Annotated in this window: 55 protein-coding genes (1 of these 55 running past the window's edge); 30 read left to right on the forward strand and 25 right to left on the reverse strand. The window is 72.5% G+C overall.

Going from position 1 to position 56447, the window contains the following annotated elements; translation table 11 throughout:
• On the reverse strand, window positions 1–841 hold an 841-nt coding region (locus ABD901_RS50960; RefSeq protein ID WP_345140995.1), incomplete at its 3' end, for a PEP/pyruvate-binding domain-containing protein.
• A 150-nt stretch (window positions 842–991) separates the two neighbouring features.
• Between ABD901_RS50960 and pflB the strand changes: the two genes are divergently transcribed.
• Window positions 992–3250, forward strand: coding sequence for a formate C-acetyltransferase (gene pflB / locus ABD901_RS50965; protein ID WP_345140998.1), 2259 nt, complete (start codon window positions 992–994; stop codon window positions 3248–3250).
• Between the two features lie 14 nt (window positions 3251–3264).
• A complete protein-coding gene (pflA, locus tag ABD901_RS50970; RefSeq protein ID WP_345141001.1) occupies window positions 3265–4002 on the forward strand; it encodes a pyruvate formate-lyase-activating protein in 738 nt (245 codons plus the stop codon).
• A gap of 4 nt (window positions 4003–4006) precedes the next feature.
• Here the strand turns inward: pflA and ABD901_RS50975 are convergent, their stop codons facing one another.
• A complete protein-coding gene (locus tag ABD901_RS50975) occupies window positions 4007–5341 on the reverse strand; it encodes a GAF domain-containing protein (RefSeq protein ID WP_345141006.1) in 1335 nt (444 codons plus the stop codon).
• Between the two features lie 170 nt (window positions 5342–5511).
• On the opposite strand from ABD901_RS50975, the gene ABD901_RS50980 reads away from it, so the two are divergent.
• From ABD901_RS50980 to ABD901_RS51010, 7 genes are all read left to right on the forward strand, one after another.
• Window positions 5512–6258 (forward strand): hypothetical protein, encoded by a 747-nt coding sequence (locus ABD901_RS50980; protein ID WP_345141009.1) that lies wholly within the window; start codon window positions 5512–5514, stop codon window positions 6256–6258.
• Complete coding sequence (locus ABD901_RS50985) at window positions 6255–7205, forward strand: Acg family FMN-binding oxidoreductase (protein ID WP_345141012.1); 951 nt, start codon at window positions 6255–6257, stop codon at window positions 7203–7205. Before ABD901_RS50980 ends, ABD901_RS50985 begins: the two co-directional genes overlap by 4 nt.
• 195 nt (window positions 7206–7400) lie before the next feature.
• Window positions 7401–7559, forward strand: a complete 159-nt coding sequence (locus ABD901_RS50990) for a hypothetical protein (RefSeq protein ID WP_345141015.1) — start codon at window positions 7401–7403, stop codon at window positions 7557–7559.
• 230 nt (window positions 7560–7789) lie between these two features.
• Window positions 7790–8071, forward strand: a complete 282-nt coding sequence (locus tag ABD901_RS50995) for a hypothetical protein (protein ID WP_345141017.1) — start codon at window positions 7790–7792, stop codon at window positions 8069–8071.
• Between the two features lie 54 nt (window positions 8072–8125).
• A complete protein-coding gene (locus ABD901_RS51000) occupies window positions 8126–9013 on the forward strand; it encodes a thiamine pyrophosphate-dependent dehydrogenase E1 component subunit alpha (protein WP_345141019.1) in 888 nt (295 codons plus the stop codon).
• Complete coding sequence (locus ABD901_RS51005) at window positions 9010–10023, forward strand: alpha-ketoacid dehydrogenase subunit beta (RefSeq protein WP_345141021.1); 1014 nt, start codon at window positions 9010–9012, stop codon at window positions 10021–10023. Before ABD901_RS51000 ends, ABD901_RS51005 begins: the two co-directional genes overlap by 4 nt.
• Window positions 10016–11044: a 2-oxo acid dehydrogenase subunit E2 gene (locus ABD901_RS51010; protein ID WP_345141023.1), complete on the forward strand. Its 1029-nt coding sequence runs from the start codon at window positions 10016–10018 to the stop codon at window positions 11042–11044. The genes ABD901_RS51005 and ABD901_RS51010 overlap by 8 nt, the downstream gene beginning before the upstream one ends.
• On the opposite strand, the gene ABD901_RS51015 is transcribed toward ABD901_RS51010, so the two are convergent.
• From ABD901_RS51015 to ABD901_RS51025, 3 genes are read right to left on the reverse strand one after another with little or no spacing between them, the layout of a single operon-like run.
• Complete coding sequence (locus tag ABD901_RS51015; RefSeq protein WP_345141025.1) at window positions 11037–12077, reverse strand: Acg family FMN-binding oxidoreductase; 1041 nt, start codon at window positions 12075–12077, stop codon at window positions 11037–11039. The genes ABD901_RS51010 and ABD901_RS51015 overlap by 8 nt on opposite strands.
• 29 nt (window positions 12078–12106) lie before the next feature.
• Window positions 12107–14566 (reverse strand): cation-translocating P-type ATPase, encoded by a 2460-nt coding sequence (locus ABD901_RS51020; protein WP_345141027.1) that lies wholly within the window; start codon window positions 14564–14566, stop codon window positions 12107–12109.
• A gap of 45 nt (window positions 14567–14611) precedes the next feature.
• A complete protein-coding gene (locus tag ABD901_RS51025) occupies window positions 14612–15901 on the reverse strand; it encodes a phosphoribosyltransferase family protein (protein WP_345141031.1) in 1290 nt (429 codons plus the stop codon).
• 139 nt (window positions 15902–16040) lie between these two features.
• Between ABD901_RS51025 and ABD901_RS51030 the strand changes: the two genes are divergently transcribed.
• From ABD901_RS51030 to ABD901_RS51040, 3 genes are all read left to right on the forward strand, one after another.
• Entirely contained in the window at window positions 16041–16502 is a 462-nt protein-coding gene (locus tag ABD901_RS51030; RefSeq protein ID WP_345141034.1) for a cyclic nucleotide-binding domain-containing protein, read from the forward strand.
• A 90-nt stretch (window positions 16503–16592) separates the two neighbouring features.
• A complete protein-coding gene (locus ABD901_RS51035) occupies window positions 16593–18176 on the forward strand; it encodes a sensor histidine kinase (protein WP_345141037.1) in 1584 nt (527 codons plus the stop codon).
• A gap of 48 nt (window positions 18177–18224) precedes the next feature.
• Complete coding sequence (locus ABD901_RS51040; protein WP_345141040.1) at window positions 18225–19085, forward strand: universal stress protein; 861 nt, start codon at window positions 18225–18227, stop codon at window positions 19083–19085.
• A gap of 18 nt (window positions 19086–19103) precedes the next feature.
• Here ABD901_RS51040 and ABD901_RS51045 read toward each other — a convergent pair whose 3' ends face one another.
• Window positions 19104–20222, reverse strand: a complete 1119-nt coding sequence (locus ABD901_RS51045) for an RsbRD N-terminal domain-containing protein (protein ID WP_345141043.1) — start codon at window positions 20220–20222, stop codon at window positions 19104–19106.
• A gap of 187 nt (window positions 20223–20409) precedes the next feature.
• Here ABD901_RS51045 and ABD901_RS51050 point away from each other — a divergent pair, with 187 nt between their 5' ends.
• The gene (locus tag ABD901_RS51050) at window positions 20410–21660 is read left to right on the forward strand and encodes a YncE family protein (RefSeq protein WP_380134677.1); all 1251 of its coding nucleotides are present in this window, start codon (window positions 20410–20412) and stop codon (window positions 21658–21660) included.
• A gap of 47 nt (window positions 21661–21707) precedes the next feature.
• Here the strand turns inward: ABD901_RS51050 and ABD901_RS51055 are convergent, their stop codons facing one another.
• Window positions 21708–23213 (reverse strand): alkaline phosphatase PhoX, encoded by a 1506-nt coding sequence (locus tag ABD901_RS51055; protein WP_345141046.1) that lies wholly within the window; start codon window positions 23211–23213, stop codon window positions 21708–21710.
• A 115-nt stretch (window positions 23214–23328) separates the two neighbouring features.
• Between ABD901_RS51055 and ABD901_RS51060 the strand changes: the two genes are divergently transcribed.
• Window positions 23329–23700, forward strand: a complete 372-nt coding sequence (locus tag ABD901_RS51060; RefSeq protein ID WP_345141049.1) for a hypothetical protein — start codon at window positions 23329–23331, stop codon at window positions 23698–23700.
• 27 nt (window positions 23701–23727) lie between these two features.
• On the opposite strand, the gene ABD901_RS51065 is transcribed toward ABD901_RS51060, so the two are convergent.
• Window positions 23728–24555 carry a helix-turn-helix domain-containing protein gene (locus tag ABD901_RS51065; RefSeq protein ID WP_345141051.1) on the reverse strand — a complete coding sequence of 276 codons (828 nt, stop codon included), beginning with the start codon at window positions 24553–24555 and terminating at the stop codon, window positions 23728–23730.
• A 143-nt stretch (window positions 24556–24698) separates the two neighbouring features.
• On the opposite strand from ABD901_RS51065, the gene ABD901_RS51070 reads away from it, so the two are divergent.
• Complete coding sequence (locus ABD901_RS51070) at window positions 24699–26447, forward strand: golvesin C-terminal-like domain-containing protein (protein ID WP_345141053.1); 1749 nt, start codon at window positions 24699–24701, stop codon at window positions 26445–26447.
• Between the two features lie 59 nt (window positions 26448–26506).
• Here the strand turns inward: ABD901_RS51070 and gnd are convergent, their stop codons facing one another.
• From gnd to ABD901_RS51085, 3 genes are all read right to left on the reverse strand, one after another.
• Window positions 26507–27535 carry a phosphogluconate dehydrogenase (NAD(+)-dependent, decarboxylating) gene (gene gnd / locus ABD901_RS51075; protein WP_345141056.1) on the reverse strand — a complete coding sequence of 343 codons (1029 nt, stop codon included), beginning with the start codon at window positions 27533–27535 and terminating at the stop codon, window positions 26507–26509.
• A 46-nt stretch (window positions 27536–27581) separates the two neighbouring features.
• On the reverse strand, window positions 27582–28982 hold the full coding sequence (gene zwf / locus ABD901_RS51080; protein ID WP_345141059.1) for a glucose-6-phosphate dehydrogenase: 1401 nt from the start codon (window positions 28980–28982) through the stop codon (window positions 27582–27584).
• Between the two features lie 80 nt (window positions 28983–29062).
• Window positions 29063–30487, reverse strand: a complete 1425-nt coding sequence (locus ABD901_RS51085) for a dihydrolipoyl dehydrogenase family protein (RefSeq protein WP_345141062.1) — start codon at window positions 30485–30487, stop codon at window positions 29063–29065.
• 139 nt (window positions 30488–30626) lie between these two features.
• On the opposite strand from ABD901_RS51085, the gene ABD901_RS51090 reads away from it, so the two are divergent.
• Both ABD901_RS51090 and ABD901_RS51095 read left to right on the forward strand, forming a co-directional pair.
• Window positions 30627–31133, forward strand: a complete 507-nt coding sequence (locus tag ABD901_RS51090) for a DUF421 domain-containing protein (RefSeq protein WP_345141064.1) — start codon at window positions 30627–30629, stop codon at window positions 31131–31133.
• Between the two features lie 10 nt (window positions 31134–31143).
• On the forward strand, window positions 31144–31563 hold the full coding sequence (locus ABD901_RS51095; protein ID WP_345141067.1) for a DUF1622 domain-containing protein: 420 nt from the start codon (window positions 31144–31146) through the stop codon (window positions 31561–31563).
• Between the two features lie 64 nt (window positions 31564–31627).
• On the opposite strand, the gene ABD901_RS51100 is transcribed toward ABD901_RS51095, so the two are convergent.
• The 4 genes from ABD901_RS51100 to ABD901_RS51115 form a co-directional block, all read right to left on the reverse strand.
• Window positions 31628–31861, reverse strand: coding sequence for a hypothetical protein (locus ABD901_RS51100; protein WP_345141070.1), 234 nt, complete (start codon window positions 31859–31861; stop codon window positions 31628–31630).
• Window positions 31862–32010: 149 nt separating this feature from the next.
• A complete protein-coding gene (locus ABD901_RS51105; RefSeq protein WP_345141073.1) occupies window positions 32011–32814 on the reverse strand; it encodes a M23 family metallopeptidase in 804 nt (267 codons plus the stop codon).
• 273 nt (window positions 32815–33087) lie between these two features.
• Complete coding sequence (locus ABD901_RS51110) at window positions 33088–34290, reverse strand: MFS transporter (RefSeq protein ID WP_345141076.1); 1203 nt, start codon at window positions 34288–34290, stop codon at window positions 33088–33090.
• Entirely contained in the window at window positions 34287–34970 is a 684-nt protein-coding gene (locus ABD901_RS51115) for a FadR/GntR family transcriptional regulator (protein ID WP_345141079.1), read from the reverse strand. The genes ABD901_RS51110 and ABD901_RS51115 overlap by 4 nt, the downstream gene beginning before the upstream one ends.
• Window positions 34971–35031: 61 nt before the next feature.
• On the opposite strand from ABD901_RS51115, the gene ABD901_RS51120 reads away from it, so the two are divergent.
• From ABD901_RS51120 to ABD901_RS51130, 3 genes are all read left to right on the forward strand, one after another.
• Window positions 35032–35289 carry a hypothetical protein gene (locus ABD901_RS51120; RefSeq protein ID WP_345141082.1) on the forward strand — a complete coding sequence of 86 codons (258 nt, stop codon included), beginning with the start codon at window positions 35032–35034 and terminating at the stop codon, window positions 35287–35289.
• Window positions 35290–35743: 454 nt separating this feature from the next.
• The gene (locus ABD901_RS51125; protein ID WP_345141085.1) at window positions 35744–36868 is read left to right on the forward strand and encodes an NHL repeat-containing protein; all 1125 of its coding nucleotides are present in this window, start codon (window positions 35744–35746) and stop codon (window positions 36866–36868) included.
• A gap of 222 nt (window positions 36869–37090) precedes the next feature.
• A complete protein-coding gene (locus ABD901_RS51130) occupies window positions 37091–38269 on the forward strand; it encodes a HEAT repeat domain-containing protein (protein ID WP_345141088.1) in 1179 nt (392 codons plus the stop codon).
• Between the two features lie 137 nt (window positions 38270–38406).
• Here the strand turns inward: ABD901_RS51130 and ABD901_RS51135 are convergent, their stop codons facing one another.
• The 4 genes from ABD901_RS51135 to ABD901_RS51150 all read right to left on the reverse strand — a co-directional run bounded on the left by ABD901_RS51135 (window position 38407) and on the right by ABD901_RS51150 (window position 40918).
• Window positions 38407–39027, reverse strand: a complete 621-nt coding sequence (locus tag ABD901_RS51135; protein WP_345141091.1) for a dihydrofolate reductase family protein — start codon at window positions 39025–39027, stop codon at window positions 38407–38409.
• Window positions 39027–39533: an SRPBCC family protein gene (locus ABD901_RS51140; RefSeq protein WP_345141094.1), complete on the reverse strand. Its 507-nt coding sequence runs from the start codon at window positions 39531–39533 to the stop codon at window positions 39027–39029. The genes ABD901_RS51135 and ABD901_RS51140 overlap by 1 nt, the downstream gene beginning before the upstream one ends.
• A 3-nt stretch (window positions 39534–39536) precedes the next feature.
• Window positions 39537–39878: an ArsR/SmtB family transcription factor gene (locus ABD901_RS51145; protein WP_345141096.1), complete on the reverse strand. Its 342-nt coding sequence runs from the start codon at window positions 39876–39878 to the stop codon at window positions 39537–39539.
• Between the two features lie 161 nt (window positions 39879–40039).
• On the reverse strand, window positions 40040–40918 hold the full coding sequence (locus ABD901_RS51150) for a LysR family transcriptional regulator (protein ID WP_345141099.1): 879 nt from the start codon (window positions 40916–40918) through the stop codon (window positions 40040–40042).
• 98 nt (window positions 40919–41016) lie between these two features.
• Here ABD901_RS51150 and ABD901_RS51155 point away from each other — a divergent pair, with 98 nt between their 5' ends.
• Window positions 41017–42390 carry an MFS transporter gene (locus tag ABD901_RS51155; RefSeq protein ID WP_345141102.1) on the forward strand — a complete coding sequence of 458 codons (1374 nt, stop codon included), beginning with the start codon at window positions 41017–41019 and terminating at the stop codon, window positions 42388–42390.
• A gap of 3 nt (window positions 42391–42393) precedes the next feature.
• On the opposite strand, the gene ABD901_RS51160 is transcribed toward ABD901_RS51155, so the two are convergent.
• A complete protein-coding gene (locus ABD901_RS51160; RefSeq protein WP_345141105.1) occupies window positions 42394–42933 on the reverse strand; it encodes a hypothetical protein in 540 nt (179 codons plus the stop codon).
• Between the two features lie 115 nt (window positions 42934–43048).
• Window positions 43049–43699 (reverse strand): adenylate kinase family protein, encoded by a 651-nt coding sequence (locus ABD901_RS51165; protein ID WP_345141108.1) that lies wholly within the window; start codon window positions 43697–43699, stop codon window positions 43049–43051.
• Between the two features lie 613 nt (window positions 43700–44312).
• On the opposite strand from ABD901_RS51165, the gene ABD901_RS51170 reads away from it, so the two are divergent.
• The 4 genes from ABD901_RS51170 (at window position 44313) to ABD901_RS51185 (ending at window position 47381) form a co-directional block, all read left to right on the forward strand.
• A complete protein-coding gene (locus tag ABD901_RS51170; RefSeq protein WP_345141111.1) occupies window positions 44313–45230 on the forward strand; it encodes an NADP-dependent oxidoreductase in 918 nt (305 codons plus the stop codon).
• Window positions 45231–45293: 63 nt separating this feature from the next.
• On the forward strand, window positions 45294–46211 hold the full coding sequence (locus tag ABD901_RS51175; RefSeq protein ID WP_345141114.1) for an NADP-dependent oxidoreductase: 918 nt from the start codon (window positions 45294–45296) through the stop codon (window positions 46209–46211).
• Between the two features lie 154 nt (window positions 46212–46365).
• The gene (locus ABD901_RS51180) at window positions 46366–46809 is read left to right on the forward strand and encodes a YybH family protein (protein ID WP_345141117.1); all 444 of its coding nucleotides are present in this window, start codon (window positions 46366–46368) and stop codon (window positions 46807–46809) included.
• Window positions 46810–46988: 179 nt separating this feature from the next.
• On the forward strand, window positions 46989–47381 hold the full coding sequence (locus tag ABD901_RS51185) for a cupin domain-containing protein (protein WP_345141120.1): 393 nt from the start codon (window positions 46989–46991) through the stop codon (window positions 47379–47381).
• A gap of 185 nt (window positions 47382–47566) precedes the next feature.
• Here the strand turns inward: ABD901_RS51185 and ABD901_RS51190 are convergent, their stop codons facing one another.
• A complete protein-coding gene (locus tag ABD901_RS51190) occupies window positions 47567–48223 on the reverse strand; it encodes a response regulator (protein ID WP_345141123.1) in 657 nt (218 codons plus the stop codon).
• Window positions 48211–50178, reverse strand: coding sequence for a sensor histidine kinase (locus tag ABD901_RS51195; protein ID WP_345141126.1), 1968 nt, complete (start codon window positions 50176–50178; stop codon window positions 48211–48213). Before ABD901_RS51195 ends, ABD901_RS51190 begins: the two co-directional genes overlap by 13 nt.
• Window positions 50179–50323: 145 nt before the next feature.
• On the opposite strand from ABD901_RS51195, the gene ABD901_RS51200 reads away from it, so the two are divergent.
• From ABD901_RS51200 to ABD901_RS51215, 4 genes are all read left to right on the forward strand, one after another.
• Window positions 50324–50566: a hypothetical protein gene (locus ABD901_RS51200; RefSeq protein ID WP_345141129.1), complete on the forward strand. Its 243-nt coding sequence runs from the start codon at window positions 50324–50326 to the stop codon at window positions 50564–50566.
• The gene (locus ABD901_RS51205) at window positions 50563–51234 is read left to right on the forward strand and encodes a DUF998 domain-containing protein (protein WP_345141132.1); all 672 of its coding nucleotides are present in this window, start codon (window positions 50563–50565) and stop codon (window positions 51232–51234) included. Before ABD901_RS51200 ends, ABD901_RS51205 begins: the two co-directional genes overlap by 4 nt.
• A 264-nt stretch (window positions 51235–51498) precedes the next feature.
• Complete coding sequence (locus ABD901_RS51210) at window positions 51499–53907, forward strand: family 20 glycosylhydrolase (RefSeq protein WP_345141135.1); 2409 nt, start codon at window positions 51499–51501, stop codon at window positions 53905–53907.
• A gap of 92 nt (window positions 53908–53999) precedes the next feature.
• Window positions 54000–54137, forward strand: coding sequence for a hypothetical protein (locus tag ABD901_RS51215; protein WP_345141138.1), 138 nt, complete (start codon window positions 54000–54002; stop codon window positions 54135–54137).
• Window positions 54138–54204: 67 nt separating this feature from the next.
• Here ABD901_RS51215 and ABD901_RS51220 read toward each other — a convergent pair whose 3' ends face one another.
• Entirely contained in the window at window positions 54205–54870 is a 666-nt protein-coding gene (locus tag ABD901_RS51220; protein WP_345141141.1) for a response regulator, read from the reverse strand.
• Window positions 54867–55988: a sensor histidine kinase gene (locus ABD901_RS51225; protein WP_345141145.1), complete on the reverse strand. Its 1122-nt coding sequence runs from the start codon at window positions 55986–55988 to the stop codon at window positions 54867–54869. Before ABD901_RS51225 ends, ABD901_RS51220 begins: the two co-directional genes overlap by 4 nt.
• Before the next feature lie 171 nt (window positions 55989–56159).
• Here ABD901_RS51225 and ABD901_RS51230 point away from each other — a divergent pair, with 171 nt between their 5' ends.
• Window positions 56160–56447: the start of an ABC transporter ATP-binding protein gene (locus ABD901_RS51230; protein WP_345141148.1), read on the forward strand. Its footprint extends 447 nt past the window's final position; the window shows 288 of its 735 coding nt (coding positions 1–288); its start codon is at window positions 56160–56162; its stop codon lies off the right edge, out of view.

Below are 56447 nucleotides of genomic sequence, written 5' to 3' on the forward strand. Positions count from 1 at the left end.
CGAGGTCCTGCAGCGGCATGGTGTTGCGGATGCCGGCGACGACGTCCTCGCCCTGCGCGTTGGCGAGGTAGTCGCCGTAGACGCCGCGCTCGCCGGTGGCCGGGTCGCGGGTGAAGGCGACGCCGGTACCGGAGTCCGCGCCGAGGTTGCCGAAGACCATCGCGACCACGTTGACGGCGGTGCCGAGGTCGGCGGGGATGTGCTCCTGGCGGCGGTACAGCACCGCGCGCTCGGCGTTCCAGGAGCCGAACACCGCGCGCACCGCCTGGTCGAGCTGCTCGCGGGGGTCCTGCGGGAAGTCGTCGCCGGTGTGCTCGCGGAAGGCGCGCAGGTGCTGCCCGGTGAGCGCCCGCAGCGCCGCGGCGTCCGCACCGTCGGCGGCCGGCTCGAAGGCCCCGGCCGGCACGTCGCGGACCGTCCGCCCGAACATCTGCACCAGCCGCCGGTAGCAGTCCCAGGCGAAGCGCTCGTCGCCGGCCCGGGCGGCCAGGCCGGCCACGGTGGCGTCGGTCAGGCCGACGTTGAGGATCGTCTCCATCATGCCGGGCATCGAGAACTTGGCGCCGGAGCGCACCGACACCAGCAGGGGATCGGCGGGGTCGCCGAGCCGCCGGCCGGCCTGGCGTTCCAGGCGCTCCAGGTGCAGGCCGATCTCGTCGGCGAGGCCGTAGGGCTCGCGGCCGGTGCGCAGGTAGGCGCGGCACGCGTCGGTGGTGATCGTGAAGCCGGGCGGCACCGGCAGGCCGAGGCCGGCCATCTCGGCGAGGTTGCCGCCCTTGCCGCCGAGCAGGTCGGTGAGCCTCCTGCCGCCTTCGGCGAAGTCGTAGACGTACTTGGTCATGGCGCACCTCCAGAGGGGTCCGCGCCCGACGCTAGGCCCGTCGCGGCACCCCGCTCAGGAGCGGACGGCCCCGGCGCGCGGGACTTCCGGCCCTGCCCGGCGCCGTGCGCGCGGACGAGGCTGACGGGTGAGGCCAACTGAGGAGGAGCGATGACCGCCACCACTGTCCCCGCCGGAACCGGGCTCGCCGCCTGGCGCGGCTTCCGCGGCGGGAGGTGGCGCGACGAGGTCGACGTCGCCGGCTTCGTGCGCGCCAACGTCCGGCCCTACGAGGGCGACGAGGGTTTCCTCGCCGGCCCGACCGAGCGTACTCGCCACGTCTGGGGGCTGCTGACCGCGATGTTCCCGGCGGAGCGCGAGCGCGGCGTCTACGACGTCGACGCGCGCACGCCGGCCTCGATCACCGCGCACGGCCCGGGGTACATCGACCGCGACCGCGAGCTCATCGTCGGGCTGCAGACCGACGCGCCGCTGCGCCGGGCGATCATGCCCTTCGGCGGGCTGCGCATGGTCGAGAACGGGCTGCGCGCCTACGGCTACGAGCTCGACCCGCTCGTGCGGGAGGTCTTCACGCGGTACCGCAAGACACACAACGAGGCCGTGTTCGACGCCTACACGCCGCAGATCCTGGCCGCGCGCAAGGCCGGCGTCATCACCGGCCTGCCCGACGCCTACGGCCGGGGCCGCATCATCGGCGACTACCGCCGGGTGGCGCTCTACGGCGTGGACTTCCTCGTCGAGGCCAAGCGCCGCGAGAAGGCGTCGCTGGACCACGACGCCGCGACGCCCGACGTCGTGCGCGACCGCGAGGAGCTCGCCGAGCAGCTGCGGGCCCTCGGCGAGCTCAAGACGATGGCGGCCTCCTACGGGTACGACATCTCGAAGCCGGCGCGCAGCGCGCACGAGGCGATCCAGTGGCTGTACTTCGGCTACCTCGCCGCCACCAAGGAGCAGAACGGCGCCGCGATGTCGCTCGGGCGCACCTCGACGTTCCTCGACGTGTACCTCGAGCGCGACCTCGACGAGGGCGAGCTGAGCGAGCGCGAGGCGCAGGAGCTCGTCGACGACTTCGTCATCAAGCTGCGCATCATCCGGTTCCTGCGCACGCCCGAGTACGACCAGCTGTTCTCCGGCGACCCGACGTGGGTCACCGAGTCGATCGGCGGGATGGGCCGCGACGGGCGCACGCTCGTCACCCGCACGTCGTACCGCTACCTGCGCACGCTGTACAACCTGGGTCCGGCGCCGGAGCCGAACCTGACGGTGCTGTGGTCGAAGTCGCTGCCCGAGCCGTTCAAGCGCTACTGCGCCAAGGTCTCGCTGGACACCAGCGCGATCCAGTACGAGAACGACGACCTGCTGCGCCACTACGGCGACGACGACACCGCGATCGCGTGCTGCGTCTCGGCGATGCGGGTCGGCAAGGACATGCAGTTCTTCGGCGCGCGGGTCAACGTGGCCAAGGCGCTGCTGTACGCGATCAACGGCGGCCGGGACGAGATGTCCGGCGTGCAGGTCGCGCCGCCGGCCCCGCCGGTCGATGGCGACGTGCTCGACTACGACACCGTCCTCGCCGCGTTCGACCGCACGCTGGACTGGCTGGCCCGCACCTACGTCGACGCGCTGAACGTCATCCACTACATGCACGACAAGTACGCCTACGAGCGGCTCGAGATGGCGCTGCACGACTACCCCGTGCGCCGCTTCCTGGCCTGCGGCATCGCCGGGCTGTCGGTGGCCGCGGACAGCCTCTCCGCGATCCGCTACGCCACCGTGCGGCCGGTGCGGGACGAGACCGGGCTCGTCGTGGACTACGCCGTGGAGGGCGACTACCCCGCCTACGGCAACGGCGACGACCGCGCCGACCGCATCGCGGTCCGGCTGGTCGAGGCGTTCATGGAGAAGCTGCGCGCCAACCCGAGCTACCGCGGCGCGATCCACACGCAGTCGGTGCTCACCATCACCTCGAACGTGGTGTACGGCAGGCACACCGGGAACACGCCGGACGGGCGCCGCGCGGGCGAGCCGTTCGCGCCGGGCGCCAACCCGATGAACGGCCGCGACGTGCACGGCATGGTCGCCTCGGCGCTGTCGGTGGCGAAGCTGCCGTACGCCTCCGCGCGCGACGGCATCTCGCTCACCAGCACGGTCACCCCGGACGGGCTCGGCCGAAGCGATGAGGAGCGGGCCGCCAACCTGGCCGGGATCCTCGACGCCTACATGGGCCAGGGCGGCTTCCACCTCAACGTCAACGTCCTGGACCGGGCCACGCTGCTGGACGCGATGGAGCACCCCGAGCGGTACCCGCAGCTGACGATCCGCGTGTCCGGGTATGCGGTCAACTTCGTCCGGCTGACCCCGGAGCAGCAGCGCGACGTCATCGGCCGCACCTTCCACGGCGCGAGATGAACGCTGTCGTCCCGATGAACGCTGTCGTCCCGGGCCGGCTGCACTCGTGGGACCTGTCCACGGGTGTCGACGGCCCGGGCACCCGGTTCGTGGCGTTCCTGGCGGGGTGCCCGCTGCGCTGCCTGTACTGCCAGAACCCGGACACGTGGCACATGCGCGACGGCGACCGCACCACCGCCGCCGACGTCCTCGGCACCGTGGAGGGCTTCGCCGGGTTCGTGCGAGCGGCGGGCGGCGGCCTGACCGTCAGCGGCGGCGAGCCGCTGCTGCAGCCCGCCTTCACGCGGGCGCTGCTCACCGGGGCGAAGGAGCTGGGCCTGCACACCGCCCTGGACACCTCCGGCGCGCTCGGCGCCCGGGCCGACGACGCGCTGCTGGAGGCCACCGACCTCGTCCTGCTCGACATCAAGTCGTGGGACCCGGCGCACTACCGGCGGCTCACCGGCGGCGAGATCGCGCCGACCCTGGCCTTCGCCCGCCGTCTGTCCGGCCGTGGTACCGCGGTGTGGGTCCGCTACGTGCTGGTGCCGGGCCTCACCGACGAGCCCGTCGACGTCGACGGCGTCGCCGGGTTCGCCGCCGGGCTCGGCAACGTCGAGCGGGTCGACGTTCTGCCGTTCCACCGGCTCGGCGCGGCCAAGTACGACCGGCTCGGCATCCCGTTCGCGCTGCGCGACACGCCCGCGCCCGACGCCGGACTGGTCGAGCGCGTCCGCGACCGCTTCCGGGGCACCGGCCTGGTGGTGTATTGAGCGACTACGCGCGCGGTTCCATGGCGAAGACGGCGGTGCGGACCGCTCGGATGATGCGGTCGAGCTCGTCGACGCCGGCCATGAGCGAGTCGCGCACCTCGGTGCCGGCGATCCGGCTCGCGGTGCCCTGCAGGGACAGGCCCAGCCCGAACAGGTCGCGGATGAGCGTCTCCTGCAGGTCGGCGGCGATGCGCTGGCGGTCCTCGAGCAGCCGGATCCGGTCGTTCTCGCGGCGCAGCGCGGCGACGTCGAGCACGAGGCCCGCGTGCGCGGCGAACGCGGTGAACAGCTCCAGGTCGGTGCGGACGAACTGGCCGGCTCCGCGGCGGTGCGCGACGGTGAGGACGCCGTGCGCGCCGCGGTCGCCGACGACCGCGACGGACATGATCGGTCCGAGGTCCGGGGCGATGGCCACGGCGGCGGCCGTGCGCGGGTCGGCCGCCGGGTCGGGCACGAGCGCGGGCTCGCCGTCGACGAACACGCTCTCGGCCAGCGTGCCGGCGACCGGGACCGAGCGGCCGTGCCACGGCTCGAGCAGGCCGAGGCCCAGCGCCACGGTCAGGTCGGGCGAGGTCCCGTCCGGCGGTGCCGTGAACGCCGCGCCGTCCGCGCCGCACGCCCGGGTGGCGCACTCGGCGAGGGTGCGCATCGCACGGTCGCGGTCGGCGCCCTCCAGCAGCACGGTGGTGACCGAGGTCATCGCCTCCTGCCAGTCGCGGCGGCGGCGGGCCTCGTCGAACAGGGTCGCGTTCTCGATCGCCACGCCCGCGGCGCCCGCGAGGGCCTTCACCACGTCCTCGTCGTCGCGGCTGAACTGCGCCGCGCCCTGCTTCTCCGCGAGGTAGAGGTTGCCGAACACGCGGTCGCGGACCCGGATCGGCACGCCGATGAAGCTGTGCATCGGCGGGTGCCCGGCCGGGAAGCCGACCGACGCCGGGTGGTCGCCGATCTCGGCGAGGCGGACCGGCCGCGGGTCCTCGACCAGCAGGCCGAGCACGCCCTTGCCCTCGGGCAGGTGCCCGATGCGCTCGACGGCGTCGGCGTCCATGCCCTCGTGCACGAACCGCACCAGGTGGCCGTCCTGGATCACGCCGAGCGCCGCATAGCGGGCGTCCACCAGGTGCCGCGCGGCGGAGACGATCTGGCGCAGCACGTGCTCCAGGTCGACGCCCTGCGCGATGTCGAGGTTGGCACGCAGCAGCCCCCGCAGGCGGCCCTGGGTGCTCTGCACGTCCCGAATCCGCTCCACCAGCTGCTCGAGCAGCTCGTCGAGCTCGAGCCGGGCGACGGCGACGAACCTGACGTCCTCGCGGTCCCTCTCGGCGGCCCCGTCGCGCATGCGTCCCGCACCTCCCCGCGCCCAGTCTGCCGGGTCGGCCGGGCGCCGCGCCAGGCGGGGTGCGGACGGATGCGCCGGGCAACCCGGGACCTTCGACCCTGACCGGCGCCGCCCGGCCGCGGCACCGTTGAGGGAGGACCCGAGCCTGTGCCGACGCCGAGGAGCGCGCCATGGTGGCCATCCAGTACACCGACCACGGAACGTCCGTGCGCGTCGGCGCGGCCGGCGGCGCCCTCGCGCGGGCCGCGCTCGCGGCCATGGACGCTCCGTCGATGCTCGACACCCGGCCATGGCGCTGGCGCATCGACGGCGACCGCGCGGCGCTCTTCGCCGACCGCGGCCGCTGGCCGCCCGACGACCCCGACGGGCGGCTGGTGCTGCTCGGCTGCGGCGCCGCCCTGCACCACGCGCAGGTCGCGCTGGCCGGCGACGGTGCCGGCGTCGAGGTGCGGCGCCTGCCGGACGGCGGCGAGCCGGATCTCGTCGCCCTGCTGCACTACACCGGCACGGCCGCGCGCCCACCGCGAGCGCTGCGCCTGCACCGTGCCATTGCGCTGCGCCACAGCGACCGGCGCGCGCCCACCTCCCGCCCGATTCCCGGCACGACGGTCGAGCTGCTGCGCGGCGCCGCCGAGGCGGCCGGCGGCGGTCTGTGGCCGCTCGGCCCGGGCACCACGCGGTTCGTGATCACCGCCGCGACGGACGGGCCGCGCGGCTGGCTCGGCGCCGGGGAGACGCTCTCGGCGGTGCTGCTCAATGCCACGGCGGAGGGGCTGGCCACCGAGGTGGAGCGCTACCTGACCGGGGCGGAGGCCGGCGGGCCCGCGTGGTCGCCGGTCGGGGCCGGTCGCCCGGCGGTCGTCGTCGTCATCGCGCCGGCCGGCCGGGTCGGCGCCGCGGAAGGGGGCCGGCCATGACGCCGACCTGGGAGCGGGACACGTTCCTCGCCGCCGTCGGCGACGCCGTCTGGGCGCCGTCGATCCACAACAGCCAGCCGTGGCGGTTCCGGTACACCCGGGAGGGCGTCGATGTCCTCGTCGATCCCGGCCGCGTCCTGGCCGCCTGCGACCCGGACGGGCGTGCCGCGCGGGTCTCGTGCGGCGCGGCCGCCTACACGCTGCGCCTCGCTCTGGCGGCGGCGGGGGAGCCGGCGCAGTACACGATCGGGCGCGACGGCGTCGCGGCCCGGCTGACGCCCGGGAGGACCCGGCGCGCGACCCCCGCCGAGCTGCGCCTGCACCGGCAGATCCGGCGGCGGCACACCAACCGGTTCCCGTTCGCCGACAACCCCGTCGAACCGGCGGCGCTCGCCGCGCTCGCCGACGCGGCCGGGCAGGAGGGCGGCTGGCTGCAGTTCGTCACGGGCGAGGCCGATCTCAACGGCGTCGCCGAGCTCATCCGCGGCGCGGACGGGCGACTGAGTGCGGACCCGGCGTACGTCGCCGAGCTGTCCGCCTGGAGCCGCGGCGCGGATCACCGGGTCGAGGGCGTGCACCCCGAGGCGGCCGGCGACGCGCCGCACCCCGCCGAGCTGCTCCACCGCCGCGACTTCGGCGGCCCCGAGCACGACGCGACGCGCGACCCGACCCACGCGCCGCTCGTGGCCGTCCTCGGCGTGCACGGCGACGGGCCGGCCGACGAGGTCCGGGCGGGCATGGCGCTGCAGCGGGTGCTGCTGTGCGCCGCCGACCTGGGGCTGGCCGTGGCGATGTTCTCGCAGCCGATCGAGGTGCCGGCGGCCCGGGAGGGGCTGCGCCGGCTCCTGGACCGCCCGCACCTGCCGCAGATGGTGCTGCGGTTCGGGTACGCGCCGACGACCTGCTACACCAACCGCCGCCCGGTCGCCGACGTCGTCGAGCCCTGACGGCTCAACCGGAGGCCGCGTCGAGGATCCGGCGGGCGTCGCGCTCGACAGACGGGATCCGCCGATGCCGATCATCGGGCGGCGGCCACCGGCCGGACAGGGGGCGTGCGGCCCGGCCCGTTCGGGCCTTCCGACTCCCGCGCACGGCGCGCGCCGGTGCGACGGTGTGGATGAAGGCCAGATGGGAGGACGACGATGCGACAGCCCCGAAACCTTCGCCCGGTCCTGTTGGGCCTCGCCGTGGCCGCGGTCGGCGCCGGCCTGAGCGGCGCCCTGGCGCGGCTGACCGGCCTCGCGCTGGACGGCGCGGCGCGACCGAGGACCCAGGGGACCGTTACTATCCACGGTGGGTGAGGCCCGGGAGTCACGGGCAGCGACCACGGCGGGCGTCGCGGTAGCTCGGTTGTTCCGGTTTTGCAGTCCCGTACACCTCGGGGCCTTCGGTCGAACCGGCATTCGGGCGGCGAAGCTCCCCGGGTGAGCGCCGCGCACTGAGCAAATCACACAGCGGATGCTGGCGAGGGCCGCCTAATCTTGAGTGAGGCGCGACGGGTGGAAAGGGGTGAGTCCGGGTGGAGGCGGCCTTGTTGATCGGGGCGATCGCCGCGGGCGTGTACGCCGCGCTGATCATCATGCACGTCACCGCGATCCGCGCCCGGCGCGCGACCGACGACCGGCGCCGGCCCCGGCTGGCCCTGTGGCTGGCCAGCTCCGGCGAGCGGCGGCGCGGGCGCGTCGAGCGGGACGCGGTGCGGCTGCTGCTGTCGGGGCGGATCGTGCGGGCGCGCTACCACACGGCGATGGCGGCGATGGCCGCGCAGGACGACGCGGAATATCCCCTCGAGGTCCCGGGCACCCGGCGCTGAGGTCGGGACCTTCGGCCCTCAACTGCGCCGCGGTGCGGTCATAGCGTCGGATGCATGATCGACGATGACGACCTCCGGCGGCTGCTGACGATCCGCCACTTCGAGCGGCGGCTGTTGTCGCTGTTCGACGAGGGGGAGCTCAGCGGCACTACGCATACGTGCCTCGGCCAGGAGTACGTGGCGGTGGCGATCGCGCCGCTGCTGGAGCCCGCCGACGTGGTGGTGAGCAACCACCGCGGGCACGGGCACTACCTCGCCCGCTACGACGACCCGGCCGGGCTGCTCGCCGAGATCATGGGCCGCGAGGGCGGGCTGTGCCAGGGCGTCGGCGGCAGCCAGCACCTCTACCGCGAGGGGTTCCTCACCAGCGGCGTGCAGGGGCAGACGCTGCCGCTCGCGGCCGGGATCGCGCTGCGGCACCGGCAGGTGGGCGCGCGGGCGCTCGCGGTGGTGTTCATGGGCGACGGGACCTGGGGAGAGGGCGCCGTGTACGAGGCGCTGAACATGGCCGCGCTGTGGCGGCTGCCGCTCGTGGTCGTGGTCGAGAACAACGGCATCGCGCAGTCGACGCCGGCGCCCGAGCACCTCGCCGGCGGCATCGCCGAGCGGGCGGCCGCCTTCGGGATCGCGCACGAGCTGGTCACCGGCGACGACGTCGACGGCATCCGCGTGCAGCTGCGGGCGGCGGTGCAGAAGGCCCGCGACGCGCCGGCGCCGCTGGTCGTGGAGTTCCGCACCAACCGGCTCGGGCCGCACAGCAAGGGCGACGACGCCCGGCCCGCCGAGGCCGTCGCGGAGGCCAGGGCCCGGGACTGGGGCGCCGCCTATGCCGGGCGGTTCCCGGAGCAGTTCGAGCGAGTGGACCTCGAGGCGCGGGAGCGCATCGACGCCGTCGTCGCCGACGTGCGGCGGCGGCCGCTGTCGGCCTGGGGTGCGCGGTGAACGCCCCGGTGGAGCGGTTCGCCGAGCACGTCAACCGGGCGCTCGGCCGGATGCTCGCGGACGACCCCGCGGCGGTGCTGCTCGGCGAGGACATCGCCGACCCGTACGGCGGCGCGTTCAAGGTCACGCGCGGGCTGTCGACCCGGTTCCCGGGCCGCGTGCTGAACACGCCGCTGAGCGAGGGCGGGTTCACCGGTCTCGCGGCCGGGTTCGCGCTGGCCGGCGGGCACCCGGTCGTCGAGATCATGTTCGCCGACTTCGTCACCCTAGCCTTCGACCAGCTGGTGAACTTCGCGGCCAAGTCGGTCACCATGTACGGGCGGCGGCTGCCGATGCCGCTCGTCGTGCGCTGCCCGACCGGCGGCGGGCGCGGCTACGGGCCGACGCACAGCCAGAGCCTGCAGAAGCACTTCATCGGGGTGCCGAACCTGCACGTCGCCGAGGCCTCGCCGATGCACGACCTCGTCGCGCTGCTGCCCCGCCTGGTGGCGCGGGGCGAGCCCTGCGTGCTGTTCGAGGACAAAACGCTGTACCCGCAGCGGATGCAGGTCGACGAACTGTTCCGCTACGACCACCTCGACGACGAGGGGTTGTTCGCGCGGGCCTATCTCGACGCGGTACCGCGGGAGCAGCTCGACGTGCTCATCGTCGCGCCCGGCGGCGTCGCGGTGCGCGCCCTGGCCGCGGCCCGCCGGCTGTTCCTGGAGCAGGAGCTCGTCTGCCAGGTGGTGGTGCCGTTCGAGCTGTACCCGCTCGACACCGGCCCGCTGCTCGGCCTCGCCGCGCAGGCGGGGATCGTGGCGGTGGCGGAGGAGAGCACGCCGGGCGGCACCTGGGGCGGCGAGGTCGCCGTGGAGCTGTACGAGCGGGCCTGGGGCCGCCTGCGCCGGCCGGTCGTGCGCATGACCTCCGCGGACAGCGTCATCCCGGCCGCCGCCCACCTGGAGCAGCGGGTGCTGCTCGGCGCGGCGGCGATCCGCCGGCAGATCCTGGAGGCCGTCGGTGCGTGAGATCGTGCTGCCGAAGCTCAACACCAACGACGTCACGTACACGCTGCTCGAGTGGTACGGCGACGACGGCGACGCCGTGACCGAGGGCGCCGTCGTCGCGCTCGTGGAGACCTCCAAGACCGCCGAGGACATCCTGGCGCCCGCCGGCGGGGTGCTGCAGCGGGTCGTCGGCGCCAAGCGGGAGTGCGCGCACGGCGACGTCATCGGGTACCTCTTCGACTCCGAGGCCGAGCGGCTGGCGTTCGCCTCGACGGTGACGGCCGACGCCGCCGAACCGGAGCTGGTGATCACCGAGCCGGCGCGGCTGCTCATGGAGCGGACCGGCATCGACCCGGCCCGCGTGCGCGGCCTGGGCAAGGCGGTGATCAGACGGTCCGACGTCGAGGCGCTCATCGCCGCGGCGCCGGCCGGGCCGCGGCGCTACGAGCTGCCGAGGCAGCAGCGCGCCGTCGCCGACGTCGTGACCCGGTCGGCGCTGAGCATCCCGGCGGCGTTCACGGCCATGTGGATCGACACCGCGCGCGTGCGGCGTGCAAAGGGCGTCGGCGTCGTCGAGCTGCTCGTGCGGGCGATCGGCACGCTGCGGGAGCGCCATCCGCTGTGCTTCGGCGCCTACCAGGACGACGGCGGGGTCCTGGTGCCGGAGGGCGCGCACGTCGCGGTCACCGTCGACGCGGGCAACGGGCTGTACCTGCCGGTCGTGCGCGACGTCGCCGCGCTGTCCCTGGAGCAGATCGCCGCGGCGCTGGCGGCGATGCGCGAGGCCGCGCGGGCGGGGACGTTGCGGGCCGAGGATCTCGCCGGTGCGAACATCGGCCTGTCCGTGACCAACTACGCCGACGTCGTGCTGACCCAGCCGATCATCCCGCCGGGGATGACCTGCATGCTGTCCCTGGCCGGGACGCAGCGCACGGACCGGTTCGCGCTCGGCATCGCGCACGACCACCGCGTCGTGAACGGCCGCGACGCGGTGATCGTGCTGCGCGACGTGAAGCGGGTGCTCGAGACGGGTGTCACGTGATCTTGTCGGCCACCACCTCGATGACGTCCGTGGGCGGCCGGCGCGGTGCCCTGGGCGGTGGCGCGCCGGGCCCCGGCAGGCCGATGCGCACGCCGATCGCGGGGTAGCCGACGCCGCCGATCATGCGCCGCAGCGTCCGCCGGGCGACCTCGTGCTCGACCAGGTCGCTCATGGCGGAGGTGGCCAGGTGCTCGGCGGTCGCGGTCAGCAGCACCGCGGAGAGCGTCACCCCGGCGGCGAGCCAGTCCGTTGCGGCGTCGCCGTCGGTGACCACGACGCCGTAGCGGGCCTCGCGGTCGGTGACGTCGATCCGGCTGGTGAAGCCGAGGCCGATGCCGACGCCGGGGTCGGTGCCGGTGAAGTCGCGGATCGGGACCGGCCGGGCGCCCAGCGGCGAGAGCGTGTCGACGGGTACGCCGTCGTCGCCCTCGCCGGAGCTGCGGATCCAGGCGGCGAGCTCGGCCCGGCACGCGGGGTCGGACATTTCGGCGGCGGTCGCCTGCCCGGCGGCCGCCGCCAGGTCGGCGATGTCGCGGGCCCACGTCATGTGCAGGTGGGCGTGCGTGCGCTGCGCGGCGCGGCACAGCCGGTCGATCGAGTCCTGCGGCACGGGCCGGCCGGCGAACGGGCGCCGGTCGGTCCGGCGGACCCGGATGGCGCGGCGCATGCGCTGGGCGCGGGCCGAGGGCTGGGCCGGGCCGCGGTACCGCACGACGGCGAGCAGGTCCGGGTCGCCGTCGGCGGGGATCAGCTCGACCTCGAAGTCCACCCCGTCGGCGGCGAGCGTGACGCAGGCGTGGTGCAGGGCCGTGCCGCAGCTGACCATGAGCAGCCGCCCGGTGGGGTCCAGCGCGGCCAGCCAGCGGTGATGGTCGGCGTACAGCAGCGCGGTGTCGTGGGTGATGCGCCAGTGCCACGGCTGGGTGTTGAGCACGGACGGCGCGTGGACGGCGGCCAGCGCCGCCCGGGTGAGCTCCTGGCACGTCGTGCCGATCTGGAATCTCGTGACCGATTCGGGTGCGTTCGCGGGCATCTCGATCTCCCCCGGGTGATAGTCGGGTTTCAGGGCCGGCGGCGGGTCGCGCGGGCGACCAGCCCCGGGACGATGGCGGCGGCGGCGCAGACGGCGAGCTCGGGCATCCGCAGCGGCTCGGTGCCGAGCAGGTCCTGCAGCGGCGGCAGCCACAGCGCGCCGAGCTGCAGGGCGAGGGACACGAGGACGGCCGTCTCCAGTCCCCGGTTGCGGCGCCGGCGGCCGGGCGTGCGCAACGCCAGCGCCACGCCGAGCTGCGCGAGGCCCAGCACGACGAACAGCGCGCTCTGCCACGGGCCGCCGGTGTGGCGGACCCACAGCGCCGCGCCGAGGGCGGAGGCGGTGATGAGCGCGGCGGTCAGGGCGATGCGGCCGGTGAGGCCGCCGAGGATCGCCTCGCCGGGCCGGCGGGGCGGCCGGTGCATCAGGCCGTCCTCGGCGGGCTCGCCGCCGAGCGCGACGCCGGGCAGCCCGTGCGTGTTCATGTTGATCCACAGGATCTGGGCGGGCAGCAGCGGCACGGCGAGGCCCAGCCACGGGCCCAGGAGCATGACGAGCACCTCCGCGGCGCCGCCGGAGAGCGCGTACAGCAGGAAGCGGCGGATGTTGGCGTAGATGCGCCGCCCCTCGGCGATGGCCCGCCCGACGGTCGCGAGGTTGTCGTCGGCGAGGACGAGGTCGGCGGCCTGCCGTGCGGCCTCGGTGCCGCCGCGGCCCATCGCGACGCCGATGTCGGCGCGGCGCAGGGCCGGTGCGTCGTTGACGCCGTCGCCGGTCATCGCCACCACGGCCCCCGCCTCCTGCAGCCGGCGGACGATGGTGACCTTCTGCTCCGGCCGGGTCCGGGCGTAGACGTTCGCCGCGTCGGTCAGGCCCACCCGCTCGGCGATCGCCGCGGCCGTCGCCGGGTGGTCGCCGGTGATGAGGACGAGGTCGACGCCGGCCTCGCGCAGCGTCGCGACCGCGCCGACGGACTCCTGGCGGATCGGGTCGGCGAGCACCGCCAGGCCGAGCAGGCCGAGGTCGTGCTCGGCGTCGGCCGCGACGGCGGCCGCGGGTCCGGCCCGGTCCGCGGCCGCCACGGCCAGCGTGCGGTAGCCGGCGGCGGCGAGCCCGGTCGCCGCCTCGAGCAGCGCCCGCCGGTCGTCCTCGCCGATGCGGACCGGACCGCCGGGCGCCAGCAGCGCATCGGGTGCGCCCTTGCACACGACCCGCCACCCGCCGTCGGGGCGGCGGTGGACGGTCGTCATGCGCCGCCGGTCGGCGTCGAACGGGATCTCGTCGACGCGGGGGAGCAGGTCGCGGGCGTCGCGACCGACGCCGCAGCGCGCCGCGGCGGCGAGCAGCGCGGCCTCCATCGGGTCGCCGACCGGCCGCCAGGCCGGGTGCTCGCCGTCCGGCGCGGCGAGGTCGGCGTCGTTGCACAGCACCAGCGCCTCGGCGAGCCGCTGCACCGCCGGGCCGGGCTCGGCGTCGGCGCGGCCGGCCGGTTCGTAGCCGCGCCCGTCGAGCGCGACGGCGGTGCGGTCCGGCAGGAGCAGCCGGTCCACGCTCATGACGCCCTCGGTCAGGGTCCCGGTCTTGTCGGTCGCCAGGACGGTGACCGACCCCAGCGTCTCCACGGCCGGCAGCCGGCGCACGATGGCCGCCTGGCGGGCCATGCGGTGCGCGCCGAGCGCCAGGGCCAGGGTCACCACGGCCGGCAGCGACTCGGGCACCGCGGCCACCGTCAGGCTCACCGCCGCGAGCAGCATCTCGCCGAACGGCACGCCGCGCGCGACGCCGACGAGCAACACGACGCCCGACAGCGCGGCCGCGGCCAGGGCGAGGACCTTGCCGAGCCCGGCGAGGCGGCGCTGCAGCGGGGTGGCGCGGCGCGGCTGGCCGGAGACCAGCGCGGCGATGCGGCCGAGGGCGCTGCCGGCGCCGGTGCGGACCACCTCGCCCAGCGCCCGGCCGGTCACGGCCACGGTGCCGGCGGCGAGCTCGTCGCCGGCCCGCCGGCCCACCGGCATCGACTCGCCGGTGAGTGCGGACTCGTCGGCGGCCAGCCGGACCGCCTCGAGGACCTCGAGGTCGGCCGGGACGATGTCGCCGGCCTCGACGAGCACCAGGTCGCCGGGGACGAGGTCGGCCGCCGGGACCGTGGTGTCGGCGCCGCCGCGCCGGACCCGGGCCGACGGCGCGGCCATGCGTTGCAGGGCGGCCACAGCGCGGTCGGCGCGGATCTCCTGGACCACGCCGATCGCGGTGTTGACGACGACGACCAGCAGGATGACCGCGACGTCGCTGAAGTCCCGCAGCAGCGCGGTCACGACCGCGGCGGCGAGCAGAACGACGATGAGCGGGTCGCGCAGTTGCGCGGCGACGCGGCCGATCGCGGACGGCGGCCGGGTCGCCGGCAGCTCGTTGCGCCCGAAGCGGCACCGCCGGTCCGTGACCTCGGCTTGGGTCAGCCCGGACCGCATGGTCGGCGTGGAGGTCGTCATGTCTCAACCGTGCGCTCGCGTGATCGATCGCCGCAGGGCCGAAGGTCACCCGGGCGCCGGGACGCCGCCGTCGAGCCGGTCGGCGAACCAGGCGGTGGCCAGCCCGGTCAGCATCGCCAGCGCGCCCGGCTCCTGCACCAGGTGGCCGGCGTCGCGCAGGACCGCGAGGCGGCCGGTCGGGGGCAGGCGCCCGAATGCCGCCCGGTTGAGCTCGAGCAGATGTTCGTCGCGGCCGCCGGCGATGAGCATCGTCGGCGCCGCCACCCGCGGCAGCGCGGGCCAGGCGAGGTCCGGCCGCCCGTCGTGGCTGACGATCGCGGTGAAGGGCCCGCCGCCCGGCCCGGTCGCGAGCGAGAGCGCCGCGGCGGTCGCGTTGCCGGTGGCGAACACGCCGACCGGCAGCGCCGAGAGCGTCGCGTCCGCCCGTAGCCGTTGCAGGCCGGCGTCGAGGCGGCCGGCGAGCCGGGGGACGTCGTGTGCCGCGCGCCAGTCCATCTCCTCGTCCTCGTGCAGCAGGTTGAGCGACAGCGTCGCCAGTCCGGCGTCGCGCAGGCGGCCGGCGATCCAGCGGTACCGCGGCCCGTCCTCGGCGAGGCGGCTGGTGTGCGCCAGCACCACCATGCCGATGGCTCGCTCCGGCACGGCGAGGCGGCCGTCCTCCTCCGGCGGGTCGCCGTGACCGGTGCGTGGCGTCGCGCGCCTGCTCGAGGGGCCGGACAGCAGGCGCACCACCTCGTCGTCGGGCACCGGCCGGAAGTCGGCGTACCGGCCGCCGGCCGCCTCGCCGGCGGCGATCGCCTCCAGGTGGATCACCCGGTCGGCCGCGCCGGCCAGCCCGGCGAGGCCCGCCCGCCCGGCGACGGGAGTGGCCACGACGACGCTCGTCGCGCCCGCGGCGCGGGCGGCGCTGCACGCCGCGCGGGCGGTCGCGCCCGTGACGATCGCGTCGTCCACGACGATCGCCGGCCGGCCGCGAAGCTCGAGCGCCTCGCGCCCCGCGTGCAGCCAGCGGGAGCGGTCGTCGGCGCCGGCCCGGGCGTGGTCCACCTCGGCCGCCAGCTCGTCGCCGTCGACCCGCGCCGCGCGCAGCACCGGTGCGTTCACGGCGAGGACACCGCCGGGTGCCAGGGCGCCCATCGCCAGCTCGAGCTGGAACGGCACGCCGAGCCGCTGGACGACCAGCGGCTCCAGCGGCACGCCCAGCGCGGCGGCGACCTCGATCGCGACGGGCACGCCGCCGCCCGGCACGCCCAGCACGACGGCGTCGGGCGCCGCCTCGCCCTGCAGCCGTCCGGCCAGGTGGCGACCGGCCTCCGCGCGATCGGTGAACTGCATGGCATCCGCCTCCTCGCCTCGCTGGCTTCCTTACCCAACGAAATCGCAGGAACACGGGCCGGAGGACCCTGTCCGGTCGCCGCCGCCGGAGCTGAGATGGATAGGACAGCAGCCGCGCTACCGAACCGGGAGCAGCGTCATGATCACTACCTACGACCTGATGGTCGCGCATCCGTTCCTCGCCGGGCTGCCGGCGGAGCACGTCGAACGGCTGTCGCGCTGGGCGCGGCGCGCGCCGTTCCGGGCCGGCACGAGGATCTTCGAGGAGAACGGCCGGGCCCAGCGCTTCTACCTCGTCCGCGACGGCTCGGTCGACCTGCGCACGAAGGTTCCGGGCCACGGTGAGGTGGTCGTGGAGACGATCGGACCGGGCAGCGTGCTCGGCTGGTCGTGGCTCTTCCCGCCGTACCGCTGGCACTTCAGCGCGGTTACGACCGACCCGGTGCTCAGCATCGCGCTCGACGGCGCGGGCGTGCGCGGGCTGTGCGCCGAGGACCCCGAGCTCGGCTACGAGCTCACCACGCGGTTCATGGCCGTCGTCGTGGAGCGGATGCAGGCGACCCGGCTGCGCCTGCTCGACCTGTACCAGGCGCCGGCGTGACCGGACGGCGGCCCCGGTCAAGGTACTGTGGCTATGTGCGGATCTGGTCGCATTCGGGCAGAGATTGACCTTTTGTCACACCGGCCATGGTTGACCATATCGGCGGTCGCCCTTGTGCTGGCCGTCGCCGTCGGGCTGGCCTGTTCGGGGCTGCTGAGCCCGCGGCTGTCGCTGCTGGCCGACGACAGCAGCCAGTTCCTGGCGGCGCTGGCCGCGACCCTCGCCTGCTGGATCACCGCCGCCCGGCACTCCGGCGAGCAGCGGCGGTGGCGGCTGTGGATGGGCGCCGGATGTTGCGGCTGGGCGCTCGGGCAGCTGGTGTGGTCCTGGTACCGGCTGGGCGGCGTCGGGCTGCCGTCGCCGTCGCCGGCCGACGTGGGATACCTGACGCTTCCGGTGTTCGCGCTCGGGGCGATCATCGCGCTGGCGGCCGACCGGTCCGCGCCGGGTGTTCCCTGGCGCTACGGCGGATGGGTCGTGACGGTCCTCGACGGGCTCATGGTCACGGGCGCGTTGTTCGTGCTCACGTGGGCCACCGTGCTCGGGCCGGTGGTGCGCGCCGGCGCGACCACCAAGTTGGCGTACTCGATCGCGATCGCTTATCCCGTGACGGACCTGCTGCTGACCGTCATCGTCATCCTGCTCATCGGCGTGAGCGCGGTGGGGAACCGGTGGCAGTTGGTCGTCCTCGGCGCCGGGCTGTTCGGCCTGTCCGTGTCGGACAGCATCTTCGCGTACCTGGTAGCCGAGGGCAGGGCGAGCATGCCGACGGCGGCCGACGCCGGGTTCGTCGCCGGGCTCTTCCTCGTCGCGCTCGCGGCGCTGACGCCGACCGGGCCGGGGCCGGCCTGGGTGGCGCGCCCGGAGCTGCGCCGTGGCCATCTGTTGCTGCCGTACGTGCCGGTTGCGGTCATGATGGTGGTCGTCGTCGTGCAGCACGTGCGGGGCGGCCCGGTCGACAACGTCCAGCTCGTGGTGGAGACGATGGTCGTCGCGCTGCTGGTCGTCCGCCAGGGGATCACCCTGCTGCAGACGGCCAAGGTCGTCGGGTCGCGGGCGCGGCTCGTGCTCGCCACCGACCGGACGCGCCGGCAGCTCGAGCGCGACCTGCACGACGGCGTCCAGCAGCGCCTCATCTCGGTGGCGCTGGACGTCCGCCGGCTCGAGGCGGGCGTGCCCGACGGGCTGGGCGACCTTCGCCGGGAGCTCGCCGAGGTCGTGGCCGAGCTGAACGAGACGGTCAACGAGGTGCGCGAGCTGTCGCGCGGCCTGCATCCGGCCGCCCTCACCGCGGGCGGCCTGCGACCCGCCCTCAACACGCTGGCGCGCCGCTCGGCCGTCCCGGTGCGGCTCGACGTGGAGCTGGACGGGCGGCAGCCGGAACCGGTCGAGGTCGCGGCCTATTACGTGGTGGCGGAGGCCCTGACGAACGTCGCCAAGTATGCGAAGGCCGCGCATATCGACGTCCGGGTGTGCGTGCGGCGCAACCGCCTCCATCTGATCGTGCACGACGACGGCATCGGCGACGCGGATCCCAAGCGCGGCACGGGCCTGACCGGCCTGGCCGATCGCGTCGAGGCGATCGGCGGCACCCTCACCCTCGACAGCCCACCCGGTCAGGGCACCCGCCTGCACGCCGACCTTCCGCTCAACGGCTCGGCGCGGGCCGGATGAGGGCCGGCCGTCGTGCATAACGGGTGCCGCGGTGGGCACGTCGCCCGCATGGCCGTTCGAGTGCTTGCCGGGTACGACGGTTCGCCGTCCGCGAGCGTGGCCATCGGCGCCGGCGCGCGGCTGCTGCCGGGCGCGCGCGCCTGGGTGAGCAACCTGTGGACCCCGGGGTTCGCCGACGACACTCTGCGGCGCCGCCTGTGGACCGGCGCCGGGCACGTCGACGAGTTCGTCGCGGCGGTCGAGCGGGAAGGCGAGCGGGAGGCCACGCGCGTCGCCGCGATGGGCGTCACCCTCGCCACGGCCGCCGGCTGGGACGCCGGGCCGCTCGTGGTGCGCACCTACGCCGGGGAGGGGCTGCAGCTGGCCGACCTCGCGCGGCAGCTGGACGCCGACCTGGTGTTGGTCGGCTCGCGGGGCCTGGGCGGCGCCCGGGCGATCCTGGGCAGCGTCTCCGACGTGGCGGTGCACTACGCGTCGAGGCCCGTGCTGGTCGTACCGCACCCCCTGCTGTCGGCCGAGGCCGCCGCCCTCGACGCCGGTCCCGTCCTGGTCGGTTACGACGGCTCGCCCGCCGCGCGCGCGGCCTTCGACGCCGCCGTCCGGCTCTGGCCGGCGCGCACCGTGTTGCCGGTGTCCGTCGAGGACGGTCACGCGCCGGACGAAGCGGCCGGCGCCGGACGCGTCGGCGACCTGGAGCCGGTCCGGCTGCATCCGCCGGGCGGGCACCGTGCAACGGCCCGCGCGGTCGCCGGTGCGCTCGTCGAGTGCGCCCGGGAGCGCGCCGCCGCGGTGCTGGCCGTCGGGTCGCGCGGCCGGGCGGCGATCCGCGAGATCCTCCTCGGCAGCGTCGCCATTTCGACCCTGCACCATGCCCACCGGCCGGTCCTGGTCGTACCGGCGGCGGACTGACCACCGCGAACCGTTCGATCAGGTCGGTTTGCCGCACTCGTCCAGCCAGGCGCGCAGCGCCCACCACGAGCGCAGTGTCGACAGGACCGTGCCGTCGTCGAGCGGCAGCCCGGTGCGCTCCTGCAGGACGCGCAGCCGGTAGCGGACCGTGTTCGGATGGACGTGCAGCGCCGCCGCGGTGCGGTCCAGGCGCTGGCCGTGGTCGAGGTATGCCAGCGCGGTCGCCGCCAGCTCCCGGTGGAACGCGTCGGCCGGGTCGAGGGCGCCGAGCAGCGCGCCGGCGAGCAGCCCGGCCAGCTCCGGCTGGGCGGTGAGGGCCGCCTCTCCGGCCAGGTCCAGGGCCGCGTGCCGCCCGGGCCGGCCGAACCGGGCCGCGCCGGCGAGGGCCGCCACGCACAGGCGGTAGCCGGCGGCGGCCCGCTCCAGGGGCAGCGGCGGGCCGGCGACGACGAGCACCGCCGGGTCGACCCGCGACGGCTCCCGCACGACCAGCCCGGCGAGGCGGCCCTCGACGGTGCCGAAGACGCCGCCGCACGCCGCCAGCCGGGCTTCGAGGGCGTCGGCACGGCCGGGGTCGGTGACGTCGAAGACCACGCAGCGGTACGCCATGTGCTCCCGCAGCCCGGCCGCCGCGACCTCGTCGGGGGAGGCCGGCGGCGCGCCCGCCAGCAGCAGCGCCCGCAGCACGGCGTCGCGCTGGTCGCGCCGTCCGCGGGCCAGGCAGCGCTGCGCGGCATGATGGCCGTCGACGACGTGGCGCTCCAGCGCGGAGACGTACCGGTCGAAGTCCAGCGCCGCCGACAGCAGCACCTCGTCGGCGATCCCGGCGGCGCGCCCGCGGTCCACGGCGATCTCCAGCAGCCGGGTGCGCGCGGCCCGCACCCCGCCGAGCAGCGCCGCGATCGGCACGCCCTGCGCGGCCCGGTCGGCGCCGAGCCGCTCCGCCTCGGCGAACGAGGCATCGTCGGCGGGCTGCCGGAAGGCGGCGAGACCCGCGGCGAGGAGCAGGGCGACGTGGCGGCGGCTCTCCTCGGCCGGCAGCCGGGCCACCTCGGGCGAGGCGTCCCGTGCGGCGGCGACGAGCTCGTCGAGCAGGCCCTCGTCGCCGGCGAGCGCGGTCAGCAGCGGCGTGAGCATGGCGTCTCCGTCGCGGCGGCGACGAGTGGGACGGCGGGGGCGGTCAGCAGCGGTGCGAGCATGGCGTCTCCGTTGTGGATGGGCGACAACCGGGTGGCGCCGCGCTGTGTGCGGCAACCTATCGAGCGGCGCCGATCGGAGATTACCTGAAGGCTACCGCCCGGTAACGTCATTCAGGGAGAGCCGCGTGACCCCAACACCCGCCCCGCGCCGGCGCGCCGCGCTCGCCGGCCTCGCACTGCTCGCCACCGCCCTCGCCCCGGTGTCCACCGCCGCCGCGCCGGCCGCCGCCGCGCCCGCCCTGCAGGAGGTGATGTTCGTCGGCAACAACTGGGACGGCACCGTCGACGTCATCCGCTCCTCGGGCACCTACGCGAAGCTCGGCCGCGTCAACGTGGTGCCGGACCGCAGCCAGCGCCTGCTGGAGATCTACCTCAACCCGGTCAAGCTCGCCTTCTACCTCGGCGTCCAGCAGGGCCCGGGCGAGGGGCACGACCAGCTCGTCGACGACATGTACACCACGCCGGACGGCTCCGCGCTCGTCGTGTCCCGGCCGAGCTTCGCCGACGTCGTCTCGATCGACCTGAGCACCGGCGCGCTGCGCTGGCGCTTCCCGGTCTCGGGCTTCCGCGCCGACCACATGGCCGTCTCGCCCGACGGCGCGCAGGTCGCCGTGTCCGCCTCGACGTCGAACACGGTGCACGTGCTCGACATCAACACCGGCCGGCAGCTCGGCTCGTTCGGCGCCGGCGACAAGCCGCACGAGAACATCTACACCGGCGGCGGCCGGTACCTGTGGAACATGTCCATCGGCGAGGTCAACACGTCGCTCGACGACCCGTGGCTGGACTGGACCAAGGGCGACCGGCACATCACCGTCGCCGACACCCGCACGTTCCGGGTGGTGCGAACCATCGACATGCGCCAGCGGCTGGACGCGTTCGGCCGCTCCGACCTCTCCGACGCGGTCCGCCCGGCGGTGTTCACCCCGGACGAGCGGACGCTGTACTTCCAGGTCTCGTTCTTCAACGGCATCGTCGAGTACGACGTCGCCGCCGACCGGATCACCCGCATCAAGGAGCTGCCGAAGAACCCGGCGACGAGCCCCGACCGCACCACGTGGGTCAACGACTCCCGCCACCACGGCCTGTCGATGAGCCCGGACGGCGCGAAGGTGTGCGTGGCCGGGACCATGGACGACTACGCCACCGTCGTGGACCGCGCCACGCTGCAGGAGGGCGCCCTGGTCCCGGCGAGCAAGCCCTACTGGGCGACGGTCAGCGGCGACGGGCGGGACTGCGTCATCTCCGAGTCCGGCGCCGACCAGGTCACCGCGATCAGCTTCGCCACCGGGCAGAAGGTGGCGAGCGTGCCGGTCGGCGACCACCCGCAGCGCGTCCGCATCGGCCACGTCCCCGTGGGCTGGGCCGCGCCGTAGGAACGCGAAAGGGCCCCCGGACACCGGGGGCCCTTTCAACACGTTGTCTAGCCGAGGTACTTCGACCAGGGGCCGGTGATCGCGAGCATGATGCCCGGCGCCTGGATGTTCACGAACAGGACCTTGCCGTCGGGCGAGAAGGTCGGGCCGGTGAACTCCGAGTACACCGGCGCGGCGCCCGCCGCGGCGATGTTGACCTGGTTGCGGGCGATCGCGTAGGTCGGGCCGCCGGGGATCGAGCTGAGCACGTGCGACGCCTTGACGCCGTCCTCGGCCAGCACGAGCGTGCCCCACGGGGTGACGGTCACGTTGTCCGGGCCGTCGAAGACCATGTCGGTGTACTTCGGGGCGGCGCCGGCCTCGGACTCCGACGCCGGGTTGTGCGGGAAGTACGTGACCAGCGTGATGGTCTCGTCCGAGTAGTCGTAGAACCACACCATGCCGTCGTGCTTGGTGGCGTCGGCCGGCAGGTCGTTGGCGCCGAAGGCGAAGCTGTTGACGACGTAGCAGCCCTTGCCGTTGCTCCAGACGCCTTCGAACTTCTTGCCCCGGGTGACGGTGCCGTCGGCGAACTGGGTGCGGATCGTCTTGGTGGTGGCCTCGCGGTCCGGGACCTCGATCCAGGTCACCTTGAACGGGCGGCCCAGCTGCGCCGAGGTGATGTAGGCGACGTCCGGCACGATGCTGCCGTCGTCGAGGCGGATCTGCATCGCCTCGAGCTTGCCGTCGGTGTCCGACAGGGTGCTGGCCAGGCCGGGGCCGAGCTTCTTGCCCTTGGGGGCCGTCCAGCGGTAGAACAGGCCGTTCGGGCCGCTGGAGTCCTCCGAGAGGTACGCGAACTTGCCGTTGGGCTCGACGGCCATGGCCTCGTGCTCGAACCGGCCGAACGCCTTGATCGGCTTGGGCAGCTGGCGGCCCGACTCGGAGGTGAACACCTCGAAGACGTAGCCGTGGTTCTTCTCGTAGGTGCCGGTCTGGCCCGCGGCGCTCCAGGTCGTGCCCGCGTTGATGAAGGTCTCCTCGCAGGTCAGCCAGGTGCCCCACGGGGTCACGCCGCCGGCGCAGTTGCGCACGGTGCCGGAGATGCCGACCCACTCGGCGGTGCGGTTGCCGTTGCCGTCGGTGGTGACGACGGTGCAGCCGCTGGCGTTGACCGCGCCCGGGTCGTAGACCGTGCCGGCGATGTGCGGCACGCCGAAGACCGACATGTGCGGGGTCAGCTCGTGGTTCTGGATGATCGTCAGGCCGCGGTGGTTGGAGGAGACGACGCCGGTGCCGTCGTGGAAGCCCGGGGTCTTGCCCTGGCCGAACGACATGTCGGTCTCACCCTCACGGGTCACGATCTTGTAGGAGAAGCCCGACGGCAGCGCGAGGATGCCCTTCGGGTCGTCCACCAGCGGCGGGAACGGACGGCCGTTGCCCGGGCGGTCCGACGGCCCGTGGTCGTCGTGCGCCGCGGCCGGCTCGGCCAGGCTCGGCAGGACACCGGCGACGGTCAGGCCCACGCCCGCCGCGGCGCCGCCCTTGAAGATCTGACGACGGGAAACACTCACGCTCGCACGCTCCTGATATGTCGGCTTGCTTGCTTCGCAAAACGATCCAGCACGCAGCCTCTGAGGCGTCGATGGGCAAGCGGCAACGTCAACGTGAACAGAACACGTTCAGCAGGTGACGACGCGGCGCAACCGGGCGTTCCGCCGGGTTTCGCGCCCTCGTCAGCCCTGGGTTGAGCCATTCGTCACGAGCCGGCACCGGGCCGGCGGGGGCGGTCGCGGTGGCGGGCCTGCCCGGCCACCAGAACCGTTCGCGCAGCAGCAGCGCCAGGGCCGGCACGACGACGGTGCGGACCAGCGCGATGGCCGACTGCGCACGGCCGCTGCGGAAGTGCTCGGCAAGCTCGGTGACCCGCGTGGACTGCTCATGGACGACGGCGCGCAGGACTTCACCGAGCAGGACACCGCCGGGGCAGCCGCCCTGGTGCGCCGCATGACCGACGCCGTCGTCACCGCGCGAACAACGGCGGGCCGGACCTCAGACTGATCGACCAAGTGTTGCGCCGAGGCGGCGTCAGGCGCAGGGGGTCCGTACCGGTGACGTGGTGCCGGCCGGCGTGGTCACCGTGGCCTCCACCCAGACGCAGCCGGTGGCCGTCGACAGCATGTCGCCGTAGCTGCCCGGGGGCGTGTTGTTCGACCATTCCGAGTGGACCTCGGCGCCGTCGGCCGGGCGGTGCGCCGCGATCCGCACCGTGTACAGGTCCGGGTTGGCGTAGTAGGCCGAGCCCCAGCTGGTGCCGCACTTGGCGGAGTGGCGCAGCCGCAGCGTGCCGAAGTCGCCGCCGCCGGGCAGCAGCAGCGGGGTCTCGACGACGGTCGTCGAGTCGGCGGCGCAGCCGCGGGCGCGCGGGTCGTCGCCGTCCATGTTCTCCGGCGTGACGCGCTCAGCGTTGTCGGTCACATGCTGGTTGGACCAGACCCAGCCCGGCTCGCTCGGATGGGCGACGGTCGGGCTCGCCGCCGCGGCAACGGCGAGGACGAGGACGGCGCCGGCGAGCAGATACCGCCGCGGCAGCCGCCGCCGCACGACCGGCGGGACGGCGGCGGGGCTCTCGGGCTCCTCGACGGCCGGCCGGGCCGCCGCCTCGAACTCCAGGTCCGCCCGGTGGGCGAGGTCGCGGCGGCGGTACTCCTCCAGGCGCCCCGGCGGCAGGCCGAGCACCCGCTCGTAGGCGGCGACCACGTCCTCGGCCGGGATGCGCCGGCCCAGCTCGAAGTCCGAGACCGCACTGTGCGCGCTGAGCCTCAGGCGCGCGGCCATCTGCCGCTGGCTGAGCCCCTCGGCCCGCCGGAGCCGGCGTAGCTCGGGGCCGATCCCGATGAAGTCACCGCTGTCCATGCGTCCTCCCTGCGGGAGGATAGCCGTTCCGTGTTTGTTCGCGGTTTGGTCGGCGCCCTTGCCGGCCGTCGGGGCGGCCCGGTTCGCTGCTGCCAGAGCCGGCCGATCGACCGGGCGGACCCAGCCACCGAGGAGACACGAACGTGCAACGTACTCGCGCGCGGGCGGCGATCGCGCTGCTCGCCTCCCTACTCGCCGCCGGTCTCGCGATGCCGCTGGCCGAGACGCCGGCCGCGGCCGCGCCGGCCAGCGACACCTGCGACACCGGCTCGGTACCGTCCTTCCTCACCGGCGCCTGGTGCGACCTCAAGCAGGCCGAGCGGGACATCTGCGCCGAGGACTTCGGAAATTGCCTCGTGGTCGTCGACGCCAAGTACTTCGCCGACCATCAGATGACCTTCGTCATCGACGACCACGGCGTGCTCGACGGCCGCCAGGATTCGACGCAGCACTGCCTGTGGCAGCTGATGATCACGCAGAACTCCGACGCCGACTACGCGCGGCGGGTCGGCTACGCGCACGAGACCATCCCGAACGAGGATCCGGCGCTGTACCGCACGCACGCGATGGACCTGCACAACAACGAGGTCGCCCGGAGCCTGTCCGGGCGTGCGTCGCAGCTGGAGCTCGCCGGCGTCGCCGCCGGCCAGTCGGTCGACCAGGCCCGCACCGCATCCGTGGTCCAGGCGTGCACCGAGATGGTGGCGCGGGCCGTGCGGGTCGAGACGTTCGGGTCGGCGTATCAGGACCTCGGCGTGAACGTGCTCAACATCCGCAATGCCGACCCGTACCACGGCGACTTCGCACACCAGCTGGTGTACCTGGCCGCTCTCGACACTCGCGCACCGTACACCGCCGAGTGGGCGTACCCGATCGTCGACAACCCCGGTGGCAGCGGGGCCCCGCTGCGCTCGAAGTTCGACTCCCTCGGCGGCGTCACCGGCCTGCTGCGAGCGCCGACCGGGGCGGCGCGCGGGCTCGCCGGTGGCGGCTGGGGCCAGCCGTTCTCCGGGCAGGACTGCGGCCAGGGATCGGCCCTCATCTGGTCGAGCGCGACCAACGTGCACGAGATGCACGGCTGCATCTACCGCGACTACCTGACCAAGGCGGGCTTCGGCGGCTTCGCCGGCCAGTTCGGCTACCCCAGCTCCGACGAGCAGATCCCGCCCGGCGGCGCCGGCGCGGTGAACTACACGGCGGGCTCGCCGTGCAGCAGCGGCCAGGCGCTGCCGCACTCGGCGCTGTACTTCCGCAACGGCGTCACCTGGGGCGTCAAGGGCTGCCTGTTCGTCAAGTACCGCTCGCTCGGCGAGACCTCGTCGGCGCTGGGGTTCCCGACGTCGCTGGAGTACAGCACGAGCGAGGGCATCCGGCAGGACTACCAGAACGGCTACATGATCTGGGCCAACGGCGTGGCGTCGGTCTACACGGCGTCATCGGGCGGCTGCGTCAACTACGGCGCGCTCATCACCGGGCCGGGCGCGTGCAGCGGCTTCTCGACGACCGGCACCTGGTTCTCCGGCGGCGGGGTCGGCCTGAACGGCCGGGAGGTCTGGACGTACGCCAACGGCAGCGTCAAGGACTCCAGCGCCAGGTATCAGTTCACCGGCCTGGACACCACCCGGGCCTACCAGGTGCAGGCCTACGTTCCCAACGCGCACTCCAACTCGCCGAACGCGCACTACGTCATCAGCTCGCCCGGCGGCGGCACCGCCAACGGCTACGTCAACCAGCAGGACTACACCAACGCCTGGGCGACGGTCGGCGGCGTGTGCACCAGCGACGGCACCGCCACCGTGACCCTGTGGGACGACGGCGGGGCGGCCTACCCGCTGCAGGTCGGGGCCGACGCGGTCCGCCTGGTACGCACCGGCACGCTGTGCTCTGGCTGACACCGCACTGACCTTCCGCCGGATGGGATACGAGCCTCATCCGGCGGAAGGTGCTCGCGTCAGGTCCGCTGTTCCGCGTGGCCGCCGAACTCGCTGCGCATCGCGGAGAGCACCTTGTCGGTGAACTGGCCGTGCCCGCGCGACTCGAAGCGCTCGAGGAGCGCCGTGGTGATCACCGGGGCGGGCACGCTCTCGTCGATGGCGGCCTGGACGGTCCAGCGGCCCTCGCCCGAGTCCGACACCCGCCCGCTGAAGTCGTCCAGCTGCGGGGAGCGGGCCAGCGCGTCGGCGGTGAGGTCCAGCAGCCACGACCCGACGACCGAGCCGCGCCGCCACACCTCTGCGACCTCGGCGACGTCGAAGTCGTAGCTGTACGCCTCCGGGTCGCGCAGCGGCGCGGTCTCGGCGTCGACGAGCCGCCCGCTCTTGCCCGCATTGGCATGCTTGATGATCGACAGGCCCTCGCCGATGGCGGCCATCATCCCGTACTCAACGCCGTTGTGGACCATCTTCACGAAGTGGCCGGCGCCGCTCGGACCGCAGTGCAGGTACCCCTCCGGAGCGCTTCCGTCGCGGGTGCGGCTCGGCGTCGGCTCCGCGCGGCCGCGACCGGGTGCGATGCTCTTGAAGATCGGGTCGAGCCGGGTAACCGCCTCCTTCTCGCCGCCGATCATCAGGCAGTAGCCGCGCTCCAGGCCCCACACCCCGCCGGACGTACCGCAGTCCACGTAGCGGATCCCGTGCGTGGCGAGCTGCTTCGCGCGGGCGATGTCGTCCCGGTAGTACGAGTTTCCACCGTCGATCACCACGTCGTCCTCGTCGAGCAGCTCGACGAGCTGCTCGAGCGTGGACTGCACCGCCGCGGCCGGCACCATCAGCCAGATCGCCCGCGGCCGGTCGAGCCTCGCCACGAGGTCCGCCATCGACGCGGCGCCGACCATGCCCTCGCCGGCGAGGGCCCGCACCGTGGCCTCCGTGCGGGCGTACCCGACACATCGGTGGCCGTCCCGCATCAGGCGGCGGACCAGGTTTGCCCCCATCCGGCCCAGCCCGACCATCCCGATCTGCATCGGCGTCTGCGTTGCCATCGTGGTTCCTCCTTCAGCGACCGGTTTGTCGGCCGTCGGCACGTCGTTATGGATTGCTCGGCAGGAACCAGCGGTGCGGCGCGATGAGCCGGTGGATGGAGTCCGGGCCCCACGACCCGGGGTCGTACGGCTCCACCGGTGGCGGGCTGTCCAGCAGCGGGGCGGACACCTCCCAGAGCCGCTCGATGCCGTCGGCCCGGGTGAACAGCGACTGGTCGCCCAGCATCGCGTCGAGGATGAGTCGTTCGTAGCCGGCCAGCGCGTACTGCGTGCAGAAGGAGTCCGTGTACCGGAACGTCATCTTCGCCTCGCCGAGGCGACGGGTGGCGCCGGGCTCCTTGGCCAGGAAATGGGCCTCGATCCAGCCGGGATCGTCGAACTCGATCACCAGCCGGTTGCTGTGCATCTCGTCGGTCACGGCCGGCTCCAGCGCGAACATCCGCATGGCCGGACGTTTGAGCCCGAGGGTGACGACCTGCCGCTTCTGCCCGAGCGACTTGCCGGAGCGCAGGTAGAACGGCACCCCCGACCAGCGCCAGTTGTCGACCTCGACGCGTGCGGCGATGAACGTCTCGGTCTGCGAGCCGGGGTCGACGCCGGGCTCGTCGCGGTAGCCGCGGTACTGCCCGCGCACCACCTGGGCGGGGTCCAGCGGCGGCATCGCCTCGAAGACCTTGCTCGTCTCGTCGCGCAGCTGTTTGGCGGCCAGCGAGGTGGGCGGCTCCATCGCCACGAACCCCAGCACCTGGAACAGGTGCGTGACGATCATGTCGCGGAACGTCCCGGTCTGCTCGAAGAACCCGGCGCGCCCCTCGATCGCGATCGCCTCCGGCACGTCGATCTGGACGTGGCTGATGTGGTCGCGGTTCCAGATCGGCTCGAACAGCCCGTTGGCGAACCGCAGGGCGAGAATGTTGTCGACCGACTCCTTGCCGAGGAAGTGGTCGATCCGGAACACCTGGGACTCGTCGAAGGTGGCGTGCACGGTCTTGTCGAGCGTACGGGCCGACGCCAGATCGGTGCCGAACGGCTTCTCGATGATGACGCGGGCGTTGTCCGCCAGACCGGTCTGCCCCAGCATGTCGATCGTGGACGTGAAACCCTGCGGCGGTACGGCCAGGTGGAACAGCTTCCGTGCGTGCCCGCCGATCGCCTTCTCGGCCTCCGCCACCGCGTCGAGCAGCGGCTCGGGATCCGCAGGCGACGCGGCGCCGTAGGACAGCGAGCCGGCGAACTCGTCCCACGCCTCGCCGGCCGGCTCCCCCTGCCCGAACTGCGTCACGGCGTCCTTCGCGTGCTGGCGGAACTGGTCGTCGGTGCGCGCCGAGCGGGCCGAGCCGACGATGCGATATCTGGACGGCAGCAGCCCCGCCTGCGCCAGGCGCCAGAGCCCGGGCAGCAGCTCGCGCTTGGCGAGATCCCCGGTGGCGCCGAACAGCACGATCACGTGATCCTCGTGGGGCGCGCCATGCCCATGCCGAACAGTCATAATTCGCACGTACCCCGATCGTCAGGTCGAAACCCGCGTCACAGGCCGCACTGCTCGAGCAGGCGCAGCCAGACCTCGCTGACGGTCGGGAACGGCGGCACGGCGTGCCACAGCTGGTCGAGGGGGACCTCCGCGTTCACCGCGATGGTGGCCGAGTGCAGCATGTCGGCCATGTCCGAGGCGACGAAGGTGGCCCCGAGCAGGACCCGGCGGTCCTCGTCGACGACCAGCTTCGCCCAGCCGCCGTAGCCGACCCCGCGGACCAAGGCGCCGGCGACCTCGCCGATGTCGTACTCCGCGGTGCGCACGGTGAACCCGTCGGCGCGGGCCCGGGCCTCGGTGCGCCCGACCGTGCTGACCTGCGGCTCGGTGAAGACGACCTGCGGTGCGCCCCGGTCGTCGGCGGTGTCGCGCAGCCCCGGCGCGTCCTCGGGCCCGCCCCGGGCGCGGGCGGCGATCACGTCGCCGCACACCCGGCCCTGGTACTTGCCCATGTGCGTGAGCAGGTTGCGGCCGTTCACGTCGCCGACGGCGTACAGCCAGCCGTCGGGCACCGCGGTGGCCCGCATGCTCGCGTCGACCGTGATCGGGCCGTCCGCGCGCAGGCCGATCGTGTCCAGGCCGATGTCGTCGATCGCCGGCCGCCGGCCGGTGCCGACGAGGATCTCGTCGGCGTCGATCCGCGCGCCGTCATCGGTGTGCACTGTCACCGGCCCGTCCGGAGCCGTGCGTTCCACCCGGACGGCCGAGCGCCCGAAGCGCACGTCGATGCCGGTCTCCCGGAACGAGCGCGCAACCAGTTCGCCGGCGAACGGCTCGGCGTGGGTGAGCAGCCGCTCGCCGCGCACGAGCATGGTCGTCTCCTCCGCGCCGAGGGAGTGCAACGCCTGGGCCATCTCGCAGGCCACCGGTCCGGCGCCGAGCACGACCAGCCGCTTGGGCACCTGCTGGACGCTCGTCGCCTCCCGGTTGGTCCACGGGCCGGCCTGCCGCAGCCCCGGCACGTCGGGAACCGCCGGGATGCTGCCGGTGGCGAGCACGACGGCGTGCCGGGCCCGCAGCACCCGCCGGTCACCCCCGTCCGTGCTGACCTCGGCCCGCAGCGGCCCGGCCAGCCGTCCGCGACCCCGCACGAACGTCGCCGGGAGCTTCTCGATCAGGTTCACCTCGTGGCCGTCGTCGCGGTGCGACACCGTATCGTCGCGGCGCGCCAGCACCGCGGCGGTGTCGATCGGCCCGCGCAGCTGCAGCCCCGGCATCCGATCCACCTCGGCCGCCAGCTCCATCGGCCACAGCAGCGCCTTGCTGGGGATACACGCGTAGTACTCACACTCCCCGCCGGCCAGCCGATCCTCCACGACGACCGCGGTCAGGCCGCCCCGCACAGCGCGCGCGGCGACGGTCAGCCCGACCGGCCCCGCGCCGATCACGATCACGTCGAAGACATCGTTGCTATCCGCCATGACACACCCCTCTGGGGACGTTGGAGACAACCCGTGTGCCTTCCCGCACCGGCGGGCCGGAACCCAGATCGGCTCACCTCCCCGGGACCTTCACCCGTTCGCGCCGGTCGGCGCGGCCGGATCGGGTAGCCCGCTGGCCGTGTGGAAGGTGTTCGGATCCCCGCACGACGTGTGGTGGGTCGTGGTCAGGACCCTGCTGCTGTACGCCACCGCCGTGGCCTGCTTCCGGGTCGGTCAACGCCGGACTCTCGCCGAGATGTCGGCGTTCGACTTCGTCGCGGCCGTCGCCGCCGGCGCCATCGTCGGGCGGGTGCCCAGCGCGCACGACGCCGGCTACCTGGCCGGCGCGGCGACGCTGATCACGATCCTCGTCGCACACCAGCTGACCAGCCGGCTGCGCTTCCGGCCGCTGTTCGCCCGGCTGATCGACCACCCGCCGCGGCTGCTGGTCGCCGACGGCCAGGTGCTCGAGGCCGAGCTGCAGCACTGCGGCCTGACCCGCCAGGACCTGTACGGCATGCTGCGCGAGCACGGCGTCGCCGAGCTGGCCGCAGTGCGCTACGCGGTGTTCGAGCCGCGCGGCGCGTTGTCGATCGTGCGGCGCACCGACAACACGGACCCCGACCTCCTGCGCGATCTGTCCTGAGCTGGCCGCGGTGCGCTACACGGACGTGATGGAGCTCGTGGCGCGAGGCTTCGAGGCGATCGGCGTAGGGGTGCTGATCCTGGGCCTGGTGTGGTCCGCGACCGTCGCCGCCCGGATGTGGCGGGCCGCCGGCGGCAAGCGCGGCTTCCAGGCACTGCGCGAAACGTTCGGCAGCGTCCTGCTGCTGGGCCTGGAGATCCTGGTCGCGGCCGACCTGATCCGCACCGTGGCGGTCTCGCCGACCCTGCAGAACGTGACCGTGCTGGGCCTGATTGTGCTCATCCGGACCTTCCTGAGCGTCTCGCTGCAGGTCGAGATCGAGGGCACACCACCGTGGCGGCGGGCACTGACCAGCGGCCCCTCCTCGATCGCCCGGGCCTCCCGCGCCAACCAGCCCCCGGGCGCCGCCGGCGCCGAGGAACCTGACTGAACCGACACCGGGCCTTGGAATGCTGTCGACATTTCCAAGGCCCGGCCTCAGCGCGCTCGTCAGGCTACGAGGCGGCTGCGTCCGCCGTCAGGTCGGTGGTCTCGCCGGTGTTGGCGTCGTACGACGTCTCGTAGACGCCGTCCCCGTCGGCGTCCACCGCGGTGAAGTCGTCCTCGCCGTCGCCGTCCAGGGCGCCGACCAGCACGTTGCTGCCGTCGTCGAGGGTGTAGACGCGGGCCGGGTCCACGTCGCCGTCACCGTCGAGATCCTTGTCCAAGCTGACGTACTCGTCGCTCATCTGGGGTGATCCTCCCATCGCAGGTGCGGTGAAGCGTAGCGACCGCGATCAGTGCCGGCCCGCTGGGCCGGCGGGTGCTTGCTTGCCCGCCCAGCGCATGCCTGGGCGCCGCGCTCCGGAGGCGCGGCGCCCAGCGTCAGAGGGTCAGGTCAGCAACTCGGGATGGAGACCCCGTTGTCGGTCAGGGCCTCGTCGTTGCCCCAGTTGTTCAGGTAGTACGCGGAGACGTACTGGTTCTGCCACGGCGACCCGGTGTCCAGGTCGGTCTTGAGCCACCAGTGGTTGTACGAGGTGCTGTTGCCGACATTGCGGCCCCAGTACTTGCAGTAGACGTAATTCGTACCGGCGTTGAGCGTGCCGGTCTGGGTGGTGCTGGTCGCCGAGGCGTAGCCGGGCGCGTTGGCGAAGGTGGTCACGTTGTACGGTCCTCCGCTCGGCGGAGGGTTGGTCGGCGGAGGGTTGCCGCCGGCGAGGTTGACCCCACGGGCCGACATGAACGTCATCGGGTCGGTCGTGTTGTTCTCGTCGGTCGTCGTCCCGACATGCGTCTGGAAGTGCAGGTGCGGTGTCCCCGAATCGCCCGTCGAGCCCACGTGGCCGATCACCTGCCCCGTGCTGACGCTCTGACCGACGGACACCAGCGGCGGCGAGATCATGTGGCAGTAGAGGGTGCCCTCGTTGGTGGAGTGGCGAATCCCGACATACCAGCCGCACCCGTCGTCCCAGTAGGCCTGCTCCACTACACCGCCCGAGGCCGCGCGGATGTCCGTGCCTGGTGGTGCAATGATGTCGACGCCGTTGTGGCCGGGCCGCGGCCCCGTGTATCCACCGTTGGTGGTGTAGTTCTCCAACGGCCTCACCCAGCCCGCCGCTTGAGCCGGGCCGGCCAACGTGACCTCGACCGCTGCCACGGACGTGGTCATCAGGACCGCCGCGACCGCGAGTCGTCTCACCTTCCCCGCCCAACGGGGCCGTGATGACGTGCTTGCTTCCATGAGTTCCCCGATTGTTCGCCTGAGTGCCTGCCTACGTCCCTCCACTGTGGATGCCGCAGGACCGGCCCGGCACCGGGGTCTCCTATCCGTCGGGGAGGGTAGACAGTCCCACGTCTGTGGGCGACACAAAGTGTGTTGAGGGGCGCTTCGCCGCAGTACCTGGAACCTTCCAGGCGCTGTGGATCGGCCGTTGCGGTTGTCGACTGAGACACCCATCCGGCCGGGCCGGGATCAGCCGACCACCCGCGCCCGGCCTGACAGGAACGCGAAGCCGCCCATCGTCGCGATCAGAACGCACAGGACCGACAGCGGCAGGGTCCACGCCCCGCTGACGTCGCGCAGCGCGCCGATGAGAACCGGCCCGCAGGCCGCGAGCAGATAGCCGATCGACTGCGCCATTCCGGACAGTGCGGCGGCCTGTCGATGGTCGACGGCGCGCAGGCTGAACAGCGACAAGCACAGCACGAGGGACATACCCGCCCCGAAGCCGGCACAGACCAGCCACAACACCGAGGCGTCGGGCGCCCACAGCAGGCCTCCGACTCCTGACAGGATGAGCACGGCGCACAGCAGGCCGACGAGCCGCTGATCGGGCAGGCGTCGCATGACCTGCGGTGCAGCCAGGTTGGCCACGACCGCGGAGATCAGGTAGACGAACAGGTGCCAGCCGGCCGACGCCGCGGCCACACCGTGGTCCCGTTCGATGGTGGGCAGCCACGCGATCATCACGTAGAAGACCAGCGACTGCAGGCCCATGAACAGAGTGACCTGCCAGCCGAGGGCGCTGCGCCATGGTGAACGGTGGGTGGGCGCCTCGGCGCTGTCGCCGCCGCCCCGGCTGGGCAGGCTCGTGCGCAACTGTGGAAGCCAGAAGGCCGCGGCGATGACGGTCAACCCGATCCAGCAGCCCAGTGCGATCCGCCAGCCGGCTGGGGACTCGCCCGCGATCGGCACCGCCACGCCGGAGGCGACGGCGGCGACGATGCTCTGCGTCGCCGAATAGCTGCCGGACAGCTGCGCCACCCGGTCCGGGAAGTCGCGCTTGACGAGGCTCGGCAGCAGCACGTTGAAGAACGCGATCGCAGCACCGATGGCGACGGTGCCGGCCCAGATCGCGCCGATGACCGGCAGTGACCGCAGCACGATGCCGGCGGCGAGCACGGCGAGTCCGAGCCCGACGGTGCGCTCGAGCCCGAGCCTTCTCGCGACCAGCGGCGCGATCGGCGAGAAACCCGCGAAGGCGAGTAGCGGCAGGGCTGTCAGCACGCCCGCCGCGGTGGCCGTCAGGCCGAGGTCGGCACGGACGTCGTCGAGCACCGGGCCGACCGAGGTCAGCGCCGCACGCAGGTTCGTGGCGATCAGGAGGATGCCCACCACCAGCAGGCCGGCGCGCTGACGGGACGGGGCGTCGGCGTGCGGCACCGATGTGATCATGCGGCGCTCCCGTGCAGAATGTCGCGGCCCTCGTCGACCAGTGCGACGCTGCACGCCTCGGCGGCGGCGGGGTCGCCGGCGGCGATCGCATCGACCAGCCGGTGGTGCAGCTCGTGGACGGCGCGGTCCTCGTGCAGTGCGGCTGTCTTGTCGATGGTCTGTGTGATGACCGGGCTGAGGTACTGATAGAGCTCGGCGAGCAGTGGATTGCCGCCGGCGATGACGACCGCGCGGTGGAACGCGAAGTCGGCTTCGACGAAGCCGGGCAGGTCGTCCGCGTCTCGGGCCGCGTCACGGTGCTCGAGGAGCTCGCGCAGATGGGCGACGTCCTCGGCGGTGGCGTGCAGCGCGGCCCGGCGGGAGCCGCGGTGCTCGAGCAGGGCACGGACCTCGAACGCATCGTCCGGGTCGGCCTCGGCACGACGGCCGAGCGAGACCCGCAGCTCGCTGTCGGCCCGCACGTAGGTGCCGTCGCCCGGTCGCGCTTCGAGGAGCCCGAGGTGTACGAGCGCGCTGAGGGCCTCCCGAACGGTGTTGCGGCTGACCCCGAGCTCTTCGGTGAGCCGGTGTTCGGCCGGGATACGGGAGCCGATCGGCCAGTCACCGGCCACGATCAGCCCTTTGAGCTGATCGGCGACCTGCGTGGCGAGCGGCGCGGCCCGGCGTGGACTCGACAGCATGCAGACCTCCAAATGTTGGGCATTTGGATGGTAGGGCATTTTCCCTCGGTCGGCATGGCCTGTGATCATCCGCAGCTACCGGTGGCAGGCCCTGAGCCTGCTCAGAAATGTCGTGGAGCCGACGACGACTCGCCTGCGCGCCGCGGCCGGGCTCCGCGAAGGCCTCACCGTCGAGGACGTCGCGATGTTCCTCCGCATGACGAAGGCGACCGACACCCCCGAGCAGCGACGCAAGGCGCTGGACGTCATCCTCGCCGGAATGCTCGACCGGCCGTCGACAGGTCGTGCGCGTGGTGTGATCGGTTCCGCGCGAGCGTGAGCAGGCCGTGGCGCCGCTCTCGGGCGGCCTCGACCAGCTAGCCCAGCCCGAGGTTCGTCGCCTCCATCAGCGCGATGGTCATCACTTGGCGCCCTGTGCCACGGACGCCTCGTCCAGGGTCCCGGCGTTGGGCGCGTGCCATCCGTGGTGCCGCGATTGTCTCCGCCCGTCTTCTCGCCCGCCTGGGCCGCGAGGCGGCCAAAAACGTACATTTGATATATCCCGTATATTCCCCAACCAATCCACTGATTTCGCATCCACGCCCAGGATTGCGCGTTTTCGTCGAAGGAATCCGGGCAGCACACGGCACCGCGACCCATGAACCTCAGCTGCTGCATGTCCCAGCGGAGGCGGGCGCATTCCTGGTTGAGCCGACGACCGGAGAGCCGTGCAATCGCGGACTCCGGGCGCCCGAGCCGCATGATCCACGAGCGTAGGAAGGCAAACACAAGTCGTGAGGTTCACAGCAAAGGCCGGCATTTGCGCGGCAGCGACCGCGCTGGCGGTCGGAGCGTTCGCCCCGAGCGCGGGCGCCCATTCGACGGGCGATTGGCATTTCGGGGCACCTTTCATCAATCAGTTCAACAAGGTCGACGTCGTCGCGTCGACGGTGCCGGACAACGGGGACGTCAACCCGTATGGCGTCGCGGTGGTCCCACGCAGCAAGGACAAGCTGCACAAGGGCGACGTTCTCGTCAGCAACTTCAACAACGCCGGCAACCAGCAAGGCAGGGGCACGACGATCGTGCAGATCAGCCCCGCGGGCAACGTCAGCCTGTTCGCCCAGATCGACGCCGGCAGCCTGCCGGGCGCGTGCCCGGGCGGCGTCGGGCTGACCACCGCACTCGTGGCCCTGCGTACCGGCTGGGTGATCGTGGGCAGCCTGCCCACGGCAGACGGTACTTCCGCGACGGCCCAGGCGGGCTGCCTGATCGTCCTCGACAGCACGGGCACCGTCCGCGAGACGTTCTCGGGGGACGGCATCAACGGCCCGTGGGACATGACCGCCGACGACTGGGGAGGGTCGGTCAACCTGTTCGTCACGAACGTGCTCAACGGGATCGTCGGCGGCCAGCCCGCCACCACCAACCAGGGAACCGTGCTGCGCCTCGAGCTGAAGATCGAGGGCGACAAGCCGCCGGTCCTGCGCAAGACCACCACCATCGGCTCGGGCTTCACTGAGCAGACCGACCCGGATGCGTTGATCATCGGCCCGACCGGGGTCGGCCTGGGCAAGGACGGCACGCTGTACGTCGCCGACACCGTCGCGAATCGCATCGCCGCCATCCCGTTCGCGGGCGTGCGCTGGACGAGCGCGGGCACCGGCCGTACCGTCACCGAGGGCGATCACCTGAACGGCCCGCTCGGCCTGGCGATCGCGCCCAACGGCAACGTGCTCACCGTCAACGGCGGCGACGGGAACATCGTCGAGACCAACCCGTTCCTGCGGAAGCAGGTCGCGTTCCGCACCCTCGACGACCTCGGCGCGGGCGCCCTGTTCGGCCTCGCCGTCGCCCCGGACAACCAGGGCGTCTACTTCGTGGACGACACCAACAACGAACTGAGAATTCTCCACTGAGAAGCGGTCGACGTCCGGGTGAGGCAGCCGACCGCTGTCTCACCGGACTTCACTGCGCCCACGCGGCCCGGCGACAGCTTTGATGACGCGGTCGTGGCCGGGCGCAGCCGCGTGCGGCCGAGGTCCCGGGCTTGCGGCCCCAGTCGGCGCCTTGGTGTCCCTGGCTATCCTGCGCAAGCAGGGGCAGCAGCATCGCCATCCGGCTGCGGGACGGGACGAACGATGCGGTGGAAACACGACGAATGGCCTCAGCGCTGGAACGCCGAGCGCCTGATCGTCGGCGTCGAGGAAGCCGTGCGCTCGTGGGACCAGGACCCAGCGCGGGCAGCCGGAAGGCTCAGCGGCCTGCTGCGCGTGGCCACCCCGCGTGCCGTCGTCGTCCTGGAGGGCGTGTACCGCGGCCGTCGCCGCTCGCTCGCTGCGATGCTCGGAGCCGACGTCGGCGCGTTGACCAAGGACTACGGCGCGAATGCCGGCGCGGTCGCGGCGCTGCTGAGCTTCGATCGGTCCGGATACCTGCGTGAGGCCGGTGTCCGGTGGCTGGCCACCAGCGACGAGCCGTTCGCCCTGCCGTTCCTGCTGCTGCGCCTCAACGACCCGGTCGACCCCGTCCGCGAACAGGCCACCGCCGCGGTGCAGGCCCGGCTCGCGGTTGGCCACGCCACCCTGCTTGTGCAGTTCCTCCCGCTGATCGAGGGCCTCGGCGCGCGCCGCCGCGCCGGCCCGATCGTGCGCACCATCGGCGAGTTGCTCATCGACGGTGACCCGGCCGGCCGAGCCGCCCTGTGGGCGGGCGCCCGCGGCGATGACACCGCGGTCGCCGCGAGCTGCCTGCGCATGCTTGCCACCGTCGAGCCGGCCGCCTCCGTCGAGCAGGCCGTCGCCACCGGCGGCCCGGCGCTGCGGTATTGGGCCACCGGGGTGGCCACCGCACGCAGCCTTGACCCGGCCGTCCAACGCCGGCTGCTGCCGCTGCTCGAATCCGACCCCAACCCCCGTATCCGGTGGAAGGCGCTGCGGGCCCGCACCCACCACCCCGACAGCGAACCGCACCTGCGCCGCGCCCTGCTCGACCCCGACGCACGGGTGCGCTACCTGGCCCGCGCCAGCCTGCGCGCCCTCGGCCACACCGGCTCCGCCGCCCTCTACCGCACGACACTTACCAACGCCGATGCCACCCGAGACACCATCATCGGTGCACTCGCCGGCCTGGCCGACATGGGCACCCGCGACGATGCCACCCGGCTCGTCGCCTTCCTCGACCATCCGAACGCGCGAATCCGCGGCGAGGCATGGCGCGCCCTCGCCACCCTCGACCCGGAGAACTTCACCGCACGTGCCGGCCAACTTCGCGCCGACCCCAGCGGTAAGGTCCGCCGCCACCTTCTCACCGAACGGTGAGACCGCAACGCCGGGCGTCAATGCCTACCAGAGCGGTTCGCCGTCGCCTCAAGCCAATACAACAGCTCCCAACAGGCGACAGAAGCAAGCGTCTGCGCCGTGGATTTGCGGGTCGCAAGGCTGGAGCGGTGGCCCGGCTACCGTGGGTGCACGGCGTAGGTCAGGTGCGTCACCCTCGGGGAGGGCTCCGCGCGGACTAGCTCCAGGGCCACGCGGGCCGCGTCCACGCCCTCGAACAGGCGGATTCCGGAGCCGAACAGCACGGGCGACAGCGCGATCGAGAACTCGTCGATCAGGCCGGCGTTCACGTACTCCAGGATCGTCTCGGCGCCGCCGGCGATGCGGACGTCGCGGTCGCCGGCGGCCTCGCGGGCCTGGTCGAGCGCGGGCTCGATGCCGTCGTTGACGAAGTGGAACGTGGTCCCGCCCGGCCGCTCCCAGGGGTCACGCTTGGTGTGCGTCACGACGAAGACCGGGGTGTGGAACGGCGCCTCCTCCGGCCACGCCAGCTCGCCGGCGTCGAACATGCGCTTGCCCATGACGCTCGCTCCGGTGCGTTCGTACGTCGCGCGAGCGATGTCGTTGTCGCGCCCTTCCTCGCCGCCCTCGCCGAGCTTCAGGTTCTCCCGGAAGAACCGCAGCGGGAAGATCCACTGCTGCAGTTCCATCCACTGCTGCCCCATCAAGTCCTCGAGGGACTCGGGCGCGATGAAACCGTCCAGCGACATCGACACGCTGAAGAACACCTTCCCGGCCATCAGCCCTCCGCTCCCTTCCGAACGATCTCGGTGACGTAGGCCGCCAGGTTGCTCAGGGTCTGCCGGCCGCCCTCGATCACGTGGTACTTCTCGATCGCCTCGTCGCGCAGCTCCTTTGTGGGGAACACCGTGCGCATCTCGATCCGGGTCGCCGCGCCGTCCGGCTCGAACGTCAGGACGGACTCGAAGGCGTTCGGGTCGTCGCGGGACTCACCGTGCAGCAGCGCGATCCGCTCCGGCGGGGCGATCTCGGTCCAGGAGATCCACTCAGAGTAGTCGGTCCCGTCCGGCCCGTGCATCACGAAGTCCCAGACTCCTCCCTCGCGGAACTCGAACGACTGCGTGGTCGTGGTGAACCCCTCCGGACCCCACCACCGCGACAGGTGCCGCACCTCGGTGAACGCCTCGAACACCAGCTCCCGCGGGGCGTCGATGACCCGGGAGATCACGATCTCCCGGTCGGCCGTCGCCGTCTCCGCCCGCGTTTCTTGCCTTGCCCCTGCCATCGGTCATTCCTCCTGCCGTGCCTGCTTGAGGTCCTGCACGTAGGTGTCCAGCCGGTCGAAACTCTCGTTCCAGAACCGCTCGAACCCGCCGAGCCACTCGTGGACCGGCCGCAGCCCGCGGGCGTCCAGGCCGTAAAGGCGCTGCTTGCCCGCCCCGCGGACCCGCACCAGCCCCACCTCCCGGAGCACCCGCAGGTGCTTGGACGCTCCCGGCAGGCTCATCCCCAGCTCCTGGGCCAGGTCGGTCACCGGCCACTCACCGGCCCGCAGCAGCGCCAGGATGTCCCGGCGCTGCGGCTCGGCGATCGCGTTGAACGCGTCCGACGTCGTCGCTGCTCGTGCCACGGCAGCCACCATATTTTCCGATATGGGAAAACGTCAAGCCGAGATGAGCGAGGTCGCGGACCCGAACCCGGCCGGGTTGCCGTGGCCCAGCGCTGCCGGCCGACCGGTTCCATCGATCACCGGCCTTCTCTCGCTCAACCTGCGCAGCCAGCAGTCGCCCGTTACGTGACCGATGCGCTCAGTGACCGCGATCCGCTGGCCAGTATGGCCGCGATCAGCGCCTTGGTGGCGGGGCGTTCCTCAGCCCGCGGGTTGGCCAGGAGCACTAGGTCGATATGTCCGAGTTCGGGGAGGCGATGCGTGGGACCCAGGGTGGTGAGCTGGGCGGGCACCAGGCTGGCGGCCATGACGGATATGCCGATGCCGGCCGCAACCCCCGCGATCAGCCCGTTCACCCCGCGGCAGACACACGCGCTGCGGTACGGGATCTGCGCCCGGTTCAGCGCCTTGCGCATCTCGGAGCGTGACAGGCTGGGAGCGGCGTAGACGACCAGCGGCACGGGCTTCGTCAGGTCGATCTTCGTGGCGGGGGTGCCGACCCAGACGAGCCTGTCGCGTCTGACGAGCCGGCCACGCTCGTCGCCGGGCGTCCGCTTGCCGACGAGCACGTCGAGCTTGTCGTTGGCCATCCACTCGTGCAACACCCTGCTCTGCTCGACGGTGAGGTAGAAGTCGACCATCGGATAGTCGCGGCGGAACTCTCGGAGAATCTGCGGCAATCGAGTGAGTGCGAGGTCGTCGGACATCCCGATCCGGAGCCGGCCGCGCGGCTGCGAGCCGCTGAAGTACGCCGCGGCCTGCTCGTGCGCGGCCAGAATCGTGCGCGCGAAGCCAATCATGGCCTCGCCGTCCGGCGTGAGGGACAGCGAGTGCGTCGTGCGGTGCACGAGCGTCCGACCGACCTGTTGCTCCAGCCGGCGGATGTGCTGGCTCACCGTCGGCTGACGGATCCGCAGCCGAGCCGCGGCCTGCGTGAAGCTGCCGGTCTGCTCCACCGCCAGCAGGGTGGCGAGCAGTTCGGGGTCGTACGGCACGGTCATAACGAAACCCTATAACTGTGAGACGGGTTATCGGCCTTCAGTATGCGCTGCCTTTCCGGGAAGGATGAATCGGCAAATAGCGCGCGAGAGGATTTCTTGTGAGCACGGCTTCAGCCGTCCGAAGTTCGACCTCGACTACCGCCGACAACCCGTTCGCCGCACTGAGGTACCGCGGATACCGCACCTACCTGATCGGACAGAGCCTCGCCAGCACCGGCACCTGGATGGGCAGCATCGCGCAGGACTGGCTGGCGCTGCAGCTCACGGACAGCCCGACGGCCGTCGGCATCACCATGGCTCTGCAGTTCCTACCCATTCTTTTCCTGGGCGTCCACGGTGGCCAGCTCGCCGACCGCTACCCCAAACGCCGGATCCTGCTGATCACACAGACGCTGAACGCCTGCCTGACCGGCGCGCTCGCCGTCCTCACCATCCTCGGCGTGATCCGCATCCAGTACGTGTTCCTGATTGCCCTGCTGACCGGGCTCGTCTTCGCCGTCGACGCCCCGACCCGCCAGGTGTTCGCGACCGAGGTCGTACCGGTGAGCCATCTGCGCCAAGCGGTCTCGCTCAACGCGATGGCCTTCCAGGCCACCCGGCTCATCGGCCCAGCAGTCGCCAGCGTGCTCATCGGCACCGCCGGCACCGGATGGGCCTTCGCATGCAACGCCCTGTGCTACCTCGGCCCCACGATGGCGCTGCTCCGCTTGCGTCCGGGTGACCTGACGCCCGCGCCGCCGGCGAGCCGCGAACCCCGAGCGTTCCGAACGGCCGGAAGGTACGTGCGACAACGCCCGCAGGTGTTCTGGACGGTCTTTCTTGTCGGCGTCATCGGCACGTTCGGCCTGAACTTCCCGATCGTGCTGACGGCCATTGCGACCCGGACGTTCCACGGGACCGCCGGCATGTACGGACTGTTCAACGTCGTGCTGGCCGTCGGCTCCGCGATGGGCGCGCTCGCCGCCGGATCGGGAACGTCCACCCGGCTGCGGCCCATCGTCCTGTACGGAGGGCTGTTCGGGGCGCTGCAGGCACTCGCCGCCGTCGCGCCGAACCTGCCGGCGTTCCTGCCGCTGCTGGCCGTGATGGGGTTCGTGAACCTGGCGTTCCAGGCGCTGGCGAACTCGGCGGTCCAGCTGTGGGTCGACCCGGAGATGCGCGGCCGCGTGATGGGCCTCTACATGCTGGTGTTCGCCGGCGGGACCCCGCTCGGCGCCCCCATCATCGGGGCACTCACCAACCACGTCGGCGCACGCTTCGGGATGGCCGTCTGCGGCCTCGTCCCGGCCGCCGCCGCGGGAGCGATCGTGCTGATCCAGGTCTGGTCCCGTCGCCGGTCGAGGCGGCTGTCACCGCCATCGGCGACCCCGCCGGCGCCGGCCGGGCCGCACCTGACGCCCTGGCAGCCGTGCGGGGAGGACCGGCCGCGGCGGTCCGCCCTCCTGACCATCGACAAGGTTGAGCCCGGATAGGACTCAGCGGACCGCCGCGACCTCCGCCGGCGGCAGCGGGCGCAGGAACGCGGGCCGGAACGCGCCGGTGCGGCGGTGGATGTACAACAGGTGCGGATACGGCAGCCCGAGTTCGCCGACCCAGTGCGAGTCGGGGTCCGCGAGCGACACGGTGAGCGGAACGCCGCGCATCGCGTGCCTGTGCAGGTCCCCGACGAGCAGGTCCTGCGCCATCTGCTCGGCCTTCGCGCGGTTCACCGGCCCGGGCCGGTCGTGGTAGCCGAGGGCCCGCTCGGCGTAGGCCGCCCACTCGCCAGCCAGGGCGCGTCCGCGCCCGCGCGCGGCGGCGGCCCGGACCGCGTCGAGCTCCATGCCGCCGGAGAGCAGCCGGCGAGTGTAGTCCTCGAGGACCATCGCGCAGTCGTGCTGCTTGGGGCAGGCCGGGTCGGCAGCAGTGTCGACGAGGAACGGCAGGAACGACACGTCGTGCAGCATGAGGTCGAAGTCCTGGTCGGGCAGCTGCGCTGCAGGGTCGTACGCCCACCGGTCGAAGTCGAACCTCATCGGAGAAGGATAGGCCCGGACGCGCCGGCCGCGTCCGGCGGAACGCCCGGGAGGCGCGGCGGGAAGCACTGGCCAGCTGCTCAGCAGTGTCGAGCCCGGACGAACAGAGTCGGCATCACAGCAGGCTAGGGGCGTGGCCGAAGGCGGCGTCGAGGCCGGTGAGGTCGACCGGCCGGCGCAGGTGTTCGGGAACGTAGTCGACCAGTGGGCGCATCGCCTCAAGCGCAACGATGATCTCCCGGCCGACCCTCGAGGCGGGGCGCATCGCGTCTACCGACACCAGGATGCCGCGGTCGGCGTACCACGCGAGGATCGGGTGTGTCACTTGGTGGTACAGCTCCAGCCGCTGCCGGATGACGTCCTCGGTGTCGTCGGAGCGGCGCTCGACGACGGCCCGCGCCAACAGCCGTCGTGTCACCTCCTTGTCGTCGGCCGCCAGATGCAGCGCAATGTTCGCGGTCATCTTCAGCTCCACGCCGGTGACGTACATCGCCCGGGCCTGCGCCAGCGTGCGCGGCACCCCGTCGACCACATACTCGCCGCCGGCCGACTTGGCAGCGATATACCCCTCGTGGACCAAGTCCATCACGATCTCGTCGGGTACCAGCTCCCCACGGCTGAGGTGGCTCTCAACGGCCTGGCCGAGATCCGTCTGCCGGGCGACGTGATCGCGCAGCTTCTCGCCTATCACAATGCAGGGGATGTCGAAATGAGCGGCGATCAGCGCGCCCTGCGTTCCCTTGCCCGCGCCCGGGGGCGCGATCATCAGAATCCGCATGATCTCGCCTTCCCGCCCTATTAGCTCCTCGCTTCAATCGTGCCAAGCCAGCCGCATCGGTGCCAAGCGCCACCGACACCAACAGCACCACGACTGCCCCACGCCACAGCCGTCCTGACAGACATCCCATATGGTTTGGGTGTCAAGCGGAGGGTTTGGCGGTTTTCCAGGTGGTGGCCCCAGGCGGTGGCTTCGTTGTAGGTGGTGCCGGTTCTGAGGCAGCCGTGGAGGATGCCGACGAGGCGGTTGCCGATTGGCGTAGGGCGGCTTGGTGCATAGCCGGCTGAAGCACCGGCTCAGACCGATGCCCGGCCTGTGCACCGACCGGACCGCCCCGCTCCCTTGTCCGCGACCTGGGTGAACACCGAGCGTAGCCACGGCTAGTCGGCACAGGCCGTGCGGCACGGTGAGACGATCTACGTGTCCGGACAGTTCTCACACCGCCACGCACAGCTGAGCTGCTTCGAAGCGTCGCTCGACAACGACGCCCTCGCGCCACAACCCGTACCGATCAGCGTGGTCGGACACCGAGGTCTGGTGCCACTAACACTGCTGAACCGACAAAGCCGTGTGGCGATGACTGGGTAAAGCGAGGTCTCCGATGAAGGCGATTGCGGTGACGGACCAGGCTGCGGGAACGGCCGGGATGACGCTGGTGGAGCGGCCCGAGCCGGAACCGGCGATAAACGACGTCGTTGTTCAGGTTCATGCGTCGGGATTCACCTCGGGTGAGCTGACGTGGCCCTCGACCTGGACCGATCGCTTCGGTCGTGACCGGATACCGTCCATTCCCGGACAGGAGCTGGCCGGAGTGGTCACCGCTCTCGGGTACGGCACGACCGGTCTGTCTGTGGGACAGCGGGTGTTCGGCCTCACGGACTCGTATCGCGGCGGCGGGCTGGCGGAGTATGTGGCGATCGAGGCACGCAACCTCGCGCCGCTGCCGGGCGACGTCGATTTCACGGTGGGCGCGAGCCTGCCGATGCCGGGCCTGACTGCGTGGCAAGGGCTGTTCGAGCATGGCCGCCTTCAGGCGGGGCAGAGTGTCCTCGTGCACGGCGCGGCCGGCTCAGTCGGGTCGATGGTGACTCAGCTCGCACGTGAGTTCGGCGCCTACGTCATCGGCACCGGGCGCGCTGGTGACCGTCAGAAGGCGCTCGACTTCGGCGCGATGCAGTTCGTCGACCTTGAGAACGACGCCCTGGAAGACGTCGGCGGCGTCGACCTGGTGTTCGATGTCATCGGCGGAGACATCCAGAGGCGGTCCGCAGGCTTGATTCGGGCCGGAGGAACGCTGGTGTCCGTCGTCGGGCCGCCCGAGGCGCGGCCCGCGGACGGCTTGGCGATCGACTTCGTTGTTGCGTCCGATCGCGCCCAGCTGGGTGAGATCGTCCGCCGGGTCCGGGACGGACGACTGCGGACGAACATCGGCGACATCGCAACCCTCGACGATGCCGTCGCCGCCCTCAACCCGACCGAGCGGCTCAGCGGGCAGACGATCATCCGCGTTCGTCCGTGAGCGATACGCGCACATCGATGCAACACTTCGCCAAAGAGACAAATGACCAAGGAGACAGTTCCCATGAGGGCGATCGTGGTGACGAACCAGGCTGCGGGAACGGCCGGGATGACGCTGGTGGACCGGCCGGAGCCGCCGGCAGCGATCAACGACGTCGTCGTTCAGGTTCATGCGTCGGGATTCGTCCCGACTGAGACGGCGTGGCCCTCGACCTGGACCGATCGCCGCGACCGTGACCGAACGCCGTCGATCCCCGGGCACGAGATGGCCGGAATGGTCACCGCTGTCGGGTACGGCACGACCGGTGTGTCTGTGGGACAGCGGGTGTTCGGCATCACGGACTGGCATCGCGACGGCACCCTGGCGGAGTATGTGGCCGTCGAGGCACGCAATCTCGCGCCGCTGCCGGGCGACGTCGACTTCACGGTGGGCGCGAGCCTGCCGATCTCGGGCCTGACCGCGTGGCAAGGGCTGTTCGAGCACGGCCGCCTTCAGGCGGGGCAGAGTGTCCTCGCGCACGGCGCGGCCGGCGCAGTCGGGACGATGGTGACGCAACTCGCGCGCGAGGCTGGCGCGTATGTCATCGGTACGGGGCGCGCTGGTGACCGGCAGAAGGCGCTCGACTTCGGCGCGATGGAGTTCGTCGACCTTGAGAACGACGCCCTGGAAGACGTCGGCGGCGTCGACCTGGTGTTCGATGTCATCGGCGGAGACATCCAGAATCGGTCCGCAGGCCTGATCCGGGCCGGAGGAACGCTGGTGTCCGTCGTCGGGCCGCCCGAGGCGCGGCCCGCGGACGGCTTGGCGATCGACTTTGTTGTCGAGTCCGATCGCGCCCAGCTGGGTGAGATCGTCCGCCGGGTCCGGGACGGACGACTGCGGACGAACATCGGCAATATCGCAACCCTCGACGATGCCGTCGCCGCCCTCAACCCGACCGAGCGGATCAAGGGAAAGACGATCATCCGCGTTCGTCCGTGAGGACTCGGGGACGCGATCGTCGCGCGGTAGGTCGGCATAACCAGGCTGGCATTCCCTGAGCAACTAGTGGAGATCCCCAGCTCGATGAGACCGGCGTGAGATGGGAGATGACCTGCGGATTCTCCTCCAGCCTGGCCATCACCAGCGTTATAGCGTGGGACGCATCGCAGTTCAACGAACACAACAGGAGATCGCGATGTCCGAGTCCCATTCGCTCCCCACTGGACCCGAAGGCGTCATCCCGTCGCTGATTGAGCGATTTAACTCCGGCAAGGTCAGCGAGATGATGACCTTGTACGAAGGAGCCGTGCTCGTCGCGGACGACGGGCGAACCGTCACTGATCGCGCCGAGATCGCTGCCGAACTCGAGCGCGATCTCAGCCTCGGCCTGCCGCTGGAGGCCAAGGCGCGCCATGTGTTCGTTGCCGGAGACATCGCCGAGATCGTGGTGGACTGGTCAATTGATGGCACAGGTCCCGACGGCAAGCACGTGCACGTCGAAGGCACGGCAAGCGATGTCGCGCGCCGCGGCACGGATGGACTCTGGCGGTACCTGATCGACAATCGTCTTGGGACGGCGGTGCGACAGCCCGCCTGACATGTGTGCGCCCTGGGAGCTCTCGGCGCTCGGAGGATGCGCAAGCCATTTTCGGCTCCTCGCGGTCCGGCACACCCTGGTCACCTCGCCCGGATGGCGGCGGTTGGGCACCGCCGGGCAACCATGAATGTTCGTAGCCGGTGGCTACGGACACGCTCGGGATACGTTGGAGGATTGGAATGCCCAAGGACCTCGTCACACGCACGACGCTGCTCGACGAGTCACCGCCGTTCATCCCCGATTCGCCCGAGCTCATGACCGTGCTGCTCGAGGTGCCGCCGGGCGAGGGCATCCCGCCGCACCGGCATTCCGGCCCGTTGTCCGCCTACGTCCTCGAAGGCGAGATGATCTTCGAACTGGAGGGCCAGCCGGAGCGAGTGATCCGGGCCGGCGAGGCGGTTTTCGAGCCGGGCGGCGACGTCATCCACTACCAAACCACCAACAACCGGCCGGACACCTGGCTGCGCTTCCTGGCCACCATGATCATGGTGCCGGGTCAGCCGATGCAAACGCTGGTCAGCGAGGAAGAACTCGAACAGCGCCGCGACCGCCGGGCACCCCGGCCCTCCTGAGCTTCAGTAGGGCGCCACAGCGCCGAGCCACCGCATGTACGCCTGCGGCCCTCGTGGGAGTTCGGCACCAGCGCACGCAGCCGAGTACAGATAGTCCGAACTTGGCCTGCCGCGGCCTGGGCCGGCATTTCTGGCTTACCCGGTCACTGGCCCCGCCGGGCTGGTAGTGCATAGATAGCCGCGGCTCAGGGCCGGCCGTTGCCCAGGTACGCCAGGACGGCCTTGACCCGGCGGTGCTCCTCGGCGGTGCTGGCGATGCCGAGCTTGGCGAACACCGCGCCGGTGTAGGTCTCGACGGTGCGCACGCCGACGTGCAGACGCGCCGCGATGCCGCCGTTGGACAGCCCCTCGGCCATGAGCGCGAGCACCTCGGCCTCGCGCTCGGTGAGCGAGGCGAGCGGGTTGGTGCGGGCGGTGCTGCGCCCGACGAGCCGGGCCACCACCACAGGGTCGATGGCGCTGCCGCCGCCGGCGACCCGGCGCACCGCGTCGAGGAAGTCGTCGATCTGCAGCACCCGGTCCTTGAGCAGATAGCCCATGCCGGCCGGGTTGTCCCGGAACAGGTCGACGGCGGCGGTGGCCTCGACATACTGTGACAGCAGCACGACCGCCGTCTCCGGCCGGTGCGTGCGAATGCGCCGGGCGGCGACGATGCCGTCGTCGGTGTGCTCGGGCGGCATCCGGATGTCGGCGATGACCAGGTCCGGCGCGAGGCTGTGGGCGGCCCGGACCAGGTCGGGCGCGGAGCCCACCGCGGCGACCACCTGATAGCCGTCGTCGGTGAGGATGCGCACGATCCCCTCGCGTAGGAGGACCGCATCGTCGGCGACTACGACACGCACGGCAGGTCCGCGACAAGAGTGGTGCCGCCCCTGGCAGGGCTGTCGACGCGCAGAGACCCGGCGTGCGCCTGCACCCGGTCGGCGAGGTGCCGCAGTCCCCGGCCGTCGGGGTCGGCGCCGCCCGGCCCGTTGTCGCTGACCCGGACGAGCAGCCGGCCGCCGGCGGTGGACACCTCGACGTGGACGGTCCCGCCGGGAGCGTGCTTGCTGGCGTTGGCGATCCCCTCGCAGGCCACGAACCAGGCGGTCGCTTCGATGCTCGGCGCGTACCGGCCGGGCACCTGGCAGGTGACCACGACTGTGTCCGGCCGGGCGAGGTCGGCGATCGCGGCCGGCAGCCCGCCGGTAACCAGCGCGGGCGGCAGGATGCCGTGCACCAGGTCCCGGATGTCCTTGAGGCCGGCGCGCAGCTCGTCGACGGTGAAGCCGAGCAGTTCCATGGCGTCCGGCGGATACGACGCCCGGCGCCGCGCGGACTGGATGTGCAACGCGAGACCGGCCAGCCGTTGCTGGGCGCCGTCGTGCAGGTCGCGCTCGATCCGGCGCCGTTCGGCGTCGGCTGCGACCGCCAGCCTTGCCCGAGACGCGCGGACCTCGACGAGCTGCAGCGACAATTCGGCCTGCAGCCGGGCGTGTTCGAGCACGGGGGTGGCGGCGCGCAGCACCGACCGGGCCAGTCCAGGCTCACGACTGCCGTGCACGACCAACGCGATCGTCTCGGCTCCCCGGGCGATCCGTTCGATCGTCCGGCCGGTCGCCGGCGCGGGCGGAGCGGTCACGCCGCCGTCCAGATCCAGCAGGACGCTCGGCTCGCGGGCCTGGAAGTAGATCTCCAGCGAGGGGTCGCCGAGCGCCCTGCGCAGCGTGTCCCGGACCTCCGCCGGCTGCACAGGCTCGTGGCCGACCTGCCGGGACAATCCATGCAGCATCCGTACCGCGTCGTGGGTGCGCCGGTCGAACAGCCGGTCGATCAGGTCCTGCAGCCGATCGCGCACCGGGCGCAGCAACAGCGCCACCACGAACGCGCTCACGGCGGCGGCGACCGTCGAGCCGCGGCCGACGACCAGGGCGAGCGTCACGTCCCCGGCGGCGAACGTGGCGACCAGGACGACCGTCAGGAGCCCGTACACGAGTGTCCGGTTGATCAGCCGGTCGACGTTGTAGAGCCGGAACCGGAAGATGCCCAGCCCGATGCCGGTCAGCAGCGCGACCGGCCCGAGCGCGCGGGTCCAGGCGAAGCCGGGGATGAGCCCGGTCGTGTTGAGCACGAGCCCGAACGCGGCGCCGAAGCCGAACCACTTCACCTGCTGGCGCACGTCGCCGGCCTCGCGCCGGCCGCGCACCACCACCGACGCCAACGCGAGGACGGCGGCGACCAACGCCAGCACCCCGCCGACGCTGAGCGCGGCGTCGACGGCGTGCCCCACCACGGTGTCGGGCACCGGCGCGTCCGGCAGCAGCCGCGGTCCCCGGTACGGCCACATCGCGGCCGGCACCGCGACACCGAACAGCAGAGCCACCGCCGCGCACAGCACCGGCACGACCCGCCAGACCCGCCCGGGCAGCCGACCATCGGGGAACAACACCGCGATCATCGGCGCCGTCGCCACCGACTGCAGATACATCCAGGCCAGCCAGGACGCCGACGGCCCACCGGGCAGCGAGCCGGGATCGGTGACCAGCGCCCGGTAGGACCACGCCCCGGCCGCCGCGGCGACGGCCCGCACGAACCCACTGAACACGAAGAGCCAGCCGATCGGATGGCGCGGGCTGCGGGTCAGGATGAACGCGCCGAGCAGCCCGTTGCCCAGCCCGAGCGCACAGTCCAACGCCAGGTCCCGGCCCGGTGGCACGCCGTCGCGGAGCGCGAACACCAGCGCCAGGCCGATGCCCACCGCCGCCGCGGCGCACAGCAGCCAGCCAAGCGCACTCCACCGAGGCGCCCGAACTTCCATCCTGGCATGGTCGCACCCCGCCGGGCTCCGCGGCTCCGGGCCAGCACGGAGCGCCGCGCGGGCACGCCACGATGCGCCGGCCCGGCCGGCGCGCCGAACCTGGACATGGCCCAACAACCCGAAGCACAAACCCATGGAGGTCGACATGTTCGCTCTGCTCCCCGTCATCGGCGGACTCCTTGCCGGCTGGCTCGCCCCGCGCAAGGTCGCGATCGCGCTCCAGGTCCTCTTCTACGCCGCGGCGGTCGCGCTGCTGACCATGTCCGCACCCGACCACGGCGGCGACTACGGCGACGTTCTCTGGATCGCGCCGGCGCTCGCCGTGATCTCCGCTGTCACCCTCCTCGTCGGGCTCCGCCTCGGCCGCCGCGCCCGGGCGCAGTCGTGAACCGCCGGACCGTGCAGCGGGTCCTCGGCGCGGCCGCCGTCGCCGGACCCCTCGCATGCGTGGCCGCCTGGGCGTTCGCCTCGGTGTCCGTTCCCGGGTACCACCCGATGCGCGCCGACCTCAGCGCCCTCGCCGCCGCCGGCGCACCCCGGCCGTGGATCACGATGAGCGGCGAGCTGCTACTCGCCGCCGGGTTCCTGGCTCTGGCCGCCCGGCTGGCGGCCACGCTCACCGGCCGGGAGGCGGCCGCCGGCATCGCCCTGCTCGCGACGACGGGCGTCACCGTGGCGGTGCAGGCGCTCGCCCGCGAGGACTGCGACACCGGCCTGGCCGTGTGCATGGCACGCGAACAGGCCGGCACGGTCTCCTGGCACCACCAGCTACACGGCCTCGCCGCCGTCCTGTCCTTCATGACCTTCCTCGCCGCGCCGGCCATCCTGGCCGTCCCGTTGCGCGCCGCCGCCCACCGGCGCGCCCTCGCCACCTACTCGACGCTCACCACCGTTGCCGGACTGGTCCTGCTGGTCGACTACGTCGCTGCGCCCGCCGGATGGAACGGCCTGGCCGAGCGTGTGTTCGTCACGGTCCCGGTGGCGTGGACTGTGGTGCTCGGCATCGGGCTCCGCCGGGAGCCGCAGGTTCGCGCAACACTGAGCAACTGTCCCTGACCTCGCTGCGCGACGAAGAGTCAACGGCATGGCGGGGACGCTACCGGCTGTCGTCACAGATCGACGACGACAAGCTGGGACCGTGAGCGTACGACAGCTATCGGTCATCTTCCCGTCGCGCGGTTGCCCATGCATGCCCGAACTCCTACCCGCCGGTTCGCCAGCCCGCGCGCCGGACCCGATGGCTCCCTTGACACTTTCCCGCGCGGGACATAGCGTGCCGTCAAACTAGCAGGAAACTTAACAGTTTCGCTGGAGGATGCCGTGCACCGTTCCCCGCGCAACCGGCTGCTCGCCTCTGCCGTGGCCGTCGCGACCGCCGCCACCGGCGCCGCCTTGCTGCTGACGGCCTCCCCGGCCAGCGCCGCGGTGAGCCTCTCCGACGTCGTACCCGCGCCGGTGTCGGCGCAGCCCGCGGCCGGCGTGACCTACACGCTGCCGTCGAACGCCGCGATCCAGACTGCGGCCGGCGCCACCGACGCCGGCAACTACCTCGCCGGCATCCTCCGCCCGTCGACCGGCTACGCGCTGCCGGTCTCCACCACGACCGGCACGCCGACGAGCGGCATCGCACTGCTGCTGTCCGGTGCCGACCCGAGCGTGGGCGCCGAGGGCTACCAGCTCGACGTGACCGCCGCCGCCGTCACGCTCCGCGCGCAGACCGCGGCCGGGCTGTTCCACGGGGTGCAGACGCTGCGGCAGCTGCTGCCGGCGACGGTCGAGGCGCAGACCGTCCAGAGTGGGCCGTGGACGGTCACCGGCGGCCGGATCGTCGACTACCCGCGGTACGCGTACCGCGGCGCGATGCTCGACGTGTCGCGGCACTTCTTCGCCCCCGACGTGGTGAAGCGGTACATCGACGAGATCGCGCAGTACAAGATCAATATCTTGCACCTCCACCTCTCCGACGACCAGGGCTGGCGCATCGTGATCGATGCCTGGCCGCAGCTGGCTACCGTGGGCGGCAGCACCCAGGTGGGCGGCGGCGCGGGCGGCTACTACACCAAGGCGCAGTACTCCGACCTGGTCTCCTACGCGGCGTCGCGACAGATCACCATCGTGCCCGAGATCGACATGCCCGGCCACGTCAACGCCGCGCTCGCCTCCTACGCGCAGCTCAACTGCAACAACACGGCCCCGCCGCTGTACACCGGCACGAACGTCGGCTTCAGCTCGCTGTGCGTCAGCAAGGAGGTCACGTACACGTTCGTGCAGCAGGTGCTCAACGAGCTCGCTGCCATCACCCCCGGGCCGTATCTGCACGTCGGCGGCGACGAGGCGTCGAGCACGCCGGCGGCGGACTACACCACGTTCATGAACCGCGTGCAGCCCTTCGTCGGCGCGGCCGGCAAGACCGTCGTCGGCTGGCACCAGATCGGGCAGGCCGACCACACGACGAACCGTGTCGCGCAGTACTGGGGAACGTCCACATCGGACGCTGACCTGAGCGCCGCGGTGAGTAAGGGCGACAAGATCCTGCTGTCGCCGGCGAACAAGGCGTACCTCGACATGAAGTACACCAACTCGACCCCGCTCGGCCAGACGTGGGCCGGCCTGATCGAGGTGCAGACCGCCTACAACTGGGACCCGGGCGCCTACCTCTCCGGCGTGCCGGCCAGCGCGATCCTCGGCGTCGAGGCTCCACTGTGGACCGAGACCATCACCAAGCTGGCCGACATCGAGTTCATGGCGTTCCCGCGGCTGCCGGCGCTGGCCGAGCTGGCCTGGTCGCCGCAGTCGGCACGCAACTGGGACACGTTCAAGGTGCGGCTCGGCGCGCAGGGTCCACGGTGGACGGTGCAGGGGATCAACTACTACAGCTCGCCGCAGGTCCCGTGGGGCACGCAGCAGACAACGCGCAGCGCGTACACCCAGATCCAGGCCGAGAGCTACAACGCCCAGACCGGGACGCAGACCGAGACCACCACCGACACCGGCGGCGGCCAGAACGTCGGCTTCATCACGCCCGGCGACACGCTCGCCTACGACCTCGACTTCGGCGCGGCGTCGCCGGCCTCGGTCACGACCCGGCTGGCCTCCGGCGCGTCCAGCGGCACCATCCAGTACCGCCTGGACTCGACCACCGGCCCGATCATCGCCAGCGTCCCCGTCACCTCCACCGGCGGCTGGCAGGCCTGGACCAGCACCACCACCAACCTGACCGGCGCGGCCACCGGCGTGCACCGGCTGTACCTCACCTTCACCGGCACCGCGGGCACCGACTTCGTCAACCTCAACTGGCTACAGTTCAACGCCGGCGGCGGACTGCCCAACGCGTACAGCGTGCGGCAGGCGGAGAGCTTCAGCAGCCAGTCCGGCACCCAGACCGAGACCACCACCGACACCGGCGCCGGCCAGAACGTCGGCTACATCACGCCCGGCGACTGGCTCGGCTACACCAACGTGGACTTCGGCACCCCGACCGCGGCGTCGGTGACCACGCGACTGGCCTCCGGCGCGTCCAGCGGCACCATCCAGTACCGCCTGGACTCCACCACCGGCCCGATCATCGCCAGCGTCCCCGTCACCTCCACCGGCGGCTGGCAGGCCTGGACCAGCACCACCACCAACCTGACCGGCTCGGCCACCGGCGTCCACACGGTGTTCCTCACGTTCACCGGCACGGCAGGCGCCGACTTCGTCAACCTCAACTGGTTCCAGTTCAACCGGTAGCGCCTGTTTCACACTGTGCGGCCCGGCATGCGGGGCGACCAGGATGTCGCGCTGGATGGCCTGGTCCAAGCGGTGGCGGAAGGCGTCATAGGGTGCGAACGTCGAGCACCTCGAGGCCGGCGGCGGCGAGCACGCCGCCGGCCTCCTCGCGCCGCGCCACGATCAAGGGCCTGGTCGAGGCGTCGCCGCGGCACCTCGTCGCGGCCGCCGCCGAGGTCCGCGCGAGCTGACCGTCCGCATTCCCGGGCGGGCGCGCGTCGCTGACCCGCCCGGCCCGTTCAGCCCGAAGTGACCGCGTCAGTCGGTCGTCGGGCGGACCAGGCCGGTGTTGTACGCGGCGATGACGAGCTGGGCCCGGTCGCGGGCGGCGAGCTTCATCAGCAGCCGGCTGACGTGGGCCTTCGCGGTGGACAGGCTGACATGCAGGTGCGCGGCGATCTCGGCGTTGGACAGGCCGAGGCCGACCAGGGTCAGCACCTCCCGCTCCCGGTCGGTGGTGTCGGCCAGGTCGGCGACCGGCCGCCGGCCGGGCTCCGGGCGGCGGACGAACTCCTCGATGAGCCGCCGGGTGACGCTCGGCGCGAGCAACGACTCGCCGGAGGCGACGACGCGGATCGCGGTGAGCAGGTCGGCCGGGCGGGTGTCCTTGAGCAGGAAGCCGCTGGCGCCGTTGCGGAGGGCGGCGAACACGTACTCGTCGACGTCGAACGTGGTGAGGATGATGACCCTCACCGCGGCGAGGTCCGGCCTGGTGCAGATCTGGCGGGTCGCCTCGATGCCGTCCAGGCCGGGCATCCGGACGTCCATGAGCACGACGTCGGGCCGTTCCCGGGCCGAGAGGTCGACCGCGTCGGCGCCGGTGGCGGCCTCGCCGACGGCGGTGAGGTCGGGCGCGGTGTCGACCAGGACCCGGATGCTGCCGCGGACCAGCGTCTGGTCGTCGGCGACCACCACGCGGATCACGCGGCCTCCGCCCGGGGGATCGCGAACGTGGCGACGACCTGGAAGCCCGGGTGGCCGGGCGACGGGCCGGCCTGCAGGGTCCCGCCGTACATGCGGGTCCGCTCCCGCATCCCGGTGATGCCGTGGCCGGCGGCGGCGGCCCCGCCCCGTCCCTCGTCGCTCACCCGCACCGTGACCAGGGTCGGGCCGCGGTCGATGCACACCCGGCAGCGATCGGTCGCGGCGTGCTTGATGACATTGGTGATGGCCTCCTGCACGACACGATAGGCGGCCAGATCCACGCCGCCGGGCAGCCCGCCCGGCTCGCCGGTGACCTCCAGGGCGACGTGGACGCCGGCGGTGGCGGCCTGGGCGACCAGCGCCGGCACGTCGGCGAGGCCCGGGGCCGGCCGGACCGGTTCGTCCGGATCGCGCAGCACCCCGAGCAGCGCCCGCATCTCCTGTAGCGCGGACCGGCTCATCTCCTCGATGGAGGCCAGCGCCCGGCGCGCCTCCTCGGGGCGTTCGGCGGCCACGTGGTTGGCCACACCGGACTGCAGCGCGATCACGCTCATCGAGTGGGCGACGACGTCGTGCAGCTCGCGCGCGATCCGCAGGCGCTCGTCGGTCAGCCGGCGCTCGGCCCGCTGCTCGTTGTGCAGGCGCTGTTGCTGTACCGCATAGCCGATGACCCACGCGATCGACACCAGCAGCGCGCCCTCCAGCAGTGCTCCGACCCGGTTCGGGCCGGGCCGGGCCAGCGGGGCGACGGCGACGCCGGCCGCGCCGGCGAGCAAGGTGCCGGCCAGCACCCACAGTGCCATGCGGCGGGGGAAGCGCAGCGGGATCAGGTACATCACGAAGGCGACCACCACCCACGGCAGCGGGAACGCGCCTGCGCCCAGGGCGACCGGCCCGGCGAGCAGCGCGACGCCGAGCGCGACCAGTGGCCGCCGGCGCCGTAGCGCCCCGGCGGCCAGCGCCGCCGCCAGGCCGGCCCAGAACGCCCAGGATGGCCCCTGCGGCCCGGCCGCCGCCCGCGTCGGCACCGCGGAGCCGACCAGCAGTACCAGCGCGGTCACGCAGTCGATCGCAACCCACTGCGCGGCGCTGAGGCGATCGGTCGGGTGGAGCCGCATAGGGATCACGCTAACGCCCCGCGCGGTTCGGTGTCGTCGGACCACAGACCGATGCCGCGGGGTGTACTCCAGGCCGATCGGCGGCGCGAAAGTCCGGACCCGGGCCCGACGACGGACGCAGCGCCCGCGGCGCACGGTGGTACCGACACCGACGGCAAGGAGAACCCCACGATGACGGCTGCCATCGACGCCCGCGGCCTGGGCAAGCGCTACCAGGGCCGGTGGGCCCTGCAGGAATGCACGATGTCGATCCCGGCCGGGCACGTGGTCGGGCTCGTCGGGCCCAACGGCGCCGGCAAGAGCACGCTGCTGAACCTGGCGGTCGGGCTGCTCGCCCCGACCGGCGGCACCGTGCGCGTGTTCGGCGGGCCGCCCGGGGCGAGCCGGGCCCGGATCGGGTTCGTCGCCCAGGACGCGCCGCTGTACGCCGGGCTGTCGGTCGCCGACCATCTCACCCTG

Origin of the sequence: Dactylosporangium darangshiense, from assembly GCF_039537565.1 — a bacterium.
GTDB classification, from domain to species: Bacteria; Actinomycetota; Actinomycetes; order Mycobacteriales; family Micromonosporaceae; genus Dactylosporangium; species Dactylosporangium darangshiense.

Bases quoted from the DNA above. Each gene is read 5' to 3' on its own strand.
- pflB (WP_345140998.1), top strand. From the start codon at position 992: ATGACCGCCACCACTGTCCCCGCCGGAACCGGGCTCGCCGCCTGGCGC.
- pflA (WP_345141001.1), top strand. From the start codon at position 3,265: ATGAACGCTGTCGTCCCGGGCCGGCTGCACTCGTGGGACCTGTCCACG.
- ABD901_RS50975 (WP_345141006.1), bottom strand. From the start codon at position 5,341: ATGCGCGACGGGGCCGCCGAGAGGGACCGCGAGGACGTCAGGTTCGTC.
- ABD901_RS50980 (WP_345141009.1), top strand. From the start codon at position 5,512: ATGGTGGCCATCCAGTACACCGACCACGGAACGTCCGTGCGCGTCGGC.
- ABD901_RS50985 (WP_345141012.1), top strand. From the start codon at position 6,255: ATGACGCCGACCTGGGAGCGGGACACGTTCCTCGCCGCCGTCGGCGAC.
- ABD901_RS50990 (WP_345141015.1), top strand. From the start codon at position 7,401: ATGCGACAGCCCCGAAACCTTCGCCCGGTCCTGTTGGGCCTCGCCGTG.
- ABD901_RS51000 (WP_345141019.1), top strand. From the start codon at position 8,126: ATGATCGACGATGACGACCTCCGGCGGCTGCTGACGATCCGCCACTTC.
- ABD901_RS51015 (WP_345141025.1), bottom strand. From the start codon at position 12,077: ATGCCCGCGAACGCACCCGAATCGGTCACGAGATTCCAGATCGGCACG.
- ABD901_RS51020 (WP_345141027.1), bottom strand. From the start codon at position 14,566: ATGACGACCTCCACGCCGACCATGCGGTCCGGGCTGACCCAAGCCGAG.
- ABD901_RS51025 (WP_345141031.1), bottom strand. From the start codon at position 15,901: ATGCAGTTCACCGATCGCGCGGAGGCCGGTCGCCACCTGGCCGGACGG.
- ABD901_RS51030 (WP_345141034.1), top strand. From the start codon at position 16,041: ATGATCACTACCTACGACCTGATGGTCGCGCATCCGTTCCTCGCCGGG.
- ABD901_RS51040 (WP_345141040.1), top strand. From the start codon at position 18,225: ATGGCCGTTCGAGTGCTTGCCGGGTACGACGGTTCGCCGTCCGCGAGC.
- ABD901_RS51045 (WP_345141043.1), bottom strand. From the start codon at position 20,222: ATGCTCACGCCGCTGCTGACCGCGCTCGCCGGCGACGAGGGCCTGCTC.
- ABD901_RS51065 (WP_345141051.1), bottom strand. From the start codon at position 24,555: ATGGACAGCGGTGACTTCATCGGGATCGGCCCCGAGCTACGCCGGCTC.
- gnd (WP_345141056.1), bottom strand. From the start codon at position 27,535: ATGGCAACGCAGACGCCGATGCAGATCGGGATGGTCGGGCTGGGCCGG.
- ABD901_RS51085 (WP_345141062.1), bottom strand. From the start codon at position 30,487: ATGGCGGATAGCAACGATGTCTTCGACGTGATCGTGATCGGCGCGGGG.
- ABD901_RS51100 (WP_345141070.1), bottom strand. From the start codon at position 31,861: ATGAGCGACGAGTACGTCAGCTTGGACAAGGATCTCGACGGTGACGGC.
- ABD901_RS51110 (WP_345141076.1), bottom strand. From the start codon at position 34,290: ATGATCACATCGGTGCCGCACGCCGACGCCCCGTCCCGTCAGCGCGCC.
- ABD901_RS51115 (WP_345141079.1), bottom strand. From the start codon at position 34,970: ATGCTGTCGAGTCCACGCCGGGCCGCGCCGCTCGCCACGCAGGTCGCC.
- ABD901_RS51130 (WP_345141088.1), top strand. From the start codon at position 37,091: ATGCGGTGGAAACACGACGAATGGCCTCAGCGCTGGAACGCCGAGCGC.
- ABD901_RS51135 (WP_345141091.1), bottom strand. From the start codon at position 39,027: ATGGCCGGGAAGGTGTTCTTCAGCGTGTCGATGTCGCTGGACGGTTTC.
- ABD901_RS51140 (WP_345141094.1), bottom strand. From the start codon at position 39,533: ATGGCAGGGGCAAGGCAAGAAACGCGGGCGGAGACGGCGACGGCCGAC.
- ABD901_RS51150 (WP_345141099.1), bottom strand. From the start codon at position 40,918: ATGACCGTGCCGTACGACCCCGAACTGCTCGCCACCCTGCTGGCGGTG.
- ABD901_RS51160 (WP_345141105.1), bottom strand. From the start codon at position 42,933: ATGAGGTTCGACTTCGACCGGTGGGCGTACGACCCTGCAGCGCAGCTG.
- ABD901_RS51165 (WP_345141108.1), bottom strand. From the start codon at position 43,699: ATGATCGCGCCCCCGGGCGCGGGCAAGGGAACGCAGGGCGCGCTGATC.
- ABD901_RS51170 (WP_345141111.1), top strand. From the start codon at position 44,313: ATGAAGGCGATTGCGGTGACGGACCAGGCTGCGGGAACGGCCGGGATG.
- ABD901_RS51175 (WP_345141114.1), top strand. From the start codon at position 45,294: ATGAGGGCGATCGTGGTGACGAACCAGGCTGCGGGAACGGCCGGGATG.
- ABD901_RS51185 (WP_345141120.1), top strand. From the start codon at position 46,989: ATGCCCAAGGACCTCGTCACACGCACGACGCTGCTCGACGAGTCACCG.
- ABD901_RS51195 (WP_345141126.1), bottom strand. From the start codon at position 50,178: ATGGAAGTTCGGGCGCCTCGGTGGAGTGCGCTTGGCTGGCTGCTGTGC.
- ABD901_RS51200 (WP_345141129.1), top strand. From the start codon at position 50,324: ATGTTCGCTCTGCTCCCCGTCATCGGCGGACTCCTTGCCGGCTGGCTC.
- ABD901_RS51225 (WP_345141145.1), bottom strand. From the start codon at position 55,988: ATGCGGCTCCACCCGACCGATCGCCTCAGCGCCGCGCAGTGGGTTGCG.